Annotated in this window: 57 protein-coding genes and 1 pseudogene (1 of these 58 cut by a window edge); 33 read left to right on the top strand and 25 right to left on the bottom strand. The window is 63.6% G+C overall.

Features of this window, described 5'->3' with window-relative positions; genetic code table 11:
• Positions 1-117: 117 nt before the first annotated feature.
• From corA to AC56QX_RS13320, 3 genes are all read left to right on the top strand, one after another.
• A complete protein-coding gene (corA, locus tag AC56QX_RS13330) occupies positions 118-1,092 on the top strand; it encodes a magnesium/cobalt transporter CorA (protein WP_497116488.1) in 975 nt (324 codons plus the stop codon).
• A gap of 126 nt (positions 1,093-1,218) precedes the next feature.
• Entirely contained in the window at positions 1,219-1,689 is a 471-nt protein-coding gene (locus AC56QX_RS13325; protein ID WP_497116486.1) for a MaoC family dehydratase, read from the top strand.
• Positions 1,686-2,159, top strand: a complete 474-nt coding sequence (locus tag AC56QX_RS13320) for a MaoC family dehydratase (protein ID WP_497116484.1) — start codon at positions 1,686-1,688, stop codon at positions 2,157-2,159. Before AC56QX_RS13325 ends, AC56QX_RS13320 begins: the two co-directional genes overlap by 4 nt.
• A 143-nt stretch (positions 2,160-2,302) precedes the next feature.
• Here AC56QX_RS13320 and AC56QX_RS13315 read toward each other — a convergent pair whose 3' ends face one another.
• A complete protein-coding gene (locus AC56QX_RS13315) occupies positions 2,303-2,848 on the bottom strand; it encodes an adenine phosphoribosyltransferase (RefSeq protein WP_477444126.1) in 546 nt (181 codons plus the stop codon).
• A gap of 387 nt (positions 2,849-3,235) precedes the next feature.
• Here AC56QX_RS13315 and AC56QX_RS13310 point away from each other — a divergent pair, with 387 nt between their 5' ends.
• Entirely contained in the window at positions 3,236-3,733 is a 498-nt protein-coding gene (locus tag AC56QX_RS13310) for a hypothetical protein (protein WP_497116482.1), read from the top strand.
• Positions 3,734-3,864: 131 nt separating this feature from the next.
• Here the strand turns inward: AC56QX_RS13310 and AC56QX_RS13305 are convergent, their stop codons facing one another.
• The 4 genes from AC56QX_RS13305 to petA all read right to left on the bottom strand — a co-directional run bounded on the left by AC56QX_RS13305 (position 3,865) and on the right by petA (position 7,456).
• Positions 3,865-4,560: an acid phosphatase gene (locus AC56QX_RS13305; protein ID WP_497116480.1), complete on the bottom strand. Its 696-nt coding sequence runs from the start codon at positions 4,558-4,560 to the stop codon at positions 3,865-3,867.
• Between the two features lie 131 nt (positions 4,561-4,691).
• On the bottom strand, positions 4,692-5,549 hold the full coding sequence (locus AC56QX_RS13300; protein WP_497116478.1) for a cytochrome c1: 858 nt from the start codon (positions 5,547-5,549) through the stop codon (positions 4,692-4,694).
• A 27-nt stretch (positions 5,550-5,576) separates the two neighbouring features.
• Complete coding sequence (locus tag AC56QX_RS13295; protein WP_497116476.1) at positions 5,577-6,878, bottom strand: cytochrome b; 1,302 nt, start codon at positions 6,876-6,878, stop codon at positions 5,577-5,579.
• A 17-nt stretch (positions 6,879-6,895) separates the two neighbouring features.
• Positions 6,896-7,456 (bottom strand): ubiquinol-cytochrome c reductase iron-sulfur subunit, encoded by a 561-nt coding sequence (petA, locus tag AC56QX_RS13290; protein WP_477444131.1) that lies wholly within the window; start codon positions 7,454-7,456, stop codon positions 6,896-6,898.
• A 315-nt stretch (positions 7,457-7,771) separates the two neighbouring features.
• Between petA and AC56QX_RS13285 the strand changes: the two genes are divergently transcribed.
• Positions 7,772-8,116 carry a cupin domain-containing protein gene (locus AC56QX_RS13285; RefSeq protein WP_497116474.1) on the top strand — a complete coding sequence of 115 codons (345 nt, stop codon included), beginning with the start codon at positions 7,772-7,774 and terminating at the stop codon, positions 8,114-8,116.
• 3 nt (positions 8,117-8,119) lie between these two features.
• Here AC56QX_RS13285 and AC56QX_RS13280 read toward each other — a convergent pair whose 3' ends face one another.
• The 5 genes from AC56QX_RS13280 to AC56QX_RS13260 are packed head-to-tail and all read right to left on the bottom strand — an operon-like array spanning position 8,120 to position 13,284.
• Complete coding sequence (locus AC56QX_RS13280; protein WP_497116472.1) at positions 8,120-8,431, bottom strand: DUF6665 family protein; 312 nt, start codon at positions 8,429-8,431, stop codon at positions 8,120-8,122.
• Between the two features lies 1 nt (position 8,432).
• Complete coding sequence (locus tag AC56QX_RS13275; RefSeq protein WP_497116470.1) at positions 8,433-8,912, bottom strand: GNAT family N-acetyltransferase; 480 nt, start codon at positions 8,910-8,912, stop codon at positions 8,433-8,435.
• Between the two features lie 4 nt (positions 8,913-8,916).
• Entirely contained in the window at positions 8,917-10,800 is a 1,884-nt protein-coding gene (locus AC56QX_RS13270; protein WP_497116468.1) for an ABC transporter ATP-binding protein, read from the bottom strand.
• Positions 10,801-10,810: 10 nt separating this feature from the next.
• Entirely contained in the window at positions 10,811-12,697 is a 1,887-nt protein-coding gene (locus AC56QX_RS13265) for an ABC transporter ATP-binding protein (RefSeq protein ID WP_497116466.1), read from the bottom strand.
• 29 nt (positions 12,698-12,726) lie between these two features.
• Positions 12,727-13,284, bottom strand: a complete 558-nt coding sequence (locus tag AC56QX_RS13260) for a hypothetical protein (RefSeq protein ID WP_497116464.1) — start codon at positions 13,282-13,284, stop codon at positions 12,727-12,729.
• Positions 13,285-13,568: 284 nt separating this feature from the next.
• Here AC56QX_RS13260 and AC56QX_RS13255 point away from each other — a divergent pair, with 284 nt between their 5' ends.
• The 3 genes from AC56QX_RS13255 (at position 13,569) to AC56QX_RS13245 (ending at position 15,080) form a co-directional block, all read left to right on the top strand.
• A complete protein-coding gene (locus AC56QX_RS13255; protein ID WP_497116462.1) occupies positions 13,569-14,027 on the top strand; it encodes a tRNA (cytidine(34)-2'-O)-methyltransferase in 459 nt (152 codons plus the stop codon).
• Between the two features lie 129 nt (positions 14,028-14,156).
• Positions 14,157-14,600, top strand: a complete 444-nt coding sequence (gene soxR, locus AC56QX_RS13250) for a redox-sensitive transcriptional activator SoxR (protein WP_497116460.1) — start codon at positions 14,157-14,159, stop codon at positions 14,598-14,600.
• A gap of 135 nt (positions 14,601-14,735) precedes the next feature.
• Positions 14,736-15,080 (top strand): hypothetical protein, encoded by a 345-nt coding sequence (locus AC56QX_RS13245; protein ID WP_497116458.1) that lies wholly within the window; start codon positions 14,736-14,738, stop codon positions 15,078-15,080.
• 38 nt (positions 15,081-15,118) lie between these two features.
• Here AC56QX_RS13245 and AC56QX_RS13240 read toward each other — a convergent pair whose 3' ends face one another.
• Positions 15,119-15,376: a hypothetical protein gene (locus AC56QX_RS13240; RefSeq protein WP_027030665.1), complete on the bottom strand. Its 258-nt coding sequence runs from the start codon at positions 15,374-15,376 to the stop codon at positions 15,119-15,121.
• Positions 15,377-15,539: 163 nt separating this feature from the next.
• Between AC56QX_RS13240 and hemF the strand changes: the two genes are divergently transcribed.
• The 4 genes from hemF (at position 15,540) to AC56QX_RS13220 (ending at position 18,789) form a co-directional block, all read left to right on the top strand.
• Positions 15,540-16,454 (top strand): oxygen-dependent coproporphyrinogen oxidase, encoded by a 915-nt coding sequence (hemF, locus tag AC56QX_RS13235; protein WP_497116456.1) that lies wholly within the window; start codon positions 15,540-15,542, stop codon positions 16,452-16,454.
• A 193-nt stretch (positions 16,455-16,647) separates the two neighbouring features.
• Entirely contained in the window at positions 16,648-16,833 is a 186-nt protein-coding gene (locus tag AC56QX_RS13230; protein WP_027030667.1) for a DUF1059 domain-containing protein, read from the top strand.
• 295 nt (positions 16,834-17,128) lie between these two features.
• Entirely contained in the window at positions 17,129-17,725 is a 597-nt protein-coding gene (locus tag AC56QX_RS13225; protein ID WP_497116454.1) for a hypothetical protein, read from the top strand.
• 83 nt (positions 17,726-17,808) lie between these two features.
• On the top strand, positions 17,809-18,789 hold the full coding sequence (locus AC56QX_RS13220) for a S8 family serine peptidase (RefSeq protein WP_497116452.1): 981 nt from the start codon (positions 17,809-17,811) through the stop codon (positions 18,787-18,789).
• Positions 18,790-18,810: 21 nt separating this feature from the next.
• Here the strand turns inward: AC56QX_RS13220 and AC56QX_RS13215 are convergent, their stop codons facing one another.
• The 3 genes from AC56QX_RS13215 to AC56QX_RS13205 are packed head-to-tail and all read right to left on the bottom strand — an operon-like array spanning position 18,811 to position 21,331.
• Entirely contained in the window at positions 18,811-20,073 is a 1,263-nt protein-coding gene (locus AC56QX_RS13215) for a CCA tRNA nucleotidyltransferase (RefSeq protein WP_497116450.1), read from the bottom strand.
• Positions 20,070-20,702 carry a CoA pyrophosphatase gene (locus AC56QX_RS13210; RefSeq protein ID WP_497117750.1) on the bottom strand — a complete coding sequence of 211 codons (633 nt, stop codon included), beginning with the start codon at positions 20,700-20,702 and terminating at the stop codon, positions 20,070-20,072. Before AC56QX_RS13210 ends, AC56QX_RS13215 begins: the two co-directional genes overlap by 4 nt.
• On the bottom strand, positions 20,702-21,331 hold the full coding sequence (locus AC56QX_RS13205) for a DUF1285 domain-containing protein (protein WP_497117749.1): 630 nt from the start codon (positions 21,329-21,331) through the stop codon (positions 20,702-20,704). The genes AC56QX_RS13210 and AC56QX_RS13205 overlap by 1 nt, the downstream gene beginning before the upstream one ends.
• A 142-nt stretch (positions 21,332-21,473) precedes the next feature.
• Here AC56QX_RS13205 and AC56QX_RS13200 point away from each other — a divergent pair, with 142 nt between their 5' ends.
• Genes AC56QX_RS13200 through AC56QX_RS13185 form a run of 4 tightly spaced genes read left to right on the top strand, consistent with a single transcriptional unit; the run spans position 21,474 to position 28,356 of the window.
• Complete coding sequence (locus AC56QX_RS13200; RefSeq protein ID WP_477224130.1) at positions 21,474-22,478, top strand: AAA family ATPase; 1,005 nt, start codon at positions 21,474-21,476, stop codon at positions 22,476-22,478.
• Positions 22,478-23,455, top strand: a complete 978-nt coding sequence (locus tag AC56QX_RS13195) for a DUF58 domain-containing protein (RefSeq protein ID WP_497116448.1) — start codon at positions 22,478-22,480, stop codon at positions 23,453-23,455. Before AC56QX_RS13200 ends, AC56QX_RS13195 begins: the two co-directional genes overlap by 1 nt.
• Positions 23,452-26,274, top strand: coding sequence for a DUF4159 domain-containing protein (locus tag AC56QX_RS13190; RefSeq protein ID WP_497116446.1), 2,823 nt, complete (start codon positions 23,452-23,454; stop codon positions 26,272-26,274). Before AC56QX_RS13195 ends, AC56QX_RS13190 begins: the two co-directional genes overlap by 4 nt.
• 3 nt (positions 26,275-26,277) lie before the next feature.
• Positions 26,278-28,356 carry a hypothetical protein gene (locus AC56QX_RS13185; protein WP_497116444.1) on the top strand — a complete coding sequence of 693 codons (2,079 nt, stop codon included), beginning with the start codon at positions 26,278-26,280 and terminating at the stop codon, positions 28,354-28,356.
• Between the two features lie 250 nt (positions 28,357-28,606).
• Here the strand turns inward: AC56QX_RS13185 and clpS are convergent, their stop codons facing one another.
• The 4 genes from clpS to AC56QX_RS13165 form a co-directional block, all read right to left on the bottom strand.
• Positions 28,607-28,912: an ATP-dependent Clp protease adapter ClpS gene (gene clpS, locus AC56QX_RS13180; protein ID WP_172234679.1), complete on the bottom strand. Its 306-nt coding sequence runs from the start codon at positions 28,910-28,912 to the stop codon at positions 28,607-28,609.
• A 140-nt stretch (positions 28,913-29,052) separates the two neighbouring features.
• Positions 29,053-29,367, bottom strand: a complete 315-nt coding sequence (locus tag AC56QX_RS13175) for a hypothetical protein (RefSeq protein WP_497116442.1) — start codon at positions 29,365-29,367, stop codon at positions 29,053-29,055.
• A gap of 164 nt (positions 29,368-29,531) precedes the next feature.
• Entirely contained in the window at positions 29,532-29,783 is a 252-nt protein-coding gene (locus AC56QX_RS13170) for a hypothetical protein (RefSeq protein ID WP_497116440.1), read from the bottom strand.
• Positions 29,784-29,820: 37 nt separating this feature from the next.
• A complete protein-coding gene (locus AC56QX_RS13165) occupies positions 29,821-30,120 on the bottom strand; it encodes a hypothetical protein (protein ID WP_019860700.1) in 300 nt (99 codons plus the stop codon).
• 280 nt (positions 30,121-30,400) lie between these two features.
• Here AC56QX_RS13165 and AC56QX_RS13160 point away from each other — a divergent pair, with 280 nt between their 5' ends.
• Together AC56QX_RS13160 and AC56QX_RS13155 are read left to right on the top strand one after the other, a co-directional pair.
• Entirely contained in the window at positions 30,401-31,117 is a 717-nt protein-coding gene (locus AC56QX_RS13160) for a response regulator (protein WP_497116438.1), read from the top strand.
• A complete protein-coding gene (locus tag AC56QX_RS13155; protein ID WP_497116436.1) occupies positions 31,114-32,523 on the top strand; it encodes an ATP-binding protein in 1,410 nt (469 codons plus the stop codon). Before AC56QX_RS13160 ends, AC56QX_RS13155 begins: the two co-directional genes overlap by 4 nt.
• A 6-nt stretch (positions 32,524-32,529) precedes the next feature.
• Here the strand turns inward: AC56QX_RS13155 and choV are convergent.
• From choV to AC56QX_RS13140, 3 genes and pseudogenes are all read right to left on the bottom strand, one after another.
• Positions 32,530-33,710, bottom strand: a pseudogene (gene choV, locus AC56QX_RS13150) (choline ABC transporter ATP-binding protein).
• Entirely contained in the window at positions 33,707-34,561 is an 855-nt protein-coding gene (choW, locus tag AC56QX_RS13145; RefSeq protein WP_497116434.1) for a choline ABC transporter permease subunit, read from the bottom strand. The pseudogene choV and the gene choW overlap by 4 nt, the downstream one beginning before the upstream one ends.
• Before the next feature lie 132 nt (positions 34,562-34,693).
• On the bottom strand, positions 34,694-35,629 hold the full coding sequence (locus AC56QX_RS13140; protein ID WP_497116432.1) for a choline ABC transporter substrate-binding protein: 936 nt from the start codon (positions 35,627-35,629) through the stop codon (positions 34,694-34,696).
• A 257-nt stretch (positions 35,630-35,886) separates the two neighbouring features.
• Between AC56QX_RS13140 and AC56QX_RS13135 the strand changes: the two genes are divergently transcribed.
• Positions 35,887-36,498 carry a thymidine kinase gene (locus tag AC56QX_RS13135; protein WP_027044004.1) on the top strand — a complete coding sequence of 204 codons (612 nt, stop codon included), beginning with the start codon at positions 35,887-35,889 and terminating at the stop codon, positions 36,496-36,498.
• A gap of 13 nt (positions 36,499-36,511) precedes the next feature.
• On the opposite strand, the gene AC56QX_RS13130 is transcribed toward AC56QX_RS13135, so the two are convergent.
• The gene (locus AC56QX_RS13130; RefSeq protein WP_497116430.1) at positions 36,512-37,408 is read right to left on the bottom strand and encodes a DMT family transporter; all 897 of its coding nucleotides are present in this window, start codon (positions 37,406-37,408) and stop codon (positions 36,512-36,514) included.
• 112 nt (positions 37,409-37,520) lie between these two features.
• Between AC56QX_RS13130 and AC56QX_RS13125 the strand changes: the two genes are divergently transcribed.
• The 9 genes from AC56QX_RS13125 to AC56QX_RS13085 all read left to right on the top strand — a co-directional run bounded on the left by AC56QX_RS13125 (position 37,521) and on the right by AC56QX_RS13085 (position 48,382).
• Complete coding sequence (locus tag AC56QX_RS13125; RefSeq protein WP_497116428.1) at positions 37,521-38,378, top strand: LysR substrate-binding domain-containing protein; 858 nt, start codon at positions 37,521-37,523, stop codon at positions 38,376-38,378.
• Positions 38,379-38,492: 114 nt separating this feature from the next.
• Positions 38,493-38,882, top strand: a complete 390-nt coding sequence (locus AC56QX_RS13120) for a c-type cytochrome (RefSeq protein ID WP_497116426.1) — start codon at positions 38,493-38,495, stop codon at positions 38,880-38,882.
• 308 nt (positions 38,883-39,190) lie between these two features.
• Positions 39,191-40,279, top strand: a complete 1,089-nt coding sequence (locus AC56QX_RS13115) for a hypothetical protein (RefSeq protein ID WP_497116424.1) — start codon at positions 39,191-39,193, stop codon at positions 40,277-40,279.
• Positions 40,280-40,319: 40 nt separating this feature from the next.
• Positions 40,320-41,465, top strand: coding sequence for a hypothetical protein (locus tag AC56QX_RS13110; protein ID WP_095201941.1), 1,146 nt, complete (start codon positions 40,320-40,322; stop codon positions 41,463-41,465).
• A 24-nt stretch (positions 41,466-41,489) separates the two neighbouring features.
• Positions 41,490-43,400, top strand: coding sequence for an AAA family ATPase (locus tag AC56QX_RS13105; RefSeq protein WP_497116422.1), 1,911 nt, complete (start codon positions 41,490-41,492; stop codon positions 43,398-43,400).
• 69 nt (positions 43,401-43,469) lie between these two features.
• Positions 43,470-43,880 (top strand): endonuclease domain-containing protein, encoded by a 411-nt coding sequence (locus AC56QX_RS13100; RefSeq protein WP_497116420.1) that lies wholly within the window; start codon positions 43,470-43,472, stop codon positions 43,878-43,880.
• A 67-nt stretch (positions 43,881-43,947) separates the two neighbouring features.
• The gene (locus AC56QX_RS13095) at positions 43,948-45,249 is read left to right on the top strand and encodes a DUF6638 family protein (protein WP_497116418.1); all 1,302 of its coding nucleotides are present in this window, start codon (positions 43,948-43,950) and stop codon (positions 45,247-45,249) included.
• A 14-nt stretch (positions 45,250-45,263) separates the two neighbouring features.
• Positions 45,264-46,388, top strand: a complete 1,125-nt coding sequence (locus tag AC56QX_RS13090; protein ID WP_497116416.1) for a DUF2333 family protein — start codon at positions 45,264-45,266, stop codon at positions 46,386-46,388.
• A gap of 314 nt (positions 46,389-46,702) precedes the next feature.
• The gene (locus tag AC56QX_RS13085) at positions 46,703-48,382 is read left to right on the top strand and encodes a formate--tetrahydrofolate ligase (protein WP_497116415.1); all 1,680 of its coding nucleotides are present in this window, start codon (positions 46,703-46,705) and stop codon (positions 48,380-48,382) included.
• A 66-nt stretch (positions 48,383-48,448) separates the two neighbouring features.
• Here AC56QX_RS13085 and AC56QX_RS13080 read toward each other — a convergent pair whose 3' ends face one another.
• Positions 48,449-49,093: a cysteine hydrolase family protein gene (locus AC56QX_RS13080; protein ID WP_497116414.1), complete on the bottom strand. Its 645-nt coding sequence runs from the start codon at positions 49,091-49,093 to the stop codon at positions 48,449-48,451.
• A gap of 127 nt (positions 49,094-49,220) precedes the next feature.
• On the opposite strand from AC56QX_RS13080, the gene AC56QX_RS13075 reads away from it, so the two are divergent.
• Positions 49,221-50,207, top strand: coding sequence for a GlxA family transcriptional regulator (locus AC56QX_RS13075; protein ID WP_497116412.1), 987 nt, complete (start codon positions 49,221-49,223; stop codon positions 50,205-50,207).
• A gap of 17 nt (positions 50,208-50,224) precedes the next feature.
• On the opposite strand, the gene AC56QX_RS13070 is transcribed toward AC56QX_RS13075, so the two are convergent.
• Entirely contained in the window at positions 50,225-50,779 is a 555-nt protein-coding gene (locus AC56QX_RS13070; RefSeq protein WP_497116410.1) for a sugar O-acetyltransferase, read from the bottom strand.
• A 139-nt stretch (positions 50,780-50,918) separates the two neighbouring features.
• Between AC56QX_RS13070 and AC56QX_RS13065 the strand changes: the two genes are divergently transcribed.
• From AC56QX_RS13065 to AC56QX_RS13050, 4 genes are all read left to right on the top strand, one after another.
• Positions 50,919-51,380, top strand: coding sequence for a DUF4126 domain-containing protein (locus tag AC56QX_RS13065; RefSeq protein WP_497116409.1), 462 nt, complete (start codon positions 50,919-50,921; stop codon positions 51,378-51,380).
• Entirely contained in the window at positions 51,377-52,753 is a 1,377-nt protein-coding gene (locus AC56QX_RS13060) for an FAD-containing oxidoreductase (RefSeq protein ID WP_497116408.1), read from the top strand. Before AC56QX_RS13065 ends, AC56QX_RS13060 begins: the two co-directional genes overlap by 4 nt.
• Before the next feature lie 109 nt (positions 52,754-52,862).
• Complete coding sequence (locus tag AC56QX_RS13055; protein ID WP_497116407.1) at positions 52,863-54,038, top strand: MFS transporter; 1,176 nt, start codon at positions 52,863-52,865, stop codon at positions 54,036-54,038.
• 88 nt (positions 54,039-54,126) lie between these two features.
• Entirely contained in the window at positions 54,127-55,182 is a 1,056-nt protein-coding gene (locus tag AC56QX_RS13050) for a M14 family metallopeptidase (RefSeq protein WP_497116406.1), read from the top strand.
• 1 nt (position 55,183) lies between these two features.
• Here the strand turns inward: AC56QX_RS13050 and AC56QX_RS13045 are convergent, their stop codons facing one another.
• Positions 55,184-55,465, bottom strand: partial view of an isocitrate lyase/PEP mutase family protein gene (locus tag AC56QX_RS13045; RefSeq protein WP_497116403.1) — the final stretch only. Its footprint extends 489 nt past the window's final position; 282 of the gene's 771 nt are visible here — the last part of the coding sequence; its start codon lies beyond the right edge, outside the window; it ends in the stop codon at positions 55,184-55,186.

The following is a 55,465-nucleotide window of genomic DNA, read 5'->3' as shown; positions in this document are numbered from 1 at the left end:
TTTGTCATGCCACAGGTCTAAGCGGCAGGCACACGCTCGGCGCACGCGACGAAGCGCTGCGCAATCCGACACCAGCGTCAATCTGAACAAACCTTATCTGGCAGGGGAGATCTGGCGATGATCAAGGCATTTGTCGTGGACAATGACCGCCTGCGCGTCGTCGACGACCTGCTGGCCGATGGCGACAGGGTCGTCTGGGCCGACCTGATCAGTCCGACCAAGGAGGAAGAAGCCACCATCGAAGGCTGGCTCGGCGTCGCCATCCCGACCCGCGAGGAGATGGAAGAGATCGAGATTTCCAGCCGTCTCTACATCGAGGACGGCGCCTACTTCATGACCGCCACTTTGCCGGCCCAGACCGAGGTCGATGATCCCCTGATGTCGCCGGTGACCTTCGCGCTTGCCGGCAAGAGGCTGATCACCATCCGCTATCATGAACCGAAGGCCTTCAAGACCTTCCCGCTGCGCGCCGAGAAGGTGGCGACCGGCTGCACCAGCGGCGATACTATCCTGATCGGCCTACTGGAAGCGATCGTCGACCGTTTGGCCGACATCCTCGAGCGCGCCGGCCGCGACATCGAGGCGATTTCGCGCGATATTTTCGAGGCACGCTCGACCAAGGTGTCGAAACGCAACCGCGACTTCCAGGAGTTGCTGAAAGCCATCGGCCGCAAGGAGGACATCGCCTCGTCCGTCCGCGACAGCCTGATCTCGTTGCAGCGCCTTGCCGGCTTCCTCGCCCATGTCGCCACCCAGACCAAAATGAGCAAGGATGTCCGTGCCCGCATCAAGACCTTGTCGCGCGACGTGCTGTCGCTTGCCGACCACGCCACCTTTCTGTCGCAGAAGATCTCCTTCCTGCTCGACGCCACGCTCGGCATGATCTCGATCGAGCAGAACGCCATCATCAAGATCTTCTCGGTCGCCGCGGTGATTTTCCTCCCGCCGACACTGGTCGCCTCGATCTACGGCATGAATTTCGACGTCATTCCCGAGCTGAAATGGCAGCTCGGCTATCCCTTCGCCATCGGCCTGATGATCCTGTCGGCGATCCTCCCCTTCTGGTATTTCCGTCGCCGCGGCTGGCTCTGACCGCTGCCGCTGATGCCGGCGGTCTCAGGCTGGCTCACCAGAAAGGACTTGACCAAATCGCGCGCTGCCTGCATCCGGGTTCGCCGATCCATGCGGATCGCGCATTCTGCAACCGGGTTCCAGACCATGACCGCAAAGACATGGGCCTATGAGGATTTCGTCGAGGGCGCCTCGTTCGACCTCGGCACCAAACAGGTGAGCGCGGCCGAGATCGTCGAGTTCGCCAGCGAATTCGACGCCCAGCCGATGCATCTCGACGAGGAAGCCGGCAAGGCCAGCATCCTGGGCGGCCTGTCGGCTTCGGGCTGGCACACCTGCGCCATGTTCATGCGCATGCTGTGCGATGCCTTCCTTTTGGACTCCACCTGCCAGGGCGCGCCAGGCGTCGACCAGGTCAAGTGGAAGAAACCGGTTCTGGCCGGCGACACAATCAGAGGCAACCTGGTTGTCCTGGCCAAGCGTCTGTCGAAATCGAAGCCGCAACTCGGCTTCGTCACCATGCGCAGCGAGCTGGTCAACCAACGTGGCGAAAGCGTCTTCGAGCTTGAGAATTCCGTCATGTTCCTGACGCGCGATGCGGCGGGGAATGCCGCATGACCCTGGATGAATTCTTCCGCATCGGCACCACGGTGACGCTCGGCTCGCACACATTCGAGCCCGAGGCGATCAAGGCCTTTGCCCGCAAATACGACCCTCAGATATTCCATATCGACGAAGAGGCCGCCAGGAAGAGCGTGCTCGGCGGGCTCTGCGCCTCCGGCTGGCACACCGCCGCCACCTGGATGAAACTCAACCTCGAAGCCCGCATGGACGCCGAGGGCGCCAACTGGAACGGCCCTGGCCCGATGCCCGAATTCGGCCCCTCCCCCGGCTTCAAGAACCTGAAATGGCTGAAGCCCGTCTACGCCGGCGAAACCGTCACCTTCACGCGCACGGCGGTCTCCCACCGCCCGATCTCATCGCGCCCCGGCTGGCGGCTGCTGGCGCTGCGCTGCGAGGCTTTCGCCGCGACCGGCGACAAGGTGCTGGAGTTCGAGAGCGCCGTGCTGGTGAAGGTGGGTGAGTAGCCGGTTCGCGTAAGCGAATTCATCGTGCCAGTGGCACGATGAAAGGCCAACGAACGCCGGGACGCTGCGAAGCAGCGGGGACCCGGCAGGCCGTAGATATCAAGCTCGACGCCGTACTTGCCTCCCGTGCAGTATTTGCGGCCTCAATGCCCCTCAAACCCAATCAGCGTCCTGACCGGCACACCCAGCGCCTCAAGCTTGGCGCGCCCACCGAGATCCGGCAGGTCGATGACAAAACAGGCCGCCAGAATATCGGCGCCGATCTGGCGCAGCAGCTTGACCGCCGCTTCCGCCGTGCCGCCGGTGGCGATCAGATCGTCGACCAGGATTACCTTCTCACCAGGGGCAATGCCGTCCTTGTGCATCTCCATCTCGTCCAGCCCGTATTCCAGGCTGTAGGCGACGCGCACCGTCTCGAAGGGCAGCTTACCCTTCTTGCGGATCGGCACGAAGCCGGCCGAGAGCTGATGGGCGACGGCGCCACCCAGGATGAAGCCGCGCGCCTCGATGCCGGCGATCTTGTCGACCTTCTGCCCGGCATAGGGATGCACCAGTTCGTCGATGGCACGGCGGAAGGCGCGCGCATTACCGAGCAGCGTTGTGATGTCGCGAAACAGGATGCCGGGTTTCGGATAGTCCGGAATGGTGCGGATCGCGGCCAGCAGCGTGTCTTCGAGCGAAGGTTTCATGAAGGCGGCTCCGGATGATCCAGTTTCGGCGGACAGATGTGAAACGATGCCAGGGCCAATCGTAGCCCGGCGCGACCGACAACGGCTAGCGCGATGTGACGCCCGAGACAAGCGCATCCGGCAAAGGATTGGACTGGCCGCTGCAGCGATCTTCCGCGCCGATGCTGTCCGCCACGGCTGGGTCCTGCTTTACCGATTAGCGGAAGCGCAGATTCCCGCGTGGCACTTGTCCGATCGAATTGCAGCCTCTCAGCTTCATAGCCCGTCCGATCTCGATCCGCATCTGTTTGATCGCCGCGCTATGCCAAAGGACGGCTTGCCGAACTCTCGCATAGGGGTAAAAAGGGGCGACTGAAGCGCCCCTTCCGGTCGAACCATGGTCGCTACATGACCCATCTTCTGCGGAAAATACCGATCGTCATCATGGCAGCCTCGCTCCTGAGCTGGGCTCTGGCAGCCGGCTCCGCTGCCGAGCGGGCCAGTTGGACGGTCGTGCTACGCCCGGCAGATTTCGTGGTCGGCGAGGCGCTTGGACAATTGCATACGCATCGACAATGGATCACTGGATTCAACGAACGGTCCGGCGTGTTCGAGATCGCTCTGCGCAGGAAGGCAATCGCGATTTCGGCGCCGCGCTGTCGGATGGACTACCTGATTTTGACGATCCCGGTTTATTACCCTGAAAATCCGAAGCAGGCATCCGTCCGCGAGCGTCGCGTAGTCTATGATACTCTCGTCACACTGCAGACGAAGGCCAAAGGCAGCGCAACTGTTGCCGTTGAAGCGCCTGACCCTCTCGCTCGCCTGGGAAAACGAGGTATCGAGCTTCTTGCCTGCAATCTGTACTTTGCCTTTCCAATATCGGTGCAAGTGTCGACGCAGTGAGCTATTGCCGGCTTCAGTCCCCTGGAGCCCTCTGCGCTAGAACTAAGACAAACTGACGTCCCGGCTGGCGCACGCAGAGAGCACCCAAAGCGCGTCGCATGAATCCGCTTCGACGCGACGCGCTTTAGGACTTACATGCCGAGGTCGCCCCGCAGCTCGGCCTTGGCCACTTCGTATTCAGCCTTGAAGTCGTCCCGGTTGAGCAGGACCGCGGCGATGACGCTGCCGGAAATCTTGCCCATCTCGACGTCGGACGCATAGTGGATACCGCCAACCTCACGGTTGTGGGCGTATTCGGCCGCGCGCGCCATGATCTCGGCGCGCTTCTCCGGAACCATGTCGGCCAGGATGATGCCCATCATGGTGCCGACCGTGGCGTGGCCGGATGGCCAGGAACCTGAGCTCGACAGCTTGACCGCCGGCTTGACGAGATCACTGAGCTGGTGCGGACGCGGGCGCTTCCAGACATCCTTGGCCGGATCGACGACAGCGCCTTCGGTCTCGACGACGCGGTCGAAGAAGGCGCTGAATTTCGGCAGCTTCTCCTTGTTGAAATTCGGCCCCATCACATTGGCGAAGCGCCAGACATTCTCCTCGGAGTCGGCAACGGCGCTGGCCACCATCTCGGGCGTGCGCGTCACTTGCAGCGCCAGCACCTCGCCGAGTTCGGCCTTGGTCTGCGCCGAATCGTTTGCCGGCGGTGGCGGCAGGATCATCGTCAGGTCGACATCCTTGTTGGTGACGAAGGGTTTTGCGTCTTCGGCCTGGGCGGCCGAGCCGATGATCAGCAGCAGCAGACCAGCCGTCAGCGATGCGTATTTCTTCATGGGTGCGATCCTTTCGTGGGAATGACGCAGGATCGCTACCGGCGATGACGGCCATGTGACATCACCGCCTGCGAAACGCGAAAGGGCGCCTCAAGGCGCCCTTTTGTAGTCTTGTGCGGCTTTGGCGCGATTTAGTGCGCCACGTCTTCCCACACCTTGCGCTTGACGAGGTAGACCAGCGCACCGAACACCAGCAGGAAAAACAGCACGTTGATGCCGGTATGCTTGCGGGCTTCCATGTGCGGCTCGGCCGCCCACATCAGGAAGGTTGCGACGTCGCGGGAATATTGGTCGACCGTCTGCGGTGCGCCGTCATCATAGGTCACCTGGCCGTCGGAGAGCGGCTTGGGCATTTTCAGCGACACGCCGGACATGAAGTACGGGTTGTAATGCGTGCCTTCCGGGATGACCATGCCGGCAGGCGGCGTCTGGTCGTAGCCGGTCAGCAGCGAGTGGATGTAGTCGGGGCCGCCCGCGTCATACTGGGTGAAAATGTCGAAGACGAACTGCGGAAAGCCGCGCTCGACGCCGCGTGCCTTGGCCAGCAGCGACATGTCGGGCGGCGCCGCGCCGCCATTGGCGGCCGCGGCCGCTTCCGTGTTCGGGAACGGCGCCGGGAAATAGTCCGACGGCTTGCCGGGACGGTCGAACATGTCGCCGGCATCGTTGGGGCCGTCATGGATCGTGTAGGTCGCCGCCAGCGACTTGATCTGGGCATCCGAATAGCCGAGGTCCGACAGGGTGCGGAACGCCACTAAATTCATCGAATGGCAGGCCGAGCAGACTTCCTTGTAGACCTTCAGGCCGCGCTGCAGCTGGCCCTTGTCATAGGTCCCGATCGGACCTGTGAAGCTCCAGCTCATCTCCTTCGGCTCATTGATCGGGAAATGCGTCGGCGCTGCCGCGTTGTGCGCCTCTTCGGCCGCGAAGGCCGCAGTGCCGGCGGCCACAAGGCCGATCAGCGCCAGCGAGGTGAGAATCTTTTTCATGCCAAATCCCCTTAGATTCTCTACCGCTCAGCCCTTGGTCTCTGGCGCGGCCGTGGCGCCCGCCGGATGCCCGCTGCCACCCTTGTTCTTTTCGAGCACCGCCTCGGTAATCGAGTTCGGCAGCCTGCGCGGCGTCTCGATCAGGCCAAGCACCGGCAGCGCGATCAGGAAGAAGGCGAAATAGAACAACGTCGCCATCTGCGCCATGAACACATAGCTGCCTTCCGCCGGCTGCGAGCCCAGCCAGCCAAGCAGGATGGCGTCGGCCACGAACAGCCAGAAGAACAGCTTGTACCAGGGCCGGTAGACCGCCGAGCGCACCTTGGAGGTGTCGAGCCACGGCACCAGGAACAGCATGACGATGGCGCCGAACATGCACAGCACGCCGCCGAGCTTGGAGTTGATCGGCCCGATGTTGAAGGTGATGGCGCGCAGGATCGCGTAGAACGGCAGGAAGTACCATTCCGGCACGATGTGGGCGGGCGTCTTCAGCGGGTTGGCGACGATGTAATTGTCGGGATGGCCGAGATAGTTCGGCAGGAAGAAGATGAAATAGGCGAAGATGAACAGGAACACGATCATGCCGAACGCGTCCTTGATGGTCGCGTAAGGGGTGAAGGCGACGGTGTCGGTCTTCGACTTGACCTCGATGCCGGTCGGGTTCGACTGGCCGACGACATGCAGCGCCCAGACGTGCAGCACGACGACGCCGGCGATCATGAACGGCAGCAGGTAGTGCAGCGCGAAGAAGCGGTTCAGCGTCGGGTTGTCGACGGCGAAGCCGCCGAGCAGCAACTGCTGGATCCATTCGCCGACCAGCGGAATGGCGCTGAAGAAGCCGGTGATGACGGTGGCACCCCAGAAGCTCATCTGTCCCCAAGGCAGCACGTAGCCCATGAAGCCGGTCGCCATCATCAACAGGTAGATGATGCAGCCGAGGATCCAGAGCAACTCGCGCGGCGCCTTGTAGGAGCCGTAATAGAGGCCGCGGAAGATGTGCATGTAGACGGCGATGAAGAAGAACGAGGCACCGTTGGCATGCATGTAGCGCAACAGCCAGCCGGAGTTGACGTCGCGCATGATCTTCTCGACCGAGCCGAAGGCGAGATTGGTGTCGGCCGTGTAGTGCATGGCCAGCACGATGCCGGTCAGGATCTGCGCCACCAGCATGATCGACAGGATGCCGCCGAAGGTCCACATGTAGTTGAGGTTGCGCGGCACCGGATAGGCGACGAAGCTGTCATAGACCAGCCGCGGCAGCGGCATGCGGGCGTCGAACCAGCGTTCGATACCGGTTTTGGGCGTGTAGGTCGAGTGTCCCTCGCTCATCGAAATATCCCCCTGCCTCAACCGATAAGGATCTTGGTATCGGAAATGAACTTGAATACCGGCACAGCCATGTTCTCGGGCGCCGGGCCTTTGCGGATGCGGCCGGCGGTGTCGTATTGCGAACCATGGCACGGGCAGAACCAGCCGCCGAAATCGCCTTCCTGGCCAAGCGGGATACAGCCCAGATGCGTGCAGACCTGAACCATCACCATCCAGGCTTCCTTGCCGGGCGTGGTGCGGTTGGCGTCGGTCGCCGGCGCGTCGGCCGGCAGATTGGCGTTGCGGGCGATCGGATCCTTGAGATCGGAGAGGCTGACGGCCTCGCCGTCCTTCATTTCCTTTTCGGTGCGGTTGCGCACCACGACCGGCTTGCCGCGCCATTTGACGATCAGCGAACTACCAGGCGTCAGCGAGGCGACATCGACCTCGACCGAAGCGAGTGCCAGCGTCGAGGCATCTGGGCGCATCTGGTCGATGAACGGCCAGGCGAAGGCACCGGCGCCGACCACGGCGGCCATGCCCGTGGCGACATAAAGAAAATCTCGACGATTGGGATCGTGGATGTCGGTTGCGCTCACGGGTGCCTGATCCTTTCGCCTCTTCCGCGCCGGTGGCCGAGCCTTGTTCCCCGCTCAATCACGCCAACCCGACAGCGCATGGCGAACAGGCTAGCGAATTCCTCCGGCATTTGGACTTCGGTTTATGCGTGAAGCCCGTTTTTGTCCAGACGGGTGAAGGCACAAGGGCAGATTGTCGCGGGGACAAAATCCCCTATTGGCCGGCGGGACGGCGAATGGCCGCAGAGGGCGGCTAAACAACCGGGAAATATCAGCAAAATCCGAGACTCCAGCTTGCCTCGACACGGGGCGTTGGTGTGATCTATCTTCCCAGGCATGGCACACGTCATAGACCGTGAGGAATGGGCCGTTCGCTCCGACCACTGGAAGGGCGAGTTGCAATGCGGTGCCTACGGCTCCAACTCCTGCCTGATCTTCAACTACCTGCCAGATGAAGGCGGCGGCCCGCGGCTGCACGCCCATCCCTACACCGAGATTTTCATCATCCGCCAGGGCACCGGCCTGTTCACCGTCGGCGATAAGGAAATCGAGGCTTCCGCCGGCCAGATTGTCATCGTGCCGCCCCACACACCGCACAAATTCACCAATCTCGGTCCGGGTCCGCTGGAAACCACTGACATTCACGAGAACGGCAAGTTCATCACCGAATGGCTCGAATGATCCTTACATTGCCCCCAACCGGACAAGCACCGCCTTGGGGATGCCATACTCGCGGATGACGGCCTCGTGCCTGCGCAGGCCGCAAAGTTCGCGCTGGATGAAATAGGCGTGCACGGCCGCGGCAGCCTCCTTGAGAAGCCGGGGACGCAGTTCCTCGTCTGCATTGTCGCTTAGCCGAGCCAGCGTTTCCTCGACCTTTTGGCCGGCCCGGCCGAGTGCCGCCGCCTTCTCGGCCAGGATCTCATGGCCAAGCGCGTCGAAGGCGGCTTCGGCGGCCGAAGAGCCGGCAAGATGAGATGGCGGACGCAAGGACATTTCAGTTCCCCTTCCCGAGCACCAAGCGGTGGGTGACGAATTCTTCGCCTGCCACGCGCTGAAAGCCAAGCCTTTCGTAGAAGCCGAAGGCTGCCGGCGGCGCGCGGGTGTTCAACACGCTGAAATACTGGCGGGCCCGATCGATGACGGTCTCGACCAGCATGTGGCCAAGGCCGGCACGGCGGTGAGGCGCGCTGACGAACAGGTGCCGGACCCGGCCCTGCTCCCTGCCCTCGACATAGGGATCGATGTTCAGCCCGCAGACACCGGCGAGGTCCCGGCCGTGCCATGCCCCGTAAAGCGCCTCGCCTCGCTTCAGGAACTTGTTGCGGCCGCCTGCCCAGCTGTCCGCCAGGCGCACCAGCATCCAGTAGCCTTCCAGCCGGCTCTCGTCCTTCAGCCTGTCGAAGGCCGGCGTGGTTGGCCGGAGCCGCTTGAGCACATAGCCGATCTCTGGGCCGACCTCTGGCGATCCACCCATGCGCCTACTCCGCCGGCCGCGTCTCTTCGAGCACGCTTTCCTCGTGATAGAGGAAGCCGCCGGACTGTCGCTTCCACAGCCGCGCATAAAGCCCGTCGAGCGCCACCAGCTCGTCATGCGTGCCTTGCTCGACGATGCGGCCGCCGTCCAACACGACGAGGCGATCGAGGGCGGCGATCGTCGACAGCCGGTGGGCGATGGCGATGACCGTCTTGTTCTCCATCAGCCGGGTGAGATTCTCCTGGATCGCCGCCTCGATGTCGGAATCGAGCGCCGAGGTCGCCTCGTCGAGGATCAGGATCGGCGCATCCTTGAGGAAGACGCGCGCGATTGCCACCCGCTGGCGCTGGCCGCCCGACAGTTTCACGCCGCGCTCGCCGACAAAGGCTTCGTAGCCGGCGCGGTCCCTGTTATCACGCAGGCCCAGGATGAAGTCATGCGCCTCGGCCTTCCTCGCCGCCGCGATCACCTCGGCGTCGGTCGCGTCAGGCATGCCGAGCTTGATGTTGTCGCGCAGCGAACGGTGGAACAGGGCGGTGTCCTGGCTGACGACGCCGATATTGGCGCGCAGCGAATTTTGCGTGACATCGGCGACGTCCTGTCCGTCGATCAGGATCTTGCCGCTCTCGAGGTCGTAAAGCCGCAGGATCAGATTGGCGAGCGTCGTCTTGCCGGCACCCGACGGCCCAACCAGCCCGACCTTCTCGCCCGGCTTGACGACGAGGTCGATGCCGTTCAGCACGCCGAACCCCTTGCCGTAGTGGAACTCGACATTCTTCACGTCAATACGCCCGCCGGCGACGACGAGCTCCCTGGCATCGGGCGCATCGACAAGTCCGAGCGGCTGCGAGATCAGCGCCTTGGAGTTCTCCAGCACGCCGAGGTTCCGAAGAATGCCGTTGAGCTGCATCATCACCCGGCCAAGCAGCATGTTGAGCCGCAGCACCAGCGACAGCGTGAAGGCGACGGCGCCGACGGTGATCGAGCCCTCCACCCAGAGATAGACGGCAAAACAGCCGATCGCCGTGATCACGATCCCCGACAGCGTCGTCAGCGCCATCCGCACGCCGGTGAGCCGGCGGGTGAAGGGCCGCAGCGCGTCGAGATAGATGTCGAAGCCATTGCGGATGTAATGATCGTCGCCATCGGCCGAGAACAGCTTAAGCGTCTGCACGTTGGAATAGGAATCGACGATGCGGCCATTGATCATCGAGCCTGCTTCGGCCGTGGCCTCGGCATTCTTGCGGATCGCCGGCAGATAGAGTTTTGCCAACCAGCCGAAGGCCACGATCCAGATCACCACCAGCGCCGCCAGCCGCCAGTCAAGGCTGGCGACCAACGCCAGTGTCGTCACCGTGTAGATAAGCATGAACCAGATGACTTCGATGAAGCTTTCCATCAGGTCGCCGGTCGCCTGGCCCGCCTGCCAGACCTTTGTCGCGATACGGCCGGCGAAATCGTTCTGGAAGAAGGCATAGGACTGGCGCGAGACGTGCCGGTGCGCCTGCCAGCGCACCAGATTGTAGAAGCCGGGCGTGATCGTCTGCTCGTCGACCAGCGCCGACAGGCCGACGACGACGGTGCGGATGACAAGCACCACCGCGATCATGAACACCAGCTCGGGGCCGGCGGCGGCCCACAGCGCATGCCAGCTGCGCTCGCCGGGAAGCTGGTCGAGGATGTCGACCAGCCGCCCGACGAAGTAGAACAGGCCGGCCTCAACCAGCGGCGCGATGCCGCCGATGACCAGCATGGCGAAGAAGGCGAACTTCGCCTGGCCTACATAGTGCCAAAGAAATCCGCCGACGCTCGACGGTGGCCGAAGATTCGCCGGCTCCCTGAACGGATAGACCCAGTTCTCGAACCAGCGATAGATGGCTGTCATCATGCGGCGGCCATCATTCTGCGGCTTGCCCCTTTGCGATCACGTCGTTGGCGACATCGGCCGGGATGTCCTCGAGCAGGAACCCGCCCGACTGGCGCTGCCAGAGCTGCGCGTAGAGCCCGCCCTTGGCGACCAGGTCCTCGTGCGAACCTTCCTCGATGACCCTGCCCTGGTCCATCACCACAAGCCTGTCCATCGCCGCAATGGTCGACAGCCGGTGGGCGATGGCGATGACGGTCTTGCCTTGCATGAGTTTGTAGAGGTTCTCCTGGATGGCCGCTTCCGCCTCGGAATCCAGCGCCGACGTCGCCTCGTCAAGGATAAGTATTGGAGCATCCTTCAACATAACGCGAGCAATGGCGATGCGTTGCCGCTGGCCGCCGGACAATTTGACGCCGCGGTCACCGACATAGGCGTCGAAACCCTTGCGGCCCTTGTGGTCCGCAAGCCCGCCGATGAAGTCCAGCGCCTCGGCCCGCCGCGCCGCCTCGACAAGCATTTCGTCGCTGGCGTCCGGCCGGCCATAGAGGATGTTCTCGCGCACCGAGCGATGCAGCAGCGAGGTGTCCTGCGTGACCATGCCGATCTGGGCGCGCAGCGAGTCCTGCTTCACACCGGCGATCTCCTGGCCGTCGATGAGGATCCGGCCGCTTTCCAAATCGTAGAAGCGCAGCAGCAGGTTGACCAGCGTCGACTTGCCGGCGCCCGAGCGGCCGACAATGCCGACCTTCTCGCCCGGCTTCACCGCCAGCGACAGGTTTTCGATGACGCCTTTCTGCTTGCCGTAGTGGAAGCGGATGTCCTCGAAGCGGATCTCACCCCTGGAAACGCTGATCTCCTTCGCATCCGGCCTGTCCTCGACCAGGCGCGGCAGCGAAATCGAGGCGATGCCGTCCTGCACCGTGCCGATGTTCTCGAACAGGCCCGACATTTCCCACATGATCCACTGCGACATGCCCCACATTCTGAGCACCAGGCCGATGACAACGGCAACCGCGCCGATCGTCACCACTTGCCCCATCCACAGCCACAGCGAGATGGCGGTGACCGAGAACAACAGCAGCGCGTTCAGGATATAGAGCGAGCCGAAAAGCACCGTCACCAGGCGCATCGACCGATAGACCGTGTCGAGGAAGCCTGTCATGCCTTCCTTGGCGAAGGTGGCCTCGCGCTTGGCATGACTGAACAGCTTGACCGTCTGGATGTTGGAGTAGCTGTCGACGACGCGGCCGGTCATGACCGAGCGCGCATTGGCCTGCTCCTCGCCGACCTTGCCCAGGCGCGGGATGAAATAGCGCAGCAACAGGATGTAGCCGACCAGCCAGACGCCGAGCGGCGCGGCCAACCGCCAGTCAGCGGAGCCGACGATCCACAGCATGCCGAGGAAATAGACGATGACGTAGTTCAGAACGTCGATCACCTTGATGACGCATTCGCGCACGGCGAGCGCGGTCTGCATCAGCTTGGTGGCGATGCGGCCGGCGAACTCGTCCTGGTAGAAGCTCATCGATTGCTTGAGCAGGTAACGATGCACCTGCCAGCGGATGCGCATGGGATAGTTGCCCATCAGCGTCTGCTGGTTGAGCAGCGAATGCAGCCAGACCGTGCCCGGCAGTGCGAACAGCACGATGAAGGCCATGGCGGCGAGCTTCCAGCCCTCGGTCTGCAGGAAGGTTTCGCGATTCTGCGCCGAGAGCCAGTCGACGATGCGGCCAAGGAAGCCGAACATCCACACTTCCGCGATGGCGATGGCCGTCACCAGCACCGCGTCGACAAGGATATAGGGCCAGGCGCCGCGCGTATAATGCAGGCAGAAGGCGACCAGCGTCTTGGGCGGCTCGACCGGTTCCGCTGCCGGGAACGGATCGAGCCTTCTTTCAAACCAGTTAAACAACAACATGGGTCATGCTCATTAAATCTGTTTTCCGCTTACGCGGCTTGGCGACGTCCGAAATCCCCGGGCCGTGTGGCGCCGAGGGCCGACGGTCCGGACTCATCCGGACCGTCGGCCCTGCTTCGCGCAATATAGGGGTTCGCGGGCTTTTCGCCGACAGGCTCGCTTGCCGATCCTGACAGTGCGGTGTCGACAAGCCGGATTTTCGCACCCGGCCGGATCAGCCGGATGATCCGGCGCACCAGCGACGGACGGCTCGGATCGGGCACCGCGCGCGAAAAATCGACATCCGGCAGCATGCCGCGATGCGGGCGGCGGCGGACTTCGGCATGGACCGCCGACGAATAGGTGTCGCCGATCAGCAGCGCCCAGGTCGGCACCCGGTGGATATGCAGGCTCCTCGAGCCAGGTATTCTGTAGGGATCGAACATCGGTCCGTCCTCCGTATGAAAATAGAGATGGAAAGGCGAAGCAACGTCGTCCGCCGGCATTCGGCCGGAGGCACGGATTGCGTCTGTCCGCAACCGACGCTCGGCATCGGTCTGGACATGCTCAGGTCGGGCGTTCAGCCCTTTTGACTTTTTGAAAAACATCGCAGGATTCCTTCGAGAGCCGAAAAATCGTTTCGGCGGGAATCGGTGCGATCAAGTCTTAGAGAACTAGGAGAATTGTCGTACCGAAACCGCCAGCAGGCAGGTAAGCCCACGAGAGGGGCGCTGGATGTGCATGGTCATCATGAGTTTCCCCTCCATCGGTTCGGGTTGACAATGCTGGCCGTATACCCGACTTCGAAAAAAATGGCCACACGCAGGTCCCGCAATTTCCAAAACCACGACCCCGCTGTTGCCGATCTGCCACTTATTAGAAGGACGCGGAAATGAACTGTCGTCTCCGCATCGCGCTCTACCAGCCGGACATTGCCGGCAATACCGGGACAATCCTGCGCTTCGCCGCGTGCCTCGGCCTTGGCGTCGATATCATCGAACCGGCCGGCTTTCCGCTCTCCGACAAGGCGCTCAAGCGCGCCGGCATGGACTACCTCGAAATGGCTGCCCTGACCCGGCACATTGACTGGAACGCCTTCGAGGACTGGCGCAAGAAAGACGGGCGCCGGCTGGTGCTGCTGTCGACCAAGGCGACGACCCCCTACATCAGCTTCAGCTTCGCGGACGGTGACATCCTGCTGTTTGGCCGCGAATCCGCAGGCGTGCCGGATCCGGTCCATCAGGCGGCGGATGCGCGGCTGACCATCCCGATGCAGGGCAGCGCGCGCAGCATCAATGTCGCGCTGTCCGTCGCCATGGTGGCGGGCGAAGCCGTCCGGCAGCTCCGCTAACGGCTCGCCGGCAACTCCGTTTTCCGTCATTCTCACCCAGGCGCACATCGCCTTCTCCTGTCATTTGCCCAATCAGCATTTCTTCGCTACAAGCTCAACTTAACTTGAGGTCAAGCGGAAAAATGGGAAATGGCTCCAGTAACGGAATTGACGGTCGGCCAGGTGGCCATGCGCAGCGGCGTCGCGGTGTCGGCATTGCATTTCTACGAAGCGCGCGGGCTGATCCGCAGCCACCGCACGTCGGGCAACCAGCGCCGCTACGGCCGCGACGTGCTACGGCGGGTGGCGATCATCAAGGTCGCTCAGGAGGTCGGCATCTCGCTGGCCGAAATCGGTGCCGCACTTGAATCACTGCCCGAGGGCCGCACGCCGACGCGCGACGACTGGAACCTTTTGTCGACCGCCTGGCGCGACGGGCTCGACCACAAAATCGCCCAGCTGAAGAAACTGCGCGACGGGCTGACCGACTGCATCGGCTGCGGTTGCATGTCGATCGACAAATGCCCGCTCCGGAACAAGGGCGACCGGTTGGCGAGGGAAGGCACGGGCGCGAGAAGGCTGGTGGCAGGATGATGGCAAGCTGAAGCAATCTACGGCCCGACCCGCCATCGACGGCTATCTTGTTCCTAAGTCGCCGGGCAGTCTTGTCGAGGTCACATACTTGTGATTGATACGCTCCTGCGACTAACTTGGGGGGCAGAATTGAAATTGGGGTACAAGATTTTCGGCGCGTTGTTTGGTGCCATTCTGTTGGCCGGATGCATGCCGAGTGAAGGCGATTGGAATACAGCAAGAACTGTGGTTCAGGGCAGCCCTGCGATGTATAAGCAACTGCTTGCGGAATGCATCCAACATTCCGCGCAAGCGCCGCTCAGGTCCAAGCATGAAGCTGCCAAGGCGATCAATGTCAGTGTAGCCAGACTTCCGCAGGTCTGGTGCGGAAGAACCGTGCGTGCATTCGTGAATGGGCGCCTGACCTATGCCGAGATGAAAAGGGCGCATCTCGGAACGGGCGACAGAAGCACGTACATCAAGATCGTCCAGGGTCGATAAATCAGGCTTGACATATCCCGCATCGAGGCCGGTGGCGTTCAATCCGCCACCGGCAACCGCCTGATGGTGAACTCGATCAGGTCCCCCGGCCGCTCGAACCAGCTTTCGATCTCGGTCCAGTAGGCCTGCTTGGGAAAGCGCTCGAACCATTCCTTGGCCTTGAGCCGAGCGTCCGAGCGCGGCAGGACGAAGGTCTCGCGCAAAAAACCGTCGCGCGGCATGCGTGCGCGTTCGGCCCGGCTTTGGTCGAGCCTTTTCTTCAGGCCATCCAGCGGCGGTCTTGCCGGGGTGCGCACGAAACAGCTCCTTGCACCTGGCGCATGACCCCGAAAACCGATTTCGGAAAGGATCATGCGCAAAACCAAAGTGACTTGACCCTGTCCCTCAAGAGATTAGGGATCGCGCCCGGAAAAGACGAGTCTTTTGTCGACTCACCGCCCCGCAACCGGAGACGGCGCTTTGGAACGACCTGAAATACAAGCTGGCCTGCCCGCCGACATCGAAGAGAAGAAGATGAAGGCCCGCCTGTGGTTCGAAGCCTTGCGCGAACGCATCTGCGGCGCCTTCGAGCAGATCGAGCAGGATCTCCAGGGCCCGCTCGCCTCTTGGTCGCCGGGCCGTTTCGAAAAGACGCCGTGGGAGCGTGACCAGGGCAAGGGCGGCGGCGGCACCATGTCGATGATGCATGGCCGCGTCTTCGAGAAGGTCGGCGTCCACACTTCGACCGTTTATGGCGAGTTCTCGCCCGAATTCAGGAAGCAGATGCCCGGCGCCGAGGAAGACCCGCGCTTCTGGGCCTCCGGTATTTCGCTGATCGCGCATCCCTGGAACCCCAACGTTCCGGCCGTCCACATGAACACGCGCATGGTGGTCACCTCCAGGCAATGGTTCGGCGGCGGCGCCGATCTGACGCCGGTGCTCGACCGCCGCCGCACCCAGGACGATCCCGACACCGTCGCTTTCCACCGCGCCATGCAGTTCGCTTGCGAAAAGAACGCTGATGTCGCCGATTATCCGAAATTCAAGACCTGGTGCGACGAGTATTTTTACCTGCCGCACCGCAACGAGCCGCGCGGCACTGGCGGCATCTTCTTCGACTGGCTGCATTCGGACGAGGACAAAGGCGGCTGGAATGCCGACTTCAACTTCGTCCAGGATGTCGGGCGCTCCTTCCTCGTCGTCTACGGCCACCTCGTGCGCGCCAACTTCAACGAGAACTGGACCGACGGCGACCGCGACGAACAGCTCATCCGCCGTGGCCGCTACGTCGAATTCAACCTGCTGCACGATCGCGGCACCATCTTCGGCCTGAAGACCGGCGGCAATGTCGCGTCGATCCTGTCCAGCCTGCCGCCGGAGGTGCGCTGGCCGTAACATCAGCCAGAGCGGTTCCGTCCGGAATTGGCGACAGAGCGGGCGATGCACGATGCTTTGATGCAACCAGACCGCTCCTCCCGTGTTATAGTCTCCACCCCGCTCACATCAGGGAATTCAACCCGGAATGCATCGTGAGCCAAAAAAAGTGGCGGAGCCTCGACCGGCTCCCCGGAGGAAAAGGAGACATCTCATGAAGGAATTTCACTGCGGGTCGCTCGTGCCCGGCTGTGAGTGGCACACCCGTGCCGATGAGGAAGCCGAAGTGATGCGCCGTGCCGTCGAGCATATGCGCGAGACGCATGGCGAGACTGTTATCCGCGAGACGATGATCGAGGCGATCCGCTCGCGCATCGAGAAGGTTCGCGACGCCGCCTAGGTTTTGCCCGGCTTTGCTTCGTGGGCGGCGGCAAGCGAACCGCGTCGGCGCTCACCTTTGGTGGTAAAAACAGCTTAGGGCCGCGACGCCCGCGACTCGCGTCTGACGCCATCGCGGTCGCGGCGCGAGGCAGATCTTTTCAGGTCGAAAAATTATATTTGCCCCCGCTAAAGTAAACCCTGCGGTAACCGAACCCGTGCCAATGTCGCGCGGATAATCCGGCTACAGTGGGCTGCCAGAGAAGCCCGTCGCCACCAGGCACTGATCCGGAACGGTGGGGCGAGGTGTTTCGCGCATGCGCGAAAAGTCCGGCAATCGAGTGCGTTTGCGCACGGCGGCGCTCCTGCTTTGCGGGCTCGTCGGGGCGTCCCCGTCTATTGCCCAGGAAATCTCCATCGCCCAGGAAATGACGACATCGCTGGTCGACATCCATCAGGGCTCGCCGCTCAGCGATCGCGCCAGAGGCCTGGGCAATGGCGGTTACGAGCTGCAGAACGGAACCTTTGTATCGTTCAACCAATGGTACCGCGCGAGCTGGGTCGACATGCATGTGGACCTGCTGACACAGATCACCGAGGATACCGGCATCCTTTGGGGTTTCGGAACCGGAGAAGAGGGTGAGAAGTATCGGATCGAGCCCAGCCTCAAGCTTGGCTTCCTCACTCAGATGCATCCCAATCCCAACAGCACGCTTTCCCTGTCGCTCACCACGACCTTCGGCGGCAAGCTCACCGAAAAGTCCTGCGAAGCCGACTATGGCGATCTGGGCAGCTACAGCGTCAATTGCCGGCTCGCGGCCAGCCAGATGGCGCCTGAGGAAACGTTGAAATATCTGGTTAATGCTAAACCGGAAAGCCAGCATCTCTGGCTGAATTACCGTGTTACGTTCTGATCGCCACGAGGTTGCAAATGCAGAATTCATCTCGCCCCGAAAGCGATCGCTCATCCTGGTTCTTGTCTGACTGGAGTAGGAACATGTCGGGTACTTGCATGAAGTTCGGCCTCGCCGCCGCCCTTGTCATCCTTTCGGCGCCATTCGCGTCGGCGCAGGAGGCCCTCGACGCTGACGAGATGGCCGCGCTCTGCCACGGTGGCGGATCCATATGCGTGAGCGCGACGATCCCGGCCGCACCGGCGACGCAGGCGGTACAGAACTGGATGAGCCCCGATGTCGGCGCCGCATGGGCGGCAGGCTACAAGGGCAAGGGCGTCACCATTACCATGGTCGACGACTTCAGCAGCTCGTCACGCTTCTCCGGCAATTTCGGCGTTGGGGTTCAAACCCAGCGGCACGGTGAGTGGACCCGCGAGGAAGCCAGCATGGTTGCGCCCCTGGCGACGATCAGGTCGAAGGACTTCACCACCAGCTCATACGTCCCGCTGGCGAGCGGCCTGAATGTGCTCAATCTGAGCTACGGCATGTACGCCAAGGCGGGCTACAGCCCGAACCAGATCGGGTGGGCCCCGGAGGAAGCTTCCATCATCTCCTATGCCGCCAAAGGGCTAGCTGTTGTCTCCAAGGCGGCTGGCAACGACTCGGTTGCCGTGGGCGGCGTCACAAGCGGCCAGCAGGATTATCTCGACATCGCTTTGATCGGCAAACCTTCGGCTATTTTCGTCGGCGCGCTGTCCACCAACGGCACGACGTCCAACAAGGCCCAGCTTGCCTGGTATTCCAACTACGCCGGCTCCAACACGGCTGTGCAGAGCCATTTCCTCGTCGTGGGTGTCACCGGCGACAAGACCGGCCTTTACGGCACCTCCTTCGCCGCGCCGATCATTTCAGGCTACGCTGCGATCATCGGCAGCAAATTCACCAAGGCTACGCCGACCCAGATCACCAACGATCTACTCAATACGGCTCGTACCGACACGCTGGTCAACTACAGTGCATCCGTCTATGGCAAGGGAGAGGCGAGCCTCTCACGCGCCCTGGCCCCCGTAGCGATTAAGTAGGTGAGCGACGCTGGCATTTGATTAGGTTTCAAGTGCCTTTGCGGCGCGTCCGAGCAGCGCGCCGCGATCAGGCGCAAACCCCGCTTCGATCCATTCCGCCTCAAGGTTCTTGAGGATTTCGCCCAGTTTCGGCCCAGGCGTTGCGCCGAGCGCCGCCAGATCGGCGCCTTTCAGCGGAAACACCGGTTTTTCCCATTTGAGCGCAAAGGCCAACAGGCGCGAAAAGCCGCCGGCTTCGAGCAGCGCGGCATTGTCCTCGACAGCGCGTACCCTGGCTCCGGCAAGCGACAGCCGCAGCCGATCGACAAACCCTTGCTTGTCGCCGCGATAAAGCCTTTTCGCCAGTTCGCCCTCGGTCGTCTTCGGCTCGACGGCCGTGGAGAGTGCCCAGTGGCGCAAGCGGTCTGATTCCGCTGTCGAAAACCTCAGCCGCTCGGCGAGTATCTTCATGCGCGCGGCATCCGGCGGCACGATCGCCGCCAGCCGCAGCATAGGATCCGCCGCCCAGCCCAAATCCTTCTCGGCCTTGGTCAGCCCGTGGATGGCATCGATGCCCCATTTCTCGCTTTCCGGCAGCGCGGTGGTCAGCACACTTGCCTGCCGCATCCACAGCAGCGCCCGCGACGGGTCAGGCGCCGACAAAAGCTTCTTCAGTTCGGACCAGACGCGCTCGGCCGAGAGTTGGGCCAAGCCCTCCTTCAGCCGGGCGCAGGCCTTCAGCCCGTCGGCGTCCGGCCGGCCTTCGCCATACCAGGCGAAAAAACGGAAGAAGCGCAGGATGCGCAGATAGTCCTCGCGGATGCGCGCTTCCGCATCACCAATAAAGCGCAGCCGGCGCGTCTCTATATCGGCAATGCCACCGACAAGGTCGACGACAGTGCCGTCGGCCTCGGCGTAGAGCGCATTGATGGTAAAGTCGCGCCGCTCGGCGTCAAGCTTCCAGTCGCGCCCAAACGACACCTTGGCGCGGCGGCCGTCGGTCTCGACGTCGGCGCGCAAGGTGGTGATTTCATAGGGTTTTCCGCCGGCAACCACCGTGATCGTGCCGTGCTCGATGCCGGTCGGCACCGCCTTGAAGCCCTCCGCCTCGGCGCGGCGGATGGTTTCCTCAGGCAAACAGGTGGTGGCGATGTCGATATCGGCGACCGGCTGGCCCATCAGCGTGTTGCGCACCGCGCCGCCGGCGATACGCGCCTCCTCACCGCCCTCAGCCAGGGCGGCAAGCAGGCGCTGCAAATGCTTGTCGGCGAGCCAGTCGGCCCTGCCCGCGATCGAAACACTCACGCATAGAGCCTTTCATAGAGCGTACGGATGATGCCGGCGGTGACGCCCCAGATGCGCCGGTCGCCATAGGGCATGTCGTAGAAGAACCATTCGAGATCGTTCCACATGCGACTGTCGCGCTTGTGGTTCACCGGGTCCATCAGGAAGCGCAGCGGCACTTCGAAGGCGGCATCGACCTCCTCGGCGTTCAAAGTCAACTGGAAGCCGGGCTGCACGATGCCCAGCACCGGCGCTATGCGGTAGCCGCTGCCGGCGACATAGTCGGGCATGCGGCCGATGATCTCGATGCGGTCCTGGCCAAGCCCGATCTCCTCGAAGGTCTCGCGCAGCGCCGCCGCCTCCGGGCTGGCGTCGGTGGAATCGATGGTGCCGCCGGGAAAGGCCACCTGCCCCGAATGGCTGCGCAGCTTTTCGGCCCGTTTGGTCAGAAGAACCGTCGCCTCCCCATCATGATCGACCACCGGGATCAGCACCGCTGCATTGCGCAGCGCCTTGCCCTGGTTGAGGCGTGGATGACCCGGATTGAAGCGATGGTCGCCATAGTCGTCGCCGGCATGCGCCTCCGGCTGCGCGGCGAAGCGCGCGCGAAAATCCGCCGACGAAAACGGCGCCGGCGAGACCCGGTCCATCATGCGCTCAGCCGTTTCAACTGGTCCGCCGGCATGATCGGAAACAGAGCGCCCTTCGAGCGCACGGCAAACATCGTCTTGCCGCCGATTTCGATCTCCTCGCCATGCCCGACCAGTTCGTACATGACAGGCCGCCCCACCAGCGCTTCAAGCCTGCCGCGCACCAGCACGTAGGGCTTCAGGCCGCCGGTCTCGTTCTCGTCGACGAAGCGCAGCGGCCGCTCCGGCCCGGCCTCGACCACGTCGCCGACATTGGTGCGGAAGGTGATGATCTGTTCATCGCCACTGCCCGAAACATCCATTTCGACGGCGATGAACGGCGCGTCGGCGACGCGAATGCCGACCTTTTCCACAGGCGTCACCAGATAGGTCCTGCCGTCAGCGTCCTTGCGCAGCACGGACGAGAAGAGCTGCACCAGCGGCATGCGGCCGATCGGCGTGCCCAGATAGAACCAGGTGCCGTCGGCCTTGATCTCCATGTCGAGATCGCCGCAAAAGTCGGGATTCCAGCGCTCGACGGGTGCTGCGCCCTTGCCGGCACGCGCCGCGCGCGAGATCAGCGCCTCCAGGCCGCGCGCCTCGGTGGCGCTCGTAAGGCTTTGTTCGCGATGTTCGTCGTGTTCCGTCATCGTCACGAAATAGTCACTGTTGTTCCGCTTGTCAGCCTAAGTCTGTGATTTAAGTTCGACCATAGGCGCTACGCGAGGCCGAATCGCGGCAACCTATGATATGATGCGGGCCGGTATTTCCAACCAAAGGGATCGATGCGGCATGAGCGTGATGGTCAAGGAAAGCCCGATCAGCGAGAAGGACATGGTCGCCGAGGCCGAAAAGGCGCTGGCCGACATTTCCAGGATCCGCGACGGGGTCGGCCGGGTGATCTTCGGCCAGGAGAACGTCGTCGAGCGCACGCTGGTGGCGGTGCTGGCTGGTGGCCATGCGCTGCTGGTCGGCGTTCCCGGCCTCGCCAAGACCAAGCTGGTCGAAACGCTGGGCGTCGTGCTCGGCCTCGATTCGCGCCGCATCCAGTTCACGCCCGACCTGATGCCGTCGGACATCCTCGGCTCCGAGGTCATGGAGCAGGACGAGACCGGCAAGCGCTCCTTCCGCTTCATTTCCGGGCCGATCTTCGCCCAGCTGCTGATGGCCGACGAGATCAACCGCGCCTCGCCGCGCACCCAGTCGGCGCTGCTGCAGGCGATGCAGGAATACCATGTCACCATTGCCGGCGCCCGCTACGACCTGCCGGCACCCTTCCATGTGCTGGCAACGCAGAACCCGCTGGAGCAGGAAGGCACCTATCCGCTGCCCGAAGCGCAGCTCGACCGCTTCCTGATGCAGGTCGACATCCTCTATCCGGAGATCGAGGCCGAGCGCCGCATCCTGCTGGAGACCACCGGCATCGAGGACGCCAAGGCCCAGAACGTGCTGCAGCCGGCACGCCTCAAGGAAATCCAGACGCTGATCCGCCGCATGCCGGTGCCCGAAAGCGTGGTCGAGGCGATCCTGACCCTGGTGCGCTCGGCGCGTCCCGGCCAGGGCAATGCCGAGACCGACAAGCATGTCGCCTGGGGCCCCGGCCCGCGCGCCAGCCAGGCGCTGATGCTGTGCACGAGGGCGCGCGCGCTCTACGATGGACGGCTGGCGCCATCGGTTGACGATGTGCGTGCGCTGGCCGAGCCGGTGCTGCAGCACCGCATGGCGCTGACCTTCGCCGCCCGCGCCGAAGGCACCAGCGTGCGCGATGTCGTGGCGAAGCTCGTGAAAGGAATTTGATGGCGCGCATCGGCGAGGTCCAGGCTCCGGCAGCGACGCGCGACGCGCTCGCCCGTGGCCGGTTGCGGGCTTCGCTTGTGCCCGACCTGCTGGTCGAGGCGCGGCGCATCGTCAACACCGTGATCGCCGGCTGGCATGGCCGCCGCAAGCGCGGCATCGGCGAGAATTTCTGGCAGTTCCGGCCCTATGTCGAGGGCGATTCATCGCGCATCGACTGGCGCCGTTCGGCCCGCGACGACCACACCTATGTGCGCGACCGCGAATGGGAAGCCGCCCATACGGTGTGGCTGTGGGCCGACCCCTCGCCGTCCATGCTCTACAAATCGACCGGCGCCAGCGTTTCCAAGCAATCGCGCGCGCTGGTGCTGGCGCTGGCCATGGCCGAACTGCTGTCGCGCAGCGGCGAGCGCATCGCCTGGCCGGGCCTGACCGACCCGTTCACCGCCCGCAACGGCGCAGAGCGTATCGCCGCCCAGCTGATGCATGCCGGCGACCTGCCGGCAAAACCTGACCTCACAGACATCAGGCGCTTCTGCGACATCGTCATCGCCAGCGATTTCCTCGATCCGGTCGAGGAGACTATGGAATGGCTTGACGTGCTCGCCCGCCACGGGGTGCGCGCCCATCTGATCGAGGTTGCCGACCCGGCCGAGGAAACCTTCCCCTATGCCGGCCGCACCGAGTTCACCGATCCCGAGACCGGCGACAAGCTGACCGCCGGACGCGCCGAGATGCTCGGCGACGAATACCGCCTGCTCTACACCGCCCGTCGTCAGGAGCTGGCCGCCTGGTGCAAGCGGCTCGGTTGGAGCTTTACCGTCAACCACACCGATCGGCTCGCGTCCGAAGCGCTGGTGCGCCTGCACATGGCGATGACCGCCGATGGCGGCTATGCCGGGCCGACCGCAGGTCGTGCCGGTAGCGGTCGTGCCGGCATGATCGCCAGTGGCGATCAGCCAGGAAAGGCGGTCGCATGAGCTGGCTGCCACTCTCCTTTGGCGCCCCCATGGTGCTGTGGGGCCTGCTGGCGCTGCCGGTGATCTGGTGGCTGCTCAGGCTGACGCCGCCCAAGCCGCAGGCCGAAATCTTCCCGCCGCTGAAGATCCTGGCGCGCGTACTGAAGCGCGAGGAGACGCCGCATCAAAGCCCCTGGTGGCTGACATTGCTCAGGCTGCTGATGGCGGGCCTCATCGTCGCAGCCCTGGCCGAACCGGTCTTCAACCCGCGCGAAAAACTGCCGGCCGAGGGTGCGGCCCTTGCGCTGGTCATCGACAATGACTGGGCCAGCGCCGCCGACTGGAACAAGCGCGTCGCCACCGCCGAGCGGCTGATCAAGGACGCCGGCTCGAACGGCGTGCCGGTGATCATTGCCTTCACCGCCGAAAAGGCCAATGCCGAGATCGGCCCCTTCGATGCCGCCGCCGCACTCGACCGGCTGCGCGCCGCCAAGCCGCGGCCGATCCCGACCGACCGGCCCGCCGTCTATGCCCGCGTCGCCGGCGTGCTGGAAACCTTGCCCGGTGCCAGCGTCGCCGTGCTGGCCGATGGCCTCGCGGCCAAGGGCGATGAGGCAGCCTTCAACACGCTGTTGTCGAAGAATGCTGCCCGTGTCGTCTGGGCCGTTGCCGATCGGCTTTCGCTAACCGGTCTGACCGGCGCCGACAACCAGGTCGACGGCTTTGCGCTCACCGCCATCCGCGCGCCGGGCGATCCGGCCCCGGCACAGGTCACTGCCGGCGCCTTCGACGACAAGGGGCGCCGCATCGCCGATGCAACGCTGACCTTTGCACCGGGTGAAGCCACCGCCACCGGTACGATGGCAGTGCCGTTCGAGCTGCGCAACGACTTCGCCTCGATCGCGCTCGACGGCGAGCGCCGGGCAGGCGCGGTGCGCGTGCTCGACGAAAGCTCCAAGCGCCGCCGCGTCGGGCTGTTGTCGCAGGCCGAGGCCGACCAGGCGCAGCCGCTTTTGTCGCCGCTCTACTACATCAGGCGCGCGCTGCAGCCTTTCGCCGATCTGGTCGAGCCGTCGAGTGCCGATCTCGCCGACGCCATCCCGCAGATCCTCGACCAGAAGCCGGCGATGATCATTATGGCCGACGTCGGCACCATCCCGGCGCAGGTCCGGCAAAGGCTGGTCGACTGGGTCGACAATGGCGGCACGCTGGTGCGTTTCGCCGGCTCGCGGCTGGCCGCCGCCGGCAATGATGACGATTTGCTGCCGGTCCGCCTGCGCACCGGCGAGCGTTCGCTCGGCGGCGCGCTGTCATGGACCTCGCCGCAGCCGGTCACCGAATTTCCCAAGGCCGGACCCTTCGCCGATCTGTCGCCGCCAACCGAGGTGACCGTAAGCAGACAGGTGCTGGCCGAGCCGACGCCCGACATCGTCGAGCGCACCTGGGCAGCGCTCGCCGATGGCACGCCGCTGGTCACCGGGCTGAAGAAAGGCAAGGGCACGCTGGTGCTGTTCCACGTCACGCCCGAGGCGACATGGTCGAACCTGCCGATCTCCGGCAGCTTCGTCGAGATGCTGCGCCGCATCGTCCAGCTGTCGCGCAACCAGGGCGCGGCGATCGCCAATGCCGAAGCCGCCGCCACATCGCTGGCGCCCTACCGCATGATCGCGGCCGACGGTTCGCTGGTGCCACCGACGCCGGATGCGCGGCCTCTGGTGCCCGGCGCCGGCGCGCTGCCGGTGACCTTCGAGAACCCGCCCGGCCTCTACGGCTCCGAGACCGGCGTCTTCGCCCATAATTTGCTCGATGCTGCCAGCACGTTTGCGCCGCTGGCGCGCCCGCAAATCGCCGTGCCGGTCACCACGATCCAATATGCCTTCGATGAATCGCGCAATCTGAAGGGGTCGCTGGTCGCGGCCGCCCTGGTGCTGATGGTGCTCGACACGCTGGCGGTGTTCTGGATGGGCGGCCTGTTTTCGCGCCGGCCGCGCCGCGCCGGCGCGGTGGCCACCACCGCAGCGGTCCTGATTGCGCTTGGCGCACTGTTCGGCCATGCCGATTTCGCCCGCGCCGACGATGCCAAGCCGGGCGACGATGCGGCCATCGAGGCGATTTCGAAGACCCGCATCGCCTATGTGCTGACCGGCGTGCCGGGCGACGATTCGATCAGCCGCGCCGGGCTCGAAGGCCTGACCCGCTTCCTGATCGAAAAGACCGCACTCGAACCCGGCGCACCGGCCGGCGTCGACATTGCGAAGGACGAATTGTCCTTCTATCCCTTGATCTACTGGCCGATCGATCCGGCCGCACCCATGCCGAGCCAGGCCGCGATCGCCCGCATCGACGCCTATATGCAACAGGGCGGCACGGTGCTGTTCGACACGCGCGACCAGTTCGCCAACGGCATCGGCGCCGATTCCACCAGCCCGGCGACCGAGCGGCTGCGCGACATCCTGGGCAACCTCAACGTGCCGCCGCTGGAGCCGGTGCCGTCGGACCATGTGCTGACCAAATCCTTCTTCATCCTGCCGGAATTTCCCGGCCGCTTCGCCGGCAGCCCGCTCTGGGTCGAGGCATCGCTCGAAGCCAGCAATGCCGACAACCGTCCGGTGCGCACCGGCGACGGTGTTTCGCCGATCATGATCACCGCCAATGATTTCGCCGGCGCCTGGGCGGTCGACGAGAATGGCGATCCGCTGCTGCCGACCGTGCCGAACGATCCGATGCAACGCATCTATGCGCTGCGCGCCGGCGTCAACATCATGATGTACATGCTGACCGGCAACTACAAGTCCGACCAGGTGCATGTCCCCATACTGCTCGAACGGCTGGGGCAGTAAGACATGAACTGGTCGATCTCCTTCGAACCGCTGATCTCCTGGCCATTGCTGGCTTTGGTGCTGGTGCCGCTGGCGCTGCTTGCCCTTATCGGCCTGTGGTTTCGCCAGCGCGGCGGTGTGCTGCGCTTCGTCGCCCTGCTCGCGCTCGCCGCCGCTTTGTTCAACCCGGTGTTCCTCAATGAGGAGCGCGAGCCGCTGAAGAGTATCGTCGCGCTCATCGTTGACCGCAGCCAGAGCCAGGACATCGGCGACCGCACCAGGCAGACCGATGAGGCGGTGGCCGGGCTGCAGCAGCGTCTTGGCCGCTTCAAGCAGTTCGACGTGCGCGTCGTCGAGGCCGGCAAGTCCGATGCCGCCGAGGAGCGGACCGAAACGCGGCTGTTCGGCGCGCTGGAAGGCGCCTTCCGTGACGTGCCGCCGTCGCGCATCGGCGGCGCCATCATGATCACCGATGGTGAGGTGCATGACGCGCCCCCGGGCGCGCCCGACTTCAACGCCCCGCTGCACGCTTTGATCACCGGCAATGACCACGAAAAGGACCGCCGCATCCGCTTCGAGAACGCGCCGCGTTTCGGCATCGTCGGCAAGCCGCTCGACATGAGCTATCGCGTCATTTCGACGGAAAACGAGACCGGCCCGGTCGATGTACGCGTCTCGGTCAATGGCGAGCAGGTCTCGGTCGAGCATGCCACCGTCGGCCAGCCCATGCCGTTGCAGGTGACCATCCCGGGGGCCGGCCGCAACATCATCGAACTCGCCATCGACCGCGAACCGGGCGAACTGACCGACACCAACAACCGCGCCATCGCGCTGGTCGACGGCATCCGCGAGAATCTGCGCGTGCTGCTCGTTTCGGGCGAGCCGCATGCGGGCGAGCGCACCTGGCGCAATCTCTTGAAATCCGACGCCTCGGTCGATCTCGTCCATTTCACCATTCTGCGGCCGCCGGAAAAGCAGGACGGCACGCCGATCAACGAATTGTCGCTGATCGCCTTTCCGACCCGCGAGCTGTTCGTCGAGAAGATCAAGGACTTCGACCTCATCATCTTCGATCGCTACCAGCACCGTGACGTGCTGCCGATCCTCTATTACGACTACATCTCCGAATATGTCGAAAAGGGCGGCGCTCTGCTGATCGCCGCCGGCCCGGAATATGCCGGCGAGGCTTCGATCGCGCGCACGCCACTGATGTCGGCCCTGCCGGCGATGCCGACCGGCGAGGTGGTCGAAAAGGCGTTCTATCCGCGGCTCACCGAACTCGGCCAGCGTCATCCGGTGACGCGCGGCCTCGATGGTTCGGCCACCGAGCCGCCGCACTGGAGCCGCTGGTTCCGCACCATCGGCGTGCAGAATCCGCAAGGCGAAGTGGTGATGAAGGGTGCCGACAACCGGCCCCTGCTGCTGCTCGACCGCAAGGGCGAAGGCCGCGTCGGCATGCTTCTGTCCGACCAGGGCTGGCTGTGGGCGCGCGGCTTCGAGGGCGGCGGGCCGCATGTGCAGCTCTACCGGCGCATCGCCCATTGGCTGATGAAGGAGCCCGAGCTCGAGGAAGAGCGGCTGACCGCCGAGGGGCGCGGCATGGTGCTGGAGATCCGCCGCCAGACCATGGCCGACGATCCCGGACCGGCGCAGATCATCACGCCCTCCGGCAAGACGGTGACCGTCAAGCTCGACAAATCCGAGCCCGGCGTCTTCCTTGGCAGCGTCCAGACCAATGAGATCGGCCTCTTCCAGGTCGCCAATGGCGATCTCACCGCCCTCGCCCATGTCGGACCAGTCAACGCGCCGGAATTCGCCGACGTCGTCTCCACCGAGAACCGGCTGAGAGCGCCGGCTGAGGCCACCGGCGGCAGCGTGCGCCGCCTGGCCTCATCCTCGGCCCTCGGCAGCGACGTGACCTTGCCCTCCATCGTGCCGGTGCGCTCGGCCGGCGAAGCGTCGGGCAGCGACTGGATCGGCCTGCGCACCACCGACGACAGTGTGCTCAAGGCCGTCTCGCGCGTGCCGCTGTTCGGCGGCTTCCTCGGCCTCGGCCTGCTGCTGCTGGCGATGGGCTCGATGTGGTACCGCGAGGGACGGTAGCGCGGCGCCGTTTTCCTTCTCCCCGTTCACGGGGAGAAGGTGCCCGAAGGGCGGATGAGGGGGTGAGAACGAAAAGCCAATTGCTTGGCTTTTCGAGCTTCGAACGCCCTGAGCCTGCGAAGGGCCGGCTCCTATGCTATCTGTTATCCAACCGCGGCGAACCGGCCCCTGCCCTCCGCTATGGCTCCGGGCGTTCGTCGCTTCAATCGACAAATCGTTGTCGATTGATCGCCCTGCGGGCGACCACTCCTCACTCCTCCGGCTCCGTCGTGAACAGCAGCGGATAGCCCTTGGCCTTGCCGGCATCGGTGGCCCGCGTTGCCTTGGTTTCGGCGACATCCCTGGTGAACACCGCGACCACGCAGACGCCGAGCCGGTGCGCGGTGATCATGACGCGGTGCGCCTGGTCCTCGCTGAGCTTGAACTCGCCCTTCAGCACCGTCACCACGAATTCGCGCGGCGTGAAATCGTCATTGATGAGGATGACCTTGTAGAGCTTTGGCCGCTCGGTCTTCGGCTCAACCTTCGTACGCGGCTTTGTGGTGTTTTCAGGCATCGGAACCGACAGTTTCGCGATCGGGGCTTCACCGCCCATTTTGCCACGGGCGGCAGCGATCGTCCATTTTGATTGGCGTGCGGACCACCGGCGGGGCAGCCCGGTCATTCACAATCATGTGGGGAATTGTCGGGTGCGGTTCAACGGCCCTGACGGCCGAAGACGCGGTGATGCGCGGCGGCATCCGCCCGGCGTTCCAACCACGCCGCGATCGGCCATCCGGCAACGCAGACCAGCGTCACGGCAAGGAGCACGATCAGCAGCCACGCCTGGACGGGCGTAATGTAGTCCCAGTTGCTGGAAATTATCGGCGCGAACAGCGACGGTTCGGTGCGGCCACTGGCCGGGTCGGGTACGGGGCTGGCGGTGAGCAGAATCAGCCCCCTGGCGACACCGGTGGCCACGAGGCCGCCAATCACCATGGAACGCAAAATGGACGAAAGCCGCTTCTTCATGCGGATTGTCCTACACGGCCGGCGTTGAAAACGGGTTAAGTCAGATCGAGGTGGCTGGCTGTGAGCCGCCGGTGTTCAGCCGCTCGATCGGGTGCCTGGCAGAAGGCCGCCCCAGCCAGTTGCGGCTGGGACGGCCTTGATAGGAAAGTGTCGTCGGACCTGGATCAGGCCTTCGGAGCAGCCTTGTCCGTGGTCTTCTTCACCGGCTTCTTGGCAGGAGCCTTCTTGTGCTTGACCTTCTTGGAGACCTTCTTCACCGGGGGCTTGGCGGTGGCGTCAGCAGCCGGAGCGGTGGTGGTCGTCGTGGTCGAAGCAGCCGGAGCAGCGGTCGTGGTGGCAGCGGCGTTGCCGAGAGCGGGCATCGCGAAAGCCAGAGCAACGGCGAGACCGGTGGCGGACAGGATGGACTTTTTCATGGCTTCATTTCCTTTTTATGCGGGTCGATGTTGAGTGTCACTGGACCGGGTCGTTCGGTGTCACTCCAAGCAGCTTCAAAGCGTTGGCGAGCATCCGGATGCCCTGTGCCTGTTTCTTGGCGGCGCAGTACCGGTTGCCCTTTCTCTGAAGTGCCTTTGCCGCGGTGACCTGCGTTGCCGTGGCGTGGGTTTCGAGGGCTTCATCAAATTGGTGGCTGAGATTGGCGCACCGTTCGCTCCGGGTGAGCGGCGCCTTTGCGTCCGACTGGCCGACAGCGGCAGTGACCAGGCCAAGGCCCAGCAACGCACCCAACAGACTGATCGACAAGCTTGGCATCGGTTTTTCCGTGAACCCGGAGATTAGCGTCGCAGCCGATAACCTGACCGCCACGGCACCGTTATGCCGCCCTACCTTTTCAGGAGTTTTTCCCGATTGTAGAATTTTGTTTCTGGATTGTGTCTGGCCGGAGCGCAGCGAAGTGGCCATAGCTTTCCATGTGGAGAAGGCGGAATTCATTCTCCCTTGAAATGCAAGGCACTGGCCAACATATGGCCCGAATTCTATCGTGTGGCTCACCAGCCAGGATGACTTGGCCGGCAACCAAACAGGGCACCTCGTGAAATCCGACGCACACATACTGATCGTCGATGACGACAAGGGCATCCGCGACCTGCTTCAGGAGTTCTTCCAGAAGCGGGGCCTGCACACTTCGGTTGCCGCCGACGGCATCGAGATGGAGGCCATACTGCGCCGCGCACAGGTGGATCTCATCGTGCTCGACGTGATGCTGCCCGGCAAGAGCGGGCTGGAATTGTGCCGCGACCTGCGCGCCCTATATACGACGCCGATCATCATGCTGACCGCTGTTACCGAGACCACCGACCGCGTGGTCGGCCTGGAGATGGGCGCCGACGACTATGTGCCCAAACCCTTCGATCCGCGCGAACTCCTGGCACGCATCCGCGCCGTGCTGCGGCGCAATGGTGCCGCCGAGCCGAAGCGCGCCACCACCAAGCAGATCTACCATTTCGCCGGCTGGACGATGGACTGTTCGCGGCGCCGGCTGACGGCGCCCGACGATGTCAGGGTCGAGCTGACCATGGCCGAGTTCAACCTGCTGCAGACCTTCGTCAAGAGCGCCCAGCGCGTGCTGACCCGCGACCAGCTGATCGAACTCTCCGGCGGCGACAGCGACTATTCCTTCGACCGCAGCATCGACATCCTGGTCAGCCGGCTGCGGCGCAAGATGGAAGATGACCCGAAAACGCCGAAACTGATCCTGACGGTGCGCAGCGGCGGCTACCAGTTCCTGCCCGAGACAACCTCCGAATGAGACGTCTCCTGCCGCAGACCTTGCCTGTCTGGGTGCTGCTGATCGTCATATCAGGCCTTTTGATCAGCCAGGTCGCGACCCTCTACATCGTGTCGCGCGACCGCGCCGCCGCCAACGATGTGGTCGACCTCTACCGCCTGAACGACCGCGCCTTCTCGCTGGTGCAGCTGATGAGCGGCGCCACGCCCGAGGAGCGCAAGGCAACCGCGGCGGGCCTATTCAACGCAACCTACGCCCTCACCGTCTCGGACACGCCCGCCGTCACCTCCTCGATAGCCGGCGACGACGAGTTGGCCGAACTCGAGGACATCCTCGTTGGCCGGCTGTCGAAATTCGGCGTCACCGATGCGCGCGTGCGGCGCGATCCGGCGACGCGCGAGGCCGACGACGCCAGCGGCACCGTGGCCGGTCCCGATGTCGGCCAGGTCGAACGCGACCTTCTGGTGCTCGCCGCCGATTTCGCCGAGAGCGACAAGCTGACCGCCTCGCTGCGCTTTGCCGACGGCCAGTGGCTGAACTTCACCGAGCCGGTCACGCCCGTCGGCCCGATCCTGAGCTTCGACAGCCTGCCGCTCTATTCACTCATTGCCGGCCTGGTGGTGATCATGTCGATCTGGTCGCTGCGCCGGCTGACCGCGCCCTACCGGATGATGGAAACCGCCGTGAACCGGATCGGCAAGGATTTGAAGAGCCCGCCGATCGCCGAGTCGGGCAGCCGCGAGGTGCGTGCTGCCGCGAGAGCAATCAACGCCATGCAGGCGAGGCTGCGCGAATATGTCGAGGACCGCGAGCATCTTGCCGCCGCGCTCGCGCATGATTTGCGCACGCCGATGACGCGCATGCGGCTGCGGCTCGAACTGTTGCGTAAATCAGCGGTTCGCGAGGCACTGGCGCACGATCTTGCTGATGTCGAGAGCATCGCCAGTTCCGTGATCGACTTCGCCACTTTCGAGGTGAACGAGGAAAAGACCGAGCGCATCGACTTCTGGTCGCTCGTGGAATCGATTGCCGACCCCTATCCGGAGGTCTCGTTCGACAATGACGATACCCGTTCTCGCGGCCTGATCTGCATCGCGCGGCCGGTGGCGCTCAAACGCTGCGTCACCAATCTGGTGCAGAACGCGGTCACCTACGGCAAGAAGGCGCATCTCAGCCTGCACCGCTCAGACGGCACCATCACGCTGACCATCCGCGACGAAGGGCCGGGCATACCGCAGGCCCAGATCGATGCCGTCTTTGGCTCCTTCGTGCGCCTCGAACAGTCCCGCAACCGCCAGACCGGCGGCCTCGGCCTCGGCCTCACCATCGCCCGCAATATCGCGCGCGCCGCCGGTGGTGAGATCAGGCTGTCCAACCATCCGGATGGGGGATTGCTGACGGAGCTACGCCTGCCGCTGGCGGCCTGAACCGCTTTACCTTCTCAGCACCGCGCTCAGCACATCGCGGATGCCGATAGCGCCGACGAAGCGCGACTGGTCGTCGAACAGCGCCACGGGCGCGGTCTGTGAGCGGTGCATGGCGAGCATCACGGTTTTCAGCGAGGTGCCCGGATTGGCCCAGAACACTTGCGCTGCTTCCTCCGACTGGGACTCGACATCGGCGCAGGAGACCCACACCGCCGGCTTGCCGTCGCGTTCGGCCGCCGCCACCAGGCCGTGCTCGTCGATCTTGAAGCGCGTCGTCTTGCGCCGGTCGAGCCACACCCAGCCATTGTCGCCATGATCGAGGTCGCGGCGGTCGCGCATCACGTTCCAGGCCGTCAGCACCGAGAGCGGGTTCACATTGGCGATGAAGTCGCGGACATAGTCGTTGGCGGGGCGCAGCACGATGTCTTCCGGCGCGCCGGTCTGGACGATACGCCCGCCCTCCATGATGGTGATGTGGCTGCCGATCTTCAGCGCTTCCTCAAGGTCATGGCTGACGAAGATGATGGTCTTCTTCAGTTCCGCCTGCAGCTGCAGCAATTCATCCTGCAGCTTGGTGCGGATCAGCGGATCGAGCGCCGAGAACGGCTCGTCCATCAACAGAATCGGCGCCTCGGTGGCGAAGGCGCGGGCAAGGCCAACGCGCTGCTGCATGCCGCCCGACAGCTCGTGCGCGTATTTCTTCGCCCACTGGTCGAGATTGACCAGCTTGAGCTGCTTGTGAACGCGCTCCTTGCGTTCGGCGTCCGGCACGCCGGCGAGTTCGAGGCCGAGGCCGACATTCTCCTCCACCGTGCGCCACGGCAGCAGGCCGAACTGCTGGAACACCATCGCCACCTGCTTCTGCCGCAGCCGCCGCAAGGTCGCCTCGTCGCAGGTGACGACGTCGACGGTCTTGTCGCCGTCCTTGACCAGCACCGGCCACGCGACACCACGTTCAGCCGGTTGACGGCTCGAAGCAGCGTCGACTTGCCCGAACCCGACAGGCCCATCAGCACCGAAATCTCGCCCTCGTTGACGGTCAGGCTGGCGCCTGCACAGCCCAGCACATTGCCGGTCTTCTCGAGAATTTCGGCGCGCGTCGCACCCTTGTCGATCATCGCCAGCGATCCAGCCTGATCGGCGCCGAAGACGATATCGACATTCCTGAAATCAACGGCGACGGTCATTTCTTGCCTCCAACGGCAATGCGGGTCATCCGGTCGAGCACGATGGCGAGCACGACGATGGCGAGGCCCGCCTCAAGCCCAAGATCGATGCGGCGCGAACCAAGTGCGCGGTTGATTTCCGTGCCGAGGCCGCCGGCGCCGATGAGGGCCGCAAACACCACCATCGACAGCGACAGCATGATCGACTGCGTCAGGCCCGCCATGATGGTCGGCAAAGCCGAGGGCAGTTCGACTTTCCACAGCAATTGGCTCTTGGTGGCGCCGAACGCCTCGCCGGCCTCGACGATCGACTTCGGCACCGAAACGACGCCGAGATGGGTGAGCCTGACCGCGGTCGGAATGACGAAGATGATGGTGACGATCAGGCCGGGCGCGTTGCCCAGTCCGAACAGCGTCAGCACCGGGATCAGGTAGACGAAGGTCGGCAGCGTCTGCATCAAATCGAGCACCGGCAGCATGATCCGGTAAACCTTCGGCTTGTGCGCCGCCCAGATACCGAGCGGCACGCCGATGGCCATGGCCATGGCGGCGGCGGCGACGACCAGCACCAGGGTCTGCACCGTCTGCTTCCAGAGGTTCTGGTTGATGATGAAGATCAGCCCGAGGAAGACGCCGATGGCCAGCGGCCGCGAGCGTTGCAGCAGCCAGGCGACGATGGCGATGACCAGCGCCAGCAGCACCGGCGGCACCATCAGCAGGATGTTGACCAGCCCGTCGAGGAGGAAATTGAGGCCATTGGAGAAGGCCCTGAAGATGGTGTCGAAATTGTCGGTCAGGAAGCCGAAGAACGCCTTTCCCCAGGCCCCTATCGGGATCTTGTGATCGACCATGAATTGCGAAATCGGATCCATTTCACCCCTCTTCGTCCAGGAGCCGCCCTGCTCTCGGCTCGCGCAACGTCATCTTGTCACAGGATATGAAAAAGGGCAGCCTTTTCTAAGATGGCTGCCCTTCCTGGTTCGGCTTTGCCGAATTCAGTCGGCTCAGCTTCCGAGCGCGGTCTTGACGGCCGCTGCCGCGTCGCCACCGTCAAAGGTGGTCACGCCGGCGATCCAGGGGGCAACCGCACCCGGATTTTTCTTCAGCCAGTCGGTCGCCACCGTGGTGGCATCGCCGCCCTTGAGGATCGCGTCCATCATCTGGCCTTCCATGTCCAGATTGAACTTCAAATTGGCGATCAGCTTGCCGGCATTCGGGCATTCGGTGGTGTAGCCCTTGCGCACGTTGGTGAACACGGTGGCGGCGCCGAAGCCGCTGTCGCCCATGCCGTCGAGATAGGTGATCTTCATGGCGCCCATCACCGGATGCGGCGTCCAGCCGAGGAAGGCAATCCACTCATTGTTCTTCATCGACTGCTCGGCCTGGGTCAGCATGCCGGCCTCGGAGGATTCGACCAGCTCAAAGCCGTCGAGCTTGTCGGCGGGATTCTTGATCATGTCGAGGATGATGCGGTTGCCGTCATTGCCGGCCTCGATGCCGTAGATCTTGCCGTTGAACTTGTCCTTGAACTTGCCAAGGTCGGTCAGCGACTTGACGCCGGCATCCGCGACGTAGGTCGGCACGACGATGCCGTAGCCGGCGCCGGTCAGGTTGGTGCTGATGGTCTCGACCGAGCCGTCGGCGGTGTAGTCCTTGATGTCGTTGGTCATCGACGGCATCCAGTTGCCGAGGAAGACGTCAAGGTCCTTGTTCTTCAGCGAAGCCATGGTCACCGGCACCGACAGCTGGATCACCTTCGGCTCGTAGCCGAGCGCGGTGAGCAGCACCGAGGCAACCCCGGTGGTCGCCTGGATGTCGGTCCAGCCGACATCGGAAAGACGCACGGTCTTGCAGCTTTCCGCATCGCCGGCAAAAGCGGCGCTCGTGGACAACAAAGCCGCCAGGCCGAGGCCGGCGGCGAAGGAATTCATACGCGACATTGTTAGTCTCCCATTGTGATTCTTTGGCGAAGCGTAGTTACGGTTTCTCTGCCCGCCTTGTTTCGTCAGCCAAACACCATTCTGGTGTGGATTCAAGCGTCAAGGCAATCACGATCAACGGCGCGGACTGGCCAATCAGCGACACGGTTGACGCTTTTGTTGTGCCAGTCGGTTTTTTCACGGGCGTTCCTGCTTTTTCGGGGGAATGCGGCGGCAGCCCCTCCCAGTGCCGAGGCAAGTCGGCTTAAAAGAGCGGCATGGCCAAGCTCTACTTCCACTACGCAACGATGAATGCCGGCAAGACGACGATGCTGCTGCAGGCCTCGTACAATTATCGCGAGCGCGGCATGACGACGATGCTGTTCGTTGCAGGCCACTACCGCAAGGGCGACAGCGGCCTGATCTCGTCGCGCATCGGACTTGAGACCGAGGCCGAGATGTTCCGCGACGGCGACGATTTGTTCGCCCGCGTCGCCGAGCATCACGATCATACGACGGTGCATTGCGTCTTCGTCGACGAGGCGCAGTTCCTCGAGGAGGAGCAGGTCTGGCAATTGGCCCGCATCGCCGACCGGCTGAACATCCCGGTCATGTGCTACGGACTGCGCACCGATTTCCAGGGCAAGCTGTTTTCCGGTTCGCGCGCGCTGCTGGCGATCGCCGACGATCTGCGCGAGGTGCGCACCATCTGCCGCTGCGGCCGCAAGGCGACGATGGTCGTGCGCCTTGGCGCCGACGGCAAGGTGGCCCGCCAGGGCGAACAGGTGGCGATCGGCAAGGATGTCTATGTCTCGCTCTGCCGCCGTCACTGGGAAGAAGAAATGGGCCGCGCCGCGCCCGACGATTTCATCGGCTTCATGAAATCCTGACCCGCGATCCGCGTCAGGCGGCCGAGACACGCCATAGCGGAAACCGCCAGCCCAGCCGGACACCAAGCGTCGCCATGGCGATCAGCACCATGCCGGCGGCTTGTGCCGGCCCGAGCGGATGGCCGTAGACCGCCCAGTCGATGACAATGGCAACGACCGGATAGATGAAGGTGATGATGCCGATCACCGGCGTCGTCAGGCGCGGAAAGGCCGAGTTCATCAGCACATAGGCAATGCCGGTGTGCAGCACACCGATGCTGACCAGCCAACCCCATGAATGCGCGGGAATAGGCTGGCCGATCCCGGCGAAAGGCGCGAGCATGACAATGCCAACGATCGTCTGGCAAAGCACGGTCACCTCCGCGCGCTGCTGGCCCAGGCCCTTGGCGAGGATCGTCGTCACCGCATAGAGCAGCGCGGCGACCAGCGTCAGCGCGATGCCCAGCGCCCATGCCGTGCTGGCCTGCGCATGCGAAACCACCAGCCCGCTGGCCAGCACGACGCCAAGGAACGCACCCAGCATCCACAGGATCTGGTCGAGCGAGATGCGCTCCTTGAGGAAGACCACGCCGATGATCACCACGAAGAACGGCTGGACGTGATAGACGATCGTCGTCGTGGCGATCGACGTCATGGCGAAGCCGGCGAAGAAGGCCGTCCAGCTCAGCACCATGCAGGCGCCAGCAAGTGCTGCCAGCGCGAGGCGGGTCGGGGACAGGGTGCGGTCTGGCAGATAGCCGCGTAGAAAGCACCAGGCGCCGAGGAACAAGGCGCCGAAGACGCAGCGCCAGAACACGATCGTCACGGGGTGAAGCCCCGCTTCCGTAACGAAGGCGCCAACCGTGCCGGCGATCGTCATCGCGAAGGCCAGGCTCGCGGCCGGAAAACGGGAAGTTGGTAGGTCCTTCATCTAAAATCCCTCGGGACCATGCCTCGGACGGGCGAGATCCATCTGGCCAGCAGGATGGGTTTCAAACAAGCGAATAGATTTGGACCTAGCTATTCGATATGCTGATAGCACCATGGCCGCTCCGCTTGACCTCAATCTGCTGAAAACCTTCGTCGCCGTTGTCGAAAGCGGCAGCCTGTCCAATGCGGCACCGCGGGTCGGCCGCAGCCAGTCGGCGGTCAGCATGCAGATGCAGCGGCTGGAAGAGATGGTCGGCAACCAGCTTCTGGTGCGGGGACCGAGAACGGTTACCCCCAATGCCACCGGCGAGGACTTTCTCATCTATGCGCGCCGGCTGCTGAAGCTGTCGGATGAGGCCTGGGCGAGCGTCACGCGGCCGAAGGAAACGGGCAGCGTGCGCCTTGGCGTACCGGACGACTATGCGGCCTTCCTGTTGCCGCCGGTCCTGTCACGCTTTGCCGAGGATCATCCGCTGGTGACGGTGGAACTGATCTGCGAACAATCGACCGCCCTGGTGAAAACCCTGGCGGAAGGGCGGCTCGATCTGGCGATCGTCACCCGCTTGCCGGAGCAGGCGCTCGAGGTGATCCGGCTCGAACGCTTCGTCTGGGTCGCCTCGCCAAACCATGTCGCCTGGCAGACCGATCCCTTGCCCGTCGCACTGTTCGAACCCGGCTGCGCCGCCAGGATGAATGTCCTGCAGGCGCTTGGCGAAGCCGACCGATCCTACCGCTGCACCTATTCCAGTGCCTCGCTGCTTGGCCTGATCGCGGTCGTGCAGGCCGGGCTTGCGGTCGCGGGTCTAGCTCAACGCAGCGTGCCGCCATCGCTGCGCATCGTCGGTGGAAATGAAGGGCTTCCCGCGCTGCCGGATCTCGAAATCGGCATTTTGCGCAACCCGCTTTCGACGACGCCGGCGGTCGATCGGCTGCATGATTTCCTGCGCCGCGACCTGGCGCAGCAGGCCTGAGATCCATCTTCCGATCGCAGGAGATTGGGCGGGCCTTGCCAATCCGCCACGATGCAGCGTTTGTTAAGGGCTCGGTCCTATAAGGCCGTCAGCCAGAGCTCTCCGGGGTCAGCCATGCTTCGAGCCGTTTCCTCAGCCGCCCTTCTCCTCCTTGCCACCCCCATTGCCGCCCACGCCGGCGGCGATCCCGTGCAGGGCAAGCACGTCTTCAACCGCTGTATCGCCTGCCATGAAGCGGCCAGCGACCGCGACAAGGTCGGCCCGCATCTGCTGGGTGTCGTCGGCCGCACCGCGGGTACAGCCGAGAGCTTCCTTGGCCATTATTCAGAGGCAATGAAGGGTGCCGGGGCGAACGGTCTCGTCTGGGACGAGGCAAATCTCGCCGAATATCTCAGGGCTCCCAAGCTCAAGGTTCCCGGCAACAAAATGGCTTTTGGCGGCCTGACCAATGACGACGACATCGCCAATGTCATCGCCTATCTGAAGGCCGATCCGAAGCCCTGAGTCGCAGCACGGCATCGGCTTCACCTGATTTGTTTTGCCTGCAACCGGTTCAATTCCCCGCTGAATTCAGCATATCCGCGCTGGCGGCGGCCGATTGCTTTGGCGGCATGAAAGTTCAATAACAGTTGAACTAGTCCGGACTGACCGGCTAATCAGCCCATGACCCCACCTTCATTGTCTTTCAAGGCCTTGGCGGATTCTTTTGTTTTCACGCCGCCTCTATCTTCACGTCTTTCAATCCCCGGATGCCCCACATATATTCGCCGCTGTTCGCAACCAGCGATCGGAAGCCGAAGCGGGAGGCCCCTATGGCGACATTGCAGAATTTCGATGCCGAAATTGCCAAGACCAAGCAGGTCGTCCAGGACATGCGCACCAAAATCGAGCAGTCCGGCACCGTGCTCGACACGCTCGCCACCGCGGACAAGAAAATCGGCGACGCCAATTTCGACATGGAGAATGCCCGCATCGAGGATGTGCTGAAGCAGCAGAAGGTGATGGAAGGCAACATTGCCGACCTGATTATCGGCCTTGAGGACGCCACCAACGTCTTCGGCGCCGAGTTCGAGAGCATGAAGAACTACACCGGCTGGGAAAACTTCGTCGGCGTCTTCTCCAGCCAGCGCAAGCAGCGCCTGCGCACCGATCGCGTCCGCAACATGTCGCTGGCCGGCAATCTGCAGGAACTGCTGGCCAAGTCCGACACCATCGTCGGCATCCTCAAGGCGCAGAAAGAAGTCCTCGACCAGCGCTACAAGACCTCCGAGGCCAGCCTGTCGCAGGTGATCGAGCGCCGCAAGACCACCATGACCAACCTCGAAGCCGTGCAGAAGCGCATCGAGGAGCTCAACCCGATGCTGCTCGACATCGAGAACAAGATCGCCGCCTCGACCAGCCAGAAGGACCGCACGCAGCTCGAGGGCGAGCGCTCCCAGCTCGCCACCGAATACAACGAGAAGCAGGCCAAGGAGCAGGAGCTGCTGGCCGAAAGCCAGACGCTGGAGCGCTACACCTCAATGTTCCAGACCTTCGTCGATTCGCTCAACAACCAGATCGCCGCGCAGTCGACGCTGATCAACAAGCTGACCATCGATACCGAGCAGCGCATCGTGCTCTACAAGGCGCTGGAAGATTCCTTGAAGACCGCCGCCCAGCAGGACGTCGCCCACAAGATCAACACGCTGGGCAGCCAGGTCGACAACACGGCGGAAGAAACCATGGCCGGCATTGGCGCGGCTTCGCAAAAGCACATTGGCGACCTGCTCGAAATGCATGAGAAGAACATGGTCGCCAGTGCCGACATCCAGCGCCGCAAGAAGCTGGCCGACGATGCCTTCGCCCGCCGCTTCGACGAGGTGCTGAAGAAGCACAATTCGGCCAACTACGTGCAGTCATAATTGCCGCGCGCACCAGTGCGACAATCCCAGGGCTGACAGCATGACCCCCGAAAACGACGCGGCGGCGCGGTATTTCTCGGCAATCACGGCCGCGCTCAGCGGCCTTGAAGTGTTCATGCGCGACGACCGCTCGCCGCTCTACCGGCATGGCATCGTCGCCAAGATCGTTGCCGAATACATCGCCCGGCTCGACAAGTCCTTCTCCTGCTGGCGCAACCGGCTGGGCTTCATGGACACGTTCCGCATTTCGCGCGCCGAAAGCGGCTTTCCGGTGTTCCAGAACCTGCTCGAACTGGAAAACGACCGGCGCCAGGCGGACAGCCGGCTCGCCAACATCCCGCTGGCCGGCGAGCTGCGCGAGGAGATGGCCGACTTCATCCTGCGCCACAAGGAATTCCCCGAGGCGCTGCAGAAGTCGATGGCCGAGCGGCTCTATCTCGAGGACGTCAAGAGCGAGCAGACTTTTGGGCCGTTCACTTTGGCGCAGACCGCCAAGGTCTCGGTCAATCCCAAGACGGCGCGGCCCTACTATCTCGTCCATTGGGCGACCTTCGACGGCAGCGCCAACCTGCCCCTGGTCTACATGGTGACGGTGGAGGATTCCTCGGAAAGCATGATCCGCCAACTCGTCGACAGCAACGGCAAGCTCAACGACAAGGTCGACATTCCACTGCCGGTCGACGGCCTGCTCAATCCCGAGCTTGCGCACCGTTTCGACGATTTCACCGAAAAGAACTCCGCCTACACGCTGTCGCCGGCGACCATCGCCGTCAACCTCGACAAGGATTTCGAGCCGCTGCATCCCAAGCAATTGCGCCGTGTCGTGCTCGGCCCTTTCTATTCGGCCGGCATTACCGACAACAATTCGACGGTGACCGAAGTGCTGGCCAAGGTGCGCAAGCCCGAAAACGCATGGCTGCTGACCTGGACCATTCAGGAGGTCTATTCCAAGGGTGAGAAGCCCGGCCGCAAGGGGCTGTTTTCCAGCGAGAAGACGACGCAGGAATTCTTCATCAACACCGATGACCTGGAAGCCGCGCGCCAGGGCGTGTCGAGCTACGAGAACCACGCGCTGATCCCGCACGAGGCCTACCAGGCGCTCTACGCCGCCGGCGAAGCCCAGAAGATCTTTGGCGGCTACAAGGTTCATATCCTGTCCAACGGGCAGGTCATCTCAGACGTCTGACCGTAACACCACGGAGCACACTTCATGGACACCGGCCTGACCACCATCCCGGAAGCGGCGATCGAGAAGCATCGCGCCACCGCGCAGAGTTTTATCACCCGCATCGTCGTGCTGGAGGATCCCTCACGCGAATCCGGCACGGCCTTGGCCGGCACCAACCGCCGCTTCGTCTCCACCGTTTCGGTCGGCTCGGTGCGCCGCACCCGCGAGGTCGAGTTGACGAAGACCGTCGGCGCCGTCCACCCCGACGACCAATTGCTCACCATACCGCAGCACACGCTTTTGTTCCGTGCCCGGCGCGGCACGGCGATTGCGCTTGCCGTATCGGATGTCTTCGCCGAAGGCTCGGACCTCGAAAGCCTGCAGGCGAAAAACACCCGCGCCCCGCTTGAAGGCGACGAAGCCTCCGCCTTCAAGAAACTCCTCTCGGCCTCGGCCTATATCTCGGCCTTCAGCCTCGCTTCCTATCTGTTCCAGCTGATCGACAGCGATGGCGAGGCGCCCAACGACACGCCAGAGCCGGATTTCCTCTTCGACACGCCGCAGGACGCGGTGAAGTCGATCCTCGCCGGCCTCGACAAGGCGGTAGCAGGCTCGAAGGACGATGGAGACCTGATGATCAGGGCGCGCGCCTTCGCCCGCGTCGCCATCGATGGGCTGCTGGCCAGAAAAGGCCGATTCGATGGTATCGGCCCGTTCGAGAACGCCCATATCCGCATCGATGCCGACGATTTCACCCTCGACGGGTTCGACGTGGCGCCGGGCAAGCGCTCCAAGCCGCTGGTGATGACCTTCAAGAAGCCGGAAGAGGTCGTCGGCAACCACATCGCCAAATACCAGTCGGTCAAGCTCGCCAAGATGCTGATGGCCTATGATTTCGAGCGCGAACTGAACCCGTTCGTCGAGCTCGGCGGCTTCCTGTTCACCTTCATCGGCGACGGCGCTCCCGGCACCGGCAAGACGACGCTGATCCAGATGATCGCCGGTCTGGTCAACGGCTACTGCCAGGTCGCCGGCTATCCCTTCGCCTACGAGAATTTCGGCGTCGACCAGATCTCGTCCTATCAGGGCAAGTCGGGCCAGAACTGCCGCCAGTTCATCAACAATGTGCTCAATCCCCGCGTCATCGGCTTCGGCACCATCGACGACATCGACCAGGTCGCAGCGCGCCGCTCCGACGACCGCGCCTCGGCCGGCCAGCAGGAAATCACCGGCGTCCTGATGGATGCCTTCGCCGGTGCTTCCACCGTGGTGCGCGGCAACTGCTCGTTCGGCATGTTTTCCAACTATCCCGAAAATGTCGACGACGCGCTGCGCCAGCGCGCCGGCGCCCGCTGGCTGGTCGACGGACCGCAGACCCGCGACGACTACATCGACATCTTCGTGCTGCTCGCCGGCAAGAACCACGAGATCCCTCTAGGCAAGCACGAGCTCTACGCCGCGCAGGAGATTCAGCGCGCCGTGACCGAGGCCTATGAGGAGCATGAGAAGCCGCAGGAAGACGGGCTGATGAAGGTCTATGAGCGCTACATGAAGGAGAATGGCGCCCCCAAGACCATGGCCGATATCGGCACCTATCTGCACCTGATCAAGGATGCCGAACCGCGCTTCACCGGCCGCGCCATCAAGAACGTCACCGACGCCATCAAGATGCGCGCCATGGACATCGAGCTTCCCGACGACTGGTTCGAGAAACCGGAAGCCTTCATGCACAAGGGCTATGACGAGAAGAAAGCGATGATCGAGGAACTGCGCGGCCCGTTTTCGATGGACATGGTCATGCAGGAGATCAACCGCTACGCCGATTCCGAGTTCCGCTATTCCGACAAATCCGACGACGCCGCGGTGGAAAAGCTTCTGCGCGATGCGCGCCTGCGTGAGAGGGCCGCGCGCGAGATGGAGGAGATGAAGAAGAAGGGCAGTTGGAATGCGTGAGCCTGGCGCCTCTTCCTTCTCCCCGTTCACGGGGAGAAGGTGCCCGAAGGGCGGATGAGGGGCAGCGCTGTGCGTGGTGGAAACGAGCCGAAGGTGGGGAGAGCCCGCGAGCTCCGAAAAGTCGAGAATGAAGCCGAGGAGAGGCTGTGGCATGAATTGCGTGGAAGGCGACTGAACGGCCACAAATTTATTCGCCAGCTACCGATCGGTCCATACTTCGCTGACTTCGCCTGCCGTGAGGCCAATCTGGTTGTGGAAGTCGATGGAAGCCAGCATGCAAATCGGTCCCACGATCGATACAGGGATGAGACCATGAACAGGAACGGCTGGTCGGTGTTGAGGGTTTGGCACGCCGACGTTTTGACAAGTCGTAAGAGCGCGCTGGATACGATCGTTGCCGCTCTGGATGGTCGATTGGATCGCAAGATGATTGGTACCGACGTGAAGTTTTTGCCCTCTTCGATGTCAGGGGAAAGATAATGAGCGTCTGCGCCGCCCCTCATCCGCCCTTCGGGCACCTTCTCCCCGTGAACGGGGAGAAGGCAAAATGAGCGCCAAAAAACCCGACCTTCTGCGCGACAACGAACTCATCTATGGCCGGCTGCTGACCGTCGACGAGCCGCATCTGATCGATCGCTACAACAAGGCGCTGGCCGCGTTCGGCAAGAAGCCGACCAAGCTGAAAAGTTTCCAGATCGACCGCACCGGTTTCTCGCCCGAAGTGGCCGAGGAATGCGGCGACTACGATTATCTCGACCCTGACGAGGTCAATCGCCGCTTCATCATCCTGACGCCGTCGCAGATCGACCTGCCGGTGGTGCACACCGCCTTTTCCAACACCTCGCTGCTGATGTTCGAGTTCATGTCCAAGAACCAGCGCGCCATCGACGCGTTGACCATCAAGGACGTCATCTACGGCGAGATCGAGGATTCCGTTCCCAAGGTCAACGACATCGAGGACCTGCTGTCGATCAACCAGGTCGAGTTCAAGGTGCTGTCGGCGGAGGATGTGCTGGGCAAGGCCGCCGAACTCGGCAAGCTCGTCGACCGGCTGAAACAGGAGCCCGACGCCTGGCGCGACAATGCCATGCTGACCCGCATGGTGGAGCTGGCGAGGGTCTGCGGCGATATCAGGGAGAACGCGCTGGTGCCCGACCAGGTGATCTTCCGCCACAATGCTTACTGGACCAGCCATTTCGGCGGGCTCTACGTGTTCGTCGATCCCGACATGACGACGGTGATCAGCGATCCGGCTGCACCTGGCTTCCGCCGCTCGCGGCCATGGCAGGTGAGCTACCTCTCGATCAACGACGCCGACAAGGTGTTCAAGTTCCTGGCCTCCACCGGCCGCATCGAATTGCCGCGTGCCTCCTGGGTCGAAGCCTCCGGCTATCTCGAACACCGGGCCGAGATGGTGGTGCGCGCGCTGATCCGCGACGCCGAGCCGGACCGTAATTTGACCGATGTCGACAAGGTCTGGCTGCAGACATGGATCCAAAGCCATGCCGACCTGATCACCAGGGACGGCAATTTCCCCTTCCTCAACGCCGCCAAGCGCGAGATCGCCCAGCTTGGGCACCTCAAGATCGACGATGTCTTCCCGCAGCAGCGCTTCCTGGTGATCCGGGCCAAGCCGGACCATCCCGACGCCTGGCTGACCAACCGGCTGATCTCGGATTTCGTGCCGTCGGACTTCGTCTCGCGTTACATCTTCAACAAGGACGGCTTCTACGAGGACTATGACGGCTTCAGCGACGCCTGGCGATCGCATGTTGTGGACGTTCTGAAAACCACATATTTGAAGGACAAGGTGGCGTTTCGCACACGCCTCTACGGCCTGACTGACTGAGGGGTGACACAGCCATGCTCGATCCGATCGTGAATTTTTTCACCCAGATATTCCAATGGATCGGCCGAGGTATCGGCTTTGTCATTGGCCTTATCCTATGGCCGTTCCTATGGGCCGGACGCTGGTACACGCAGCGCGGCTGGATCCTGAAGGCCGTGGTTGGCCTCGCCGTGCTGGTGCTGATCGGCCTCTATGCCAATTTCTTCTATGCCACGCAGTGGTGGAACAAGTTCAACCCGAACTACCCTGACACCTACACGTTCGAGAAGCGCAATGTCTCCGCCGGCGAACAGGTCGCCGCCGGTGCCGGCACCGACACGGCAAAGACTTGCGGCAACTCCGGCATCGCCCAGGTGGCGGCCGACTTGACCGATTTCAACGTCAACCAGAATGCCTGGATCTCGTCGATGATCCTCTACAAGCTCGGCCTGTTCGGCATCGACTGGGACGACACGCCGTGGATGGACAACAAGGCCTCGTTCCAGCGTGGCATCAACCAAGCTGTGCGGCGCACGGCGACCGAGCTCGCCGACAATCTCGGCCGCGTGCGCACGACCTCGCAGATCGATGCCGATCTGCAGGATGCGCGCGGCAATCTGCAGTTCGACGAATACACCTGGTATTTCGGCGTCAGCCCGTTCGGTCCGAAGACACCGACGCCGAGCTACTATCGTGACGCGGTGCGCAAGCTGCGCTCCTTCAACGCACGGCTGGCCACCTGCCAGGCCACTTTCGATGCCCGCGCCGACAATCTGAAGCAGTATATCGACCGCATCGCGTCGGACATCGGTTCGACCTCCGCCATCCTCAAGGAGCGTGCCGAGAACCACAACAATGGCTGGTTCGACACCCGCGCCGACGACCGCTACTGGTTCGCCTACGGCCAGCTCTACGCCTATTACGGCCTGATGAAGGGCGCCCAGGCCGACTTCGAGGACGTCATCAAGGAAAAGCACCTGCAGAGCCTGTGGGACACGATGGACGCGCAATTCGTCTCGGCGCTGCGCATCCAGCCCTTCATCATCGCCAATGGCCGCGAGGACGGCTGGCTCTTGCCGACGCATCTGACGACGATGGGCTTCTACATCCTGCGCGTGCGCTCCAACATGGTCGAAATCAGCAACGTGCTGACGCAGTAGCACGGTCCAGCTGCAATCCAGCGATGGCAAATTTGCGCCGTCGCCTCTGTCGCATTCCGTGCATTGTGCGGCTGTTTTGAGACGGCGGAAGCGCCCTTGCTCTGGCTTCTATACGGCGCGGCAAGCGGAGCCAGAAAGAACCGAGGACAGGTCGGCCGGCCGCAGAGGAATTTTCTCTATAGGAAACATAGTTGCATGCAAGTTGACGCCACGGCAGCGACAGGGTTAGAACATGCCCGCGCGCCCGGTGCCAACATGCCTGCGAGTGAGATCAAACCCGTCCCCTCCACCGTTCAATCCAGAGGAAAGCCGTCATGGCCGAAGTGAAGTCCGACATCGAGATCGCGCGCGGCGCCAAGAAAAAGCAGATCCAGGAGATCGGCCAGAAGATCGGCATTCCGACCGAACATCTGCTGCCCTATGGCCATGACAAGGCCAAAATATCAGCCGAATTCATCAAATCGGTGAAGGGCAACAAGGACGGCAAGCTGATCCTGGTCACCGCCATCAACCCGACTCCGGCAGGCGAAGGCAAGACCACCACCACCGTCGGCCTCGGCGATGGCCTGAACCGCATCGGCAAGAAGGCGATCGTCTGCATCCGCGAGGCTTCGCTTGGCCCGAATTTCGGCGTCAAGGGCGGTGCCGCCGGCGGCGGCTACGCGCAGGTCGTGCCGATGGAGGACATGAACCTCCATTTCACCGGCGACTTCCACGCCATCACCACCGCGCACAACCTTTTGTCGGCGCTGATCGACAACCACATCTACTGGGGCAATGAGCTCGGTATCGACACCCGCCGCGTTGTCTGGCGCCGCGTCATGGACATGAACGACCGGGCGCTGCGCGAAATCATCTGCTCGCTCGGCGGCGTCGCCAACGGTTTCCCGCGCGAAGCCGGTTTCGACATCACCGTCGCTTCGGAAGTCATGGCTATCCTGTGCCTGTCGAACGACCTGAAGGATCTGGAAAGGCGCCTCGGCGACATCATTGTCGCCTACCGCCGCGACAAGTCGCCGGTCTATGCCCGCGACCTCAAGGCAGACGGCGCCATGGCCGTGCTCTTGAAGGACGCCATGCAGCCCAACCTCGTGCAGACGCTGGAGAACAACCCGGCCTTCGTCCATGGCGGCCCGTTCGCCAACATCGCGCATGGCTGCAACTCTGTCGTCGCCACGACGACGGCGCTGAAGCTCGCCGACTATGTCGTCACCGAAGCCGGCTTTGGTGCTGATCTCGGCGCCGAAAAATTCTTCGACATCAAGTGCCGCAAGGCGGGCCTCAAGCCGGCAGCCGCCGTCATCGTCGCCACCGTGCGCGCCATGAAGATGAATGGCGGCGTCAAGAAGGAAGACCTCGGCAAGGAAAACGTCGAGGCGGTGAAGAAGGGCTGCGCCAACCTTGGCCGCCACATCGAGAACATCCGCCAGTTCGGCGTGCCGGCGGTGGTTGCCATCAACCACTTCTATTCCGACACCGACGCCGAAATCCAGGCGATGAAGGACTACGTCGCCTCGATGGGCGAAGAGGCGATCCTGTGCAAGCACTGGGCCAAGGGCTCGGCCGGCATCGAGGAACTCGCCAACAAGGTGGTGGCATTGGCCGAATCCGGCGCCTCGCAGTTCGCGCCGCTCTATCCCGATGCCATGCCGCTGTTCGAGAAGATCAACACCATCGTCCAGCGCATCTATCGCGGCTCGGAAGCGATCGCCGACAAGTCGGTGCGCGACCAGCTCAAGGCCTGGGAAGACGCCGGCTACGGCAATCTGCCGGTCTGCATGGCCAAGACCCAGTATTCCTTCTCGACCGACCCGAACCTGCGCGGCGCGCCGACCGGCCACACCGTGCCGGTGCGTGAGGTCAGGCTCTCGGCGGGTGCCGGCTTCGTCGTCATCATCTGCGGCGAGGTCATGACCATGCCCGGCCTGCCCAAGGCGCCGTCCTCGGAAAAGATCTTCCTCAACGAGATGGGCCAGATCGAAGGCCTGTTCTAAGATCCTTCAGTTCCCAAAAGCGAAGGGCGCCGCAGCGATGCGGCGCCCTTTCTGTTTCCAGGGACTCTAAGCCGCGTTGCGCGCCAGCGCCCGCTGATTGGACGCGTAGATCGTGTCGCGCTCCGGCAAGGCGCCGGTCTTCAGGCATTCCGCCCATTCGGCGGTCTTCAGCACCGCGGCGAAGCGCGACTGCAGGATAACAGTCACCACCCGGTGGATCTCCTCGGCCGAGGCGTAGCCGGCGCTGTTGGCGTAAGGCACCGAGCCAGTGGCATCGGACAGGAACTCAACCGCAAAGCCCATATGCACGGCGTGGATGATGGTCGACAGGTCGCAATTGTGCGTCATGTAGCCGACGACCGTGAGCGTATCAATGGCGTTGGCGCGCAGCCACGCCTCGAGGTCGGTGCCGGTGAAGGCGGAGGGCAGCATCTTCTCGACATAGTGGTCGCGATTGCGCCCGGCGATCTCTGGATGCAGCTCGCCGCCGTGACTGCCCTTGGCGAAGATCGGCGACGTCTCGGGCGCCATCTGCTTGATGACAACCACCTTGATGCCGGCGGCCGCCGCGGCATCCATGGCGCGTGCCACATTGACGACGCTGTCGCGGAACGGCGGATGCTGGATGGCCAGATTGCCGCCATCATAGTCGTTCTGGACATCGACGACGATCAGCGCGCGGCGCGGCGTGGTGTTGGCTGGGTCAGACATAGTGTTTTCCTTTCCGGCTTGACTGCGATGGGCCGAAGATAGGCCGGTCGATGAACGGCCAAAAGTGACCCGATTGACATCATTCGAAAGAATTGGGACAATCCATATCCAATTGCTGGAAATGCCCATGACCGCTCCGATCATCGCCGTCCTCGCCTTCGACGGCATCAGCCCGTTCCATCTTTCGGTGCCGTGCCTGGTGTTTGGCGAGGACAGGACCGCTCTCGGCCTGCCGCGCATCGAGTTCCGCATCTGTGCGCTTAAGGCCGGCCCCGTCCATACCGAAGCCGGGCTGACGGTTGCGGCGCCGCATGGGCTCGAAGGGCTCGACGGCGCGGACATCGTCATTGTCCCAAGCTGGCATCATCTCGACGAGCCGCCGTCGCCGCTGCTGGTGGCGGCGCTGCGCCAGGCGCACCGGCGCGGCGCGTTGATCGTCGGCCTGTGTCTCGGGACCTTTGCCGTCGCCGCTGCCGGGCTGCTTTCGGGACGCCGTGCCGCGACGCACTGGGCCTATTCCGAGCGGCTGCAGAAACTTCATCCCGACATCGCTGTCGATGCCACGGTGCTCTATGTCGACAATGGCGATGTCGTCACCTCGGCCGGCGTCGCCGCCGGGCTGGACTGCTGTCTCCACATCGTGCGCGCGCGCTATGGTGCGGAAGCAGCACTCCGGCTTGCCCGCCAGATTGTGCTGTCCCCGCATCGGCAGGGCGGGCAGGCACAGTTCATCGAGCATCCGGTGGCAAGAAGCGCGAACGCCGACCGTCTCACCCAGGCGCTCGACGCGGTGCGCGCCACGCTCGGTGAAACGCACAGCCTCGACAGCGTCGCCGAGGCCGCCGGCCTGACAAGGCGCACCTTCACCCGCCGTTTCCAGAAATCGATCGGCACCAGTTTTGGCGACTGGCTGACCAGCCAGCGCATCGAACTGGCGCAACGCCTGCTGGAAGCCACGGAGAAATCGATGGACATCGTTGCCTTCGAAGCCGGCTTCGGCAGCGCCACCTCGCTGCGCCAGCATTTCGCGGCAAGGCTTAGGACATCGCCGGCGCGGTATCGGCGGGAATTCTCCAGGCGGGTAGACCGGGACGAACGGGTGGCGCACGCCTGATCGCTTTCGAGAAGCACTCAGCGCTTAACTGGTTTCGCCGGATTGCCGACCACCGTCGTGTTGGCAGGCACGTCGCGCGTCACCACCGCACCGGCGCCGACGATGGCGCCCTCGCCGATGCTGACGCCGCCAAGGATGATGGCGCTGCCGCCGATCCAGGCATTGGCGCCGATCTCGACCGGCCTGGCGATTTCCAGCCCCGCCTGCCGCCCAGCGGCTTCCTTGTGGTGCTCGGCGCAATAGATCTGCACATTTGGGCCGAGCAGCGTTCCCTTGCCGATGCGCACGCTTGCCGTGTCGAGGATGGTGCAGCCGGCGTTGAGGAAAACGCGGTCACCGAGAAAAATGTTAAAACCATAAGCGCAGTGGAACGGTGCTTCGACCCGGGCGCCCTCGCCCACGCCGCCGAGCAATGCCTTCAGGTCCGGCCCGATATTGCCGCGTTGCCTGGGCGGCAATGAATTGTGATCGAACACGGCGTCGCGCGCGGTGACGCGCAAGGCCTCCAGCTCGTCATCGAGGCATGTGTACCATTCGCCGGCCGTCATCTTCGCGCGCTCGTTTCCAGCCATGGCGGGTCTCCAATTGACGTCGTCGCAAAGCATAGTTGCGGCCAGCAGAAAAGCGCCAATCCGAGTACTGGTCAAATATCGGACCTATGGTAGCCTGCCGTCTCAAGGCGTCCTTGCCGGGTGATCGAGGGGGATCAACATGCTCTATCTTCTTGCACTTCTGATCGGCGTCATTGCCGGCCTGCGCGCCATGACGGCGCCGGCCGCAGTCGCCTGGGGCGCGTATCTGGGCTGGCTGCCGGTTGCGGGCACCTGGGCGAGCTTCATGAGCCATTGGGCCGCTGTCGGCATCTTCACCATCCTCGCCATCGTCGAGCTTGTCACCGACCAGCTGCCGTCGACGCCGAGCCGCAAGGTGCCGCAGCAATTCGGTGCCCGCATCCTGCTTGGTGCCTTCAGCGGCGCGGTGATCGGCGCCACCGGTGGCGCCACCATCGGCGGCCTGATTGCCGGCGCCATCGGCGCTGTCATCGGCACCTATGGCGGCGCCGAAGCGCGCGGCCGGCTGGCGGCCGCCTTCGGCAAGGATCCGCCCGCCGCCTTCATCGAGGACGCTGTGGCGATCATCGGCGGTCTGCTGATCGTGGCGGCGGTGGCATGACGGCAAAAACCTACGACGCCATCATCATCGGCGCCGGCCAGGCCGGCACACCGCTCGCCGGCAGGCTGAACGCTGCTGGCATGAGCGTGGCACTGATCGAGCGCAAGCTGGTCGGCGGCACCTGCGTCAATACCGGCTGCATCCCGACCAAGACGATGGTGGCGAGCGCCTATGCCGCGCATCTGGCACGGCGCGCCGCCGACTATGGCGTGACGCTCAGTGGTCCCGTCGGCGTCGATTATAAGGCGATCAAGGCGCGCAAGGACAAGGTGTCGGGCGCCTCCCGCACCGGGCTGGAAAGCTGGATCGCCGGCATGGACAAATGCACGCTTTATCGCGGCCATGCGCGCTTCGAATCCGCCAACACCGTGCGCGTCGGCGATGACCTTTTGAGCGCCGAAAAGATCTTCCTCAACACCGGCGGCCGCGCCTCGGTGCCCGACCTGCCCGGCATCCACGACATCGACTATCTGACCAATTCCTCGATGATGGATCTCGACGTGCTGCCGCGCCACCTCATCGTCGTCGGCGGCAGCTACATCTCGCTCGAATTCGCACAGATGTTCCGCCGCTTCGGCTCGGACGTCACCGTCATCGAGAAAAGCCCGCGCCTGACCGGTCGTGAGGACGAGGACGTCTCGGCCACCATCCTGTCGATCCTCGAGAACGAAGACATCGCGGTCCATGTCGGCGCCGACGACATCGGCTTCGCCAAACAAGGTACCGACATCGCCGTAACCTTCTCGGCCGGCAAACCGCCGGCAGTCGGCTCGCATGTGCTGCTGGCGCTGGGACGCACTCCCAACACCGACGATCTCGGCCTCGATAAGGCCGGCGTCGAAATCGACAAGCGCGGCTTCGTTATTGTCGACGACCAATTGCGCACCAGCGTGCCCGGCATCTGGGCGATGGGCGACTGCAACGGCAAGGGTGCCTTCACCCACACCTCCTACAACGACTACGAGATCGTCGCCGCCAATCTGCTCGACAATGATCCGCGCAGGGTCAGCGACCGCATCGAGGCCTACGCGCTCTACATCGACCCGCCGCTCGGCCGCTGCGGCATGACCGAGGCGGCGGTGAAGAAATCCGGACGCCGCGCGCTGGTCGGCCAGCGGCCGATGACCCGTGTCGGCCGCGCGGTCGAAAAGGGCGAGACGCAAGGCTTCATGAAGATCCTCGTCGATGCCGACACCAGGGAGATCCTCGGCTGTTCGGTGCTTGGCCCCGGCGGCGACGAGGCGGTGCATTGCGTGCTCGATTTGATGTACGCCAAGGCACCGGTCGACACGCTGGCGCGCGCGGTGCACATCCATCCCACCGTCTCGGAGCTGCTGCCCACGATTGCGCAGGAGTTGAAGCCGCTGGCCTGACACTTCGAGCTCTGGACTTTCTGCATCGGTGCATTGCAGCAATGTGCATTGCGCATAGCTCAACTCCTCGCGCAATCTCTGGATTGAACCGATTCAGTCTGGACGCCCCATGCCTTTGCCGATCCTTGCGCTTGCCATTGCGTCCTTCTGCATCGGCACCACCGAATTCGTCATCATGGGCCTGTTGCCGGAGGTCGCCGCCGACCTCGGCGTGTCGATCCCTTCGGCAGGCCTGCTGGTCACCGGCTATGCGCTGGGCGTCGTCTTCGGCGCGCCGATCGTCGCCATGGCCACCGCGCATTTGCCGCGCAAGCCTGTGCTGGTAGGGCTGACCGCTTCGTTCGTCGTCGGCAATCTGTTCTGCGCCATAGCGCCTGACTATTGGACATTGATGGCCGCGCGCGTCTTCACCGCTTTTGGCCACGGCGCGTTCTTCGGCATCGGCTCGGTCGTCGCTGCCAGCCTGGTGCCGCGCAACAAGCGGGCCAGCGCCATGGCGCTGATGTTCGCCGGACTGACGCTTTCCAACATTCTGGGCGTTCCCGCCGGCACGGCACTTGGCGAAGCTTTCGGCTGGCGCTCCACATTCTTCGCCGTGGTCGGCATCGGCCTGATCTCGGTCGCTGCCATCGCCTGGCTGGTGCCGTCCGATGTCGCGGAACCAAGCGGCGGCGGGCTGCGCGGCGAGTTGCGGGTGCTGGGTAAATTGCAGGTCTGGCTGGCGATGCTGATCGCCTCGCTGGCCTCGGCCAGCCTGTTTGCCGTCTTCACCTACATCAAACCCTACCTCACCGAGGTCTCCGGCCTGTCGACCTCTGCGGTCACCTGGGTGCTGCTGCTGTTCGGCGCCGGCATGACCATCGGCAACATCATCGGCGGCCGGCTGGCGGACTGGAAGCTGATGCCGACGGTCATCGGCACGCTGCTGTTGATGGCGGTGTTGTTCGTCGGTTTCATGCAGTTCGGGGCGATTGCCAGCGTCGCCATCGGCATCGTCTTCCTGTGGGGCCTGCTCATCTTCGTCGTCGTGCCGCCGCTGCAGATCCGCGTCGTCGAGGCGGCTTCCGAAGGACCGAACCTTGCCGCCACGCTGAACCAGGGCGCCTTCAATGTCGGCAATGCCAGCGGCGCCTGGATCGGCGGCGTGGCGCTTTCGGCCGGCGTTTCCTACGCCCACCTGCCGCTGGTCGGCGCGGTGCTCGCTTTGCTGGCGGTCACCGTCGCGGTAACCTCGCAAGCACTAGACCGGCGGGCACCCGTTCCGCTTCAGGCTGCCGCGGAGTAACCTCTTGCGCCCATAGCGCGGCCGGCTGGACCAATCGACATCGATAGCCTCAAATGGGCATGTCTTCTTGCTCTTGATGGAGGAAGTCATGCAGAAATCGATCGAACGCATTGCCGGTGACAGCGAGGGCGTTTCGTACGAATTCCCCGTGTTCCGCTTCGCAGGTGCCGACAAGGCGGCACCCTCGGCCTATCTGCAGGCGGCCCTCCATGCCGGCGAACTGCCGGGCGTCGTCGCCATCGACGCGCTGATGCCGGCGCTGAACAAGGCCGCGGCCGAGGGCCGCATCAACGGCAACATCACCATCGTGCCCTGGGCCAACCCGATCGGCCGCGCGCAATATCATTTCGGCGAACACCAGGGCCGCTTTCACCTGGGCACCCGCACCAATTTCAACCGCGCCTTTCCGCTGCTAGCCGCGCCCGACGCCAAGCTCTTGCCCGACACCAGCTTTGGCGGCGCCGACCAGCGGCTGAAGTCACGCTTGGTGCAACTGTCGCTCGGCCACGACATCGTGCTCGACCTGCACTGCGACGACGAAGGCCTTGCCTATCTCTACATCCACACCAGCCTGTGGCCGGCCATGGCCGATTGCGCCGCCGCCATGGGCGTCGACGCGGTCGTGCTGTGGAGCGAGGACAGCGACGGCACCTTCGAAGGCGCCTCGATCATGCCCTACCAGAACGTTCCCGCCGACGTGGCGAAGTTCGACCGCCGTGTCGCCACCACGGTCGAATATCGCGGTATCCTCGATGTCGATGGCGCGCTGGCTAGCGCTGATGCCGAAGGCCTCTACAGGTTGCTGGTGGCCCGCGGCGTGGTCACCGACAGCGCCCTGCCTGCGCCCGGTCCTTTCAAGGGTGTCGTCGCTCCCTTGGAAAACATCGACATGATGCCGGCACCCCGGGCCGGCGCTGTGCTCTATGACGTGAAGCCCGGCGACCGCGTCGCCAGGGGCGATCGCCTTGCCATCATCGTCCATGCGCCGGGCGAAGCCGATGGCCGCACGGAAGTGTTCGCGCCACAGGACGGCCTCATCCTGACCCGCCGCTCGCGCCGCATCATCCGCGCCGGCGAGGATCTTTTGAAACTGGTCGGCGACAGGAAGAGCGCCGACGCCAGGTCGGGGACGCTGGAGGACTGACCTAACCGGAAATGGCCAGCCGCGCCTTCGCCTCCAGCCATTCCGCCATCTGCCGATATGGCACAGGGCCGTGGCTGATGCGGGCGACGCCGAGTTCGGCCAGCCGCTGGCGCGGCGGCACATGCGCCAGCGCTATGATGTTGACCGGCAGGTTCGTCGACTTGCAGAGCGTCTCGATCAGTCCCTCGTCGCCAAGGCCCGGCGCGAAAAGGCCATTCGCTCCGGCCTTTTCATAGGCCTGCGCCCGCTCGATGGCCTGGTCGAGCAGTTCGTCGTCATGCGC

This window comes from Mesorhizobium sp. RCAM 06353, from assembly GCF_059683585.1.
The sequence above is the reverse complement of the archived record's forward strand: the minus strand, read 5'-3'. Positions and strand labels throughout refer to the sequence as shown.

Excerpts from the sequence above, each read along its gene's own strand:
- corA (WP_497116488.1), top strand. The coding sequence starts at position 118 with ATGATCAAGGCATTTGTCGTGGACAATGACCGCCTGCGCGTCGTCGAC.
- AC56QX_RS13325 (WP_497116486.1), top strand. The coding sequence starts at position 1,219 with ATGACCGCAAAGACATGGGCCTATGAGGATTTCGTCGAGGGCGCCTCG.
- AC56QX_RS13320 (WP_497116484.1), top strand. The coding sequence starts at position 1,686 with ATGACCCTGGATGAATTCTTCCGCATCGGCACCACGGTGACGCTCGGC.
- AC56QX_RS13315 (WP_477444126.1), bottom strand. The coding sequence starts at position 2,848 with ATGAAACCTTCGCTCGAAGACACGCTGCTGGCCGCGATCCGCACCATT.
- AC56QX_RS13310 (WP_497116482.1), top strand. The coding sequence starts at position 3,236 with ATGACCCATCTTCTGCGGAAAATACCGATCGTCATCATGGCAGCCTCG.
- AC56QX_RS13305 (WP_497116480.1), bottom strand. The coding sequence starts at position 4,560 with ATGAAGAAATACGCATCGCTGACGGCTGGTCTGCTGCTGCTGATCATC.
- AC56QX_RS13300 (WP_497116478.1), bottom strand. The coding sequence starts at position 5,549 with ATGAAAAAGATTCTCACCTCGCTGGCGCTGATCGGCCTTGTGGCCGCC.
- AC56QX_RS13295 (WP_497116476.1), bottom strand. The coding sequence starts at position 6,878 with ATGAGCGAGGGACACTCGACCTACACGCCCAAAACCGGTATCGAACGC.
- AC56QX_RS13285 (WP_497116474.1), top strand. The coding sequence starts at position 7,772 with ATGGCACACGTCATAGACCGTGAGGAATGGGCCGTTCGCTCCGACCAC.
- AC56QX_RS13280 (WP_497116472.1), bottom strand. The coding sequence starts at position 8,431 with ATGTCCTTGCGTCCGCCATCTCATCTTGCCGGCTCTTCGGCCGCCGAA.
- AC56QX_RS13275 (WP_497116470.1), bottom strand. The coding sequence starts at position 8,912 with ATGGGTGGATCGCCAGAGGTCGGCCCAGAGATCGGCTATGTGCTCAAG.
- AC56QX_RS13270 (WP_497116468.1), bottom strand. The coding sequence starts at position 10,800 with ATGATGACAGCCATCTATCGCTGGTTCGAGAACTGGGTCTATCCGTTC.
- AC56QX_RS13265 (WP_497116466.1), bottom strand. The coding sequence starts at position 12,697 with ATGTTGTTGTTTAACTGGTTTGAAAGAAGGCTCGATCCGTTCCCGGCA.
- AC56QX_RS13260 (WP_497116464.1), bottom strand. The coding sequence starts at position 13,284 with ATGTTTTTCAAAAAGTCAAAAGGGCTGAACGCCCGACCTGAGCATGTC.
- AC56QX_RS13255 (WP_497116462.1), top strand. The coding sequence starts at position 13,569 with ATGAACTGTCGTCTCCGCATCGCGCTCTACCAGCCGGACATTGCCGGC.
- soxR (WP_497116460.1), top strand. The coding sequence starts at position 14,157 with ATGGCTCCAGTAACGGAATTGACGGTCGGCCAGGTGGCCATGCGCAGC.
- AC56QX_RS13230 (WP_027030667.1), top strand. The coding sequence starts at position 16,648 with ATGAAGGAATTTCACTGCGGGTCGCTCGTGCCCGGCTGTGAGTGGCAC.
- AC56QX_RS13225 (WP_497116454.1), top strand. The coding sequence starts at position 17,129 with ATGCGCGAAAAGTCCGGCAATCGAGTGCGTTTGCGCACGGCGGCGCTC.
- AC56QX_RS13220 (WP_497116452.1), top strand. The coding sequence starts at position 17,809 with ATGTCGGGTACTTGCATGAAGTTCGGCCTCGCCGCCGCCCTTGTCATC.
- AC56QX_RS13210 (WP_497117750.1), bottom strand. The coding sequence starts at position 20,702 with ATGGACCGGGTCTCGCCGGCGCCGTTTTCGTCGGCGGATTTTCGCGCG.
- AC56QX_RS13205 (WP_497117749.1), bottom strand. The coding sequence starts at position 21,331 with ATGACGGAACACGACGAACATCGCGAACAAAGCCTTACGAGCGCCACC.
- AC56QX_RS13200 (WP_477224130.1), top strand. The coding sequence starts at position 21,474 with ATGAGCGTGATGGTCAAGGAAAGCCCGATCAGCGAGAAGGACATGGTC.
- AC56QX_RS13195 (WP_497116448.1), top strand. The coding sequence starts at position 22,478 with ATGGCGCGCATCGGCGAGGTCCAGGCTCCGGCAGCGACGCGCGACGCG.
- AC56QX_RS13190 (WP_497116446.1), top strand. The coding sequence starts at position 23,452 with ATGAGCTGGCTGCCACTCTCCTTTGGCGCCCCCATGGTGCTGTGGGGC.
- AC56QX_RS13185 (WP_497116444.1), top strand. The coding sequence starts at position 26,278 with ATGAACTGGTCGATCTCCTTCGAACCGCTGATCTCCTGGCCATTGCTG.
- clpS (WP_172234679.1), bottom strand. The coding sequence starts at position 28,912 with ATGCCTGAAAACACCACAAAGCCGCGTACGAAGGTTGAGCCGAAGACC.
- AC56QX_RS13175 (WP_497116442.1), bottom strand. The coding sequence starts at position 29,367 with ATGAAGAAGCGGCTTTCGTCCATTTTGCGTTCCATGGTGATTGGCGGC.
- AC56QX_RS13170 (WP_497116440.1), bottom strand. The coding sequence starts at position 29,783 with ATGAAAAAGTCCATCCTGTCCGCCACCGGTCTCGCCGTTGCTCTGGCT.
- AC56QX_RS13165 (WP_019860700.1), bottom strand. The coding sequence starts at position 30,120 with ATGCCAAGCTTGTCGATCAGTCTGTTGGGTGCGTTGCTGGGCCTTGGC.
- AC56QX_RS13155 (WP_497116436.1), top strand. The coding sequence starts at position 31,114 with ATGAGACGTCTCCTGCCGCAGACCTTGCCTGTCTGGGTGCTGCTGATC.
- choW (WP_497116434.1), bottom strand. The coding sequence starts at position 34,561 with ATGGATCCGATTTCGCAATTCATGGTCGATCACAAGATCCCGATAGGG.
- AC56QX_RS13140 (WP_497116432.1), bottom strand. The coding sequence starts at position 35,629 with ATGTCGCGTATGAATTCCTTCGCCGCCGGCCTCGGCCTGGCGGCTTTG.
- AC56QX_RS13135 (WP_027044004.1), top strand. The coding sequence starts at position 35,887 with ATGGCCAAGCTCTACTTCCACTACGCAACGATGAATGCCGGCAAGACG.
- AC56QX_RS13130 (WP_497116430.1), bottom strand. The coding sequence starts at position 37,408 with ATGAAGGACCTACCAACTTCCCGTTTTCCGGCCGCGAGCCTGGCCTTC.
- AC56QX_RS13125 (WP_497116428.1), top strand. The coding sequence starts at position 37,521 with ATGGCCGCTCCGCTTGACCTCAATCTGCTGAAAACCTTCGTCGCCGTT.
- AC56QX_RS13120 (WP_497116426.1), top strand. The coding sequence starts at position 38,493 with ATGCTTCGAGCCGTTTCCTCAGCCGCCCTTCTCCTCCTTGCCACCCCC.
- AC56QX_RS13115 (WP_497116424.1), top strand. The coding sequence starts at position 39,191 with ATGGCGACATTGCAGAATTTCGATGCCGAAATTGCCAAGACCAAGCAG.
- AC56QX_RS13110 (WP_095201941.1), top strand. The coding sequence starts at position 40,320 with ATGACCCCCGAAAACGACGCGGCGGCGCGGTATTTCTCGGCAATCACG.
- AC56QX_RS13105 (WP_497116422.1), top strand. The coding sequence starts at position 41,490 with ATGGACACCGGCCTGACCACCATCCCGGAAGCGGCGATCGAGAAGCAT.
- AC56QX_RS13095 (WP_497116418.1), top strand. The coding sequence starts at position 43,948 with ATGAGCGCCAAAAAACCCGACCTTCTGCGCGACAACGAACTCATCTAT.
- AC56QX_RS13090 (WP_497116416.1), top strand. The coding sequence starts at position 45,264 with ATGCTCGATCCGATCGTGAATTTTTTCACCCAGATATTCCAATGGATC.
- AC56QX_RS13085 (WP_497116415.1), top strand. The coding sequence starts at position 46,703 with ATGGCCGAAGTGAAGTCCGACATCGAGATCGCGCGCGGCGCCAAGAAA.
- AC56QX_RS13080 (WP_497116414.1), bottom strand. The coding sequence starts at position 49,093 with ATGTCTGACCCAGCCAACACCACGCCGCGCCGCGCGCTGATCGTCGTC.
- AC56QX_RS13075 (WP_497116412.1), top strand. The coding sequence starts at position 49,221 with ATGACCGCTCCGATCATCGCCGTCCTCGCCTTCGACGGCATCAGCCCG.
- AC56QX_RS13070 (WP_497116410.1), bottom strand. The coding sequence starts at position 50,779 with ATGGCTGGAAACGAGCGCGCGAAGATGACGGCCGGCGAATGGTACACA.
- AC56QX_RS13065 (WP_497116409.1), top strand. The coding sequence starts at position 50,919 with ATGCTCTATCTTCTTGCACTTCTGATCGGCGTCATTGCCGGCCTGCGC.
- AC56QX_RS13060 (WP_497116408.1), top strand. The coding sequence starts at position 51,377 with ATGACGGCAAAAACCTACGACGCCATCATCATCGGCGCCGGCCAGGCC.
- AC56QX_RS13055 (WP_497116407.1), top strand. The coding sequence starts at position 52,863 with ATGCCTTTGCCGATCCTTGCGCTTGCCATTGCGTCCTTCTGCATCGGC.
- AC56QX_RS13050 (WP_497116406.1), top strand. The coding sequence starts at position 54,127 with ATGCAGAAATCGATCGAACGCATTGCCGGTGACAGCGAGGGCGTTTCG.